Genomic DNA, 56080 nt, shown 5'->3' with positions numbered 1-56080 from the left:
CCGGCGGCGAGCGAACCGAGGTCGCCGCAGTCCTTGAGCGAGCGGCCTTGCGTGTAACCGAACAGGAAGCCTGCGGCGTAGAGGTCGCCGGCGCCGGTCGTGTCGACGAGCTCGCGAATCTCAGTCGCCTGGATCACCACCGTCTCGTCGCCGCGCACGATGACCGAGCCCTTCTCGGAGCGGGTGATGGCGGCGATCTTGCAGTCCTTGCGGATCAGCGACAGCGCTTCGTCAAACGACGACGTCTCGTAGAGCGACTTGATCTCGTGGCTGTTGGCAAAGACGATGTCGACAGTGCCCGAGCGCATCAGCTCGAGGAACTCGGCGCGGTAGCGATCGACGCAGAACGAATCCGACAGCGTCATCGACACTTCGCGGCCGGCTGCGTGCGCGTGGGCGGCTGTCATGCGGATCGCCTCCTTGGCCAGCGGCGGGTCCCACAGATAGCCCTCGAAATAGGTGACCTTGGCCCCGCTCGCCTTGTCGGCCTCGACATCGTCGGGCCCGAGCTCGACGCAGGCGCCGAGATAGGTGTTCATCGAGCGCTCGCCGTCGGGGGTGACGAAGATCATCGAACGCGCCGTCGGCGGGGTGCCGTCGAGCGGTTTGGTGTCGAAGGCAACGCCCTGGGCATGGATGTCGTGGCTGAAGATCTCGCCGAGATGGTCGCGGGAAACCTTGCCGAAATAGGCCGAGCGGCCGCCGAAGCTGGCGATGCCGGCAGCCGTGTTGCCGGCCGAGCCGCCCGAGGCCTCGATCGCCGGGCCCATGCGGGAATAGAGCAGTTCGGCGCGCTCGGCGTCGATCAGGTTCATCGCCCCCTTGATGATGCCGTTGTCGGTGAGAAAGGCCTCGTCGCATTGCGCGATGATGTCGACGATGGCGTTGCCGATGCACAGCACGTCATATTGGCTCATCAGGGTCTCCGCGGCGCTTTCGCCGAAAAAGGGGCCGAGGGGTCGGCAAAACGGATTGCGTTTAGCGGCTCGCGCAGCGTTTGCCTACCGGCAAATTGCCGAACGCCGCTTGAGGCCGGCCTTACGGCGCCTTATCTCAGCGCGGAAACAGGGAGCCGCAACGCCAACATGATCCTCGACGCCGCCCGCACCGCCGCAAGCCAGCTCTTTACATCAGAGTTCCGCACGGTGTTCCTGAAGACGCTGGGGCTGACATTGCTTGCGCTGGTCGCGCTCTGGTTCGGCATTCGCGAGGTCTTCGACTGGCTCGCCTGGCCGTGGATCGACGCCATGCTGCCCGGCCTGCCGGCCTGGACCGGCTGGCTCGGCCTGATCGCCGCCATCATCGCCGGCATCGGCCTGGCGCTGGGGCTTGCCCTGCTGATCGCGCCGGTGACGGCGATCGTCGCTGGCCTGTTTTTGGACGACGTCGCCGAGGTCGTCGAGAAGACCAACTATCCCATGGAGCGTCCGGGGCAGCCGGTGCCGGCGCTGCGCTCACTGGTGCTGGCGATCAAATTCTTCGGCATCGTCATCCTGGGCAATCTGCTGGCGCTGTTTTTGATGTTCATCCCCATTGTCAACATCGGCGCCTTCTTCATCGTCAACGGCTATTTGCTCGGCCGCGAGTTCTTCGAATTCGCCGCCATGCGCTTCCGCTCCGAGCAGGACGCCAAGGATTTGCGCCGCCGCAATGCCGGCACGGTGTTCATGGCCGGCCTCGTCATCGCCGCCTTCCTCGCCGTGCCGATCCTCAACCTTCTCACCCCGCTCTTCGCCGCGGCGATGATGGTGCATCTGCACAAGAGCGTGTCGGCGGCTGAGCGTCGCCCGGCCATGGTGCGGGCGTGAGGCGCGCTCAGCCCTCGCGGCCGAACATCGCCTGCAGCTTGGCATAGGCGATGCCGTCGCGGGCGAATTCGAACGTGCCCTGGCCCAGCATCTCGCGCGATGCCCGCTCCATCATGCCAAAGGCGTATGCGGTCAGCTTGGAGCCGAGCGAGATGCGCTTGGCGCCGGCCTCGGCCAGCACCGCGACCGAGAAGCCCGGCACCGCCAGCACGTTGACCGGCTTTGACACCGAACCGCACAGCGTCCGGATCATCTCGATGTCGGTGATGCCAGGCGCATAAAGCACGTCGGCCCCGGCCTTCTCGAAGGCCTGCAGCCGCTTGATGGTGTCGTCGAGGTCTGGGCGGTTCCAGAGGAAGTTCTCCGAGCGCGCCGTGAGCACGAAGTCGTGCTTCAGCGCCCGCGCCGCTTCGGCGGCAGCCGTAACGCGTTCGACCGCCAGCGAGAAATCATAGATCGGCTTGTCGGCGTCGCCGGTGTGGTCCTCGAGCGAGCAGCCGGCAAGGCCGGCGGCTTCGGCTGCAAAGACCGTCTCGCCGGCACTTTCGGGGCTGTCGCCCTTGCCTTTCTCGAGGTCGGCAGAAACCGGCAGGCCGGTGGCGTGCGCCAGATCGCGGCAATGGTGGATCATCTCCTCGAAGCCGACGTCGCCGTCGGGCCGCCCGCGCGAGAAGGCATAGCCGGCGCTCGTCGTCGCCAGCGCCTCGAAGCCGAAGGAGGCCAGAAGCTTGGCGGTGCCGATGTCCCACGGATTGGGGATGATGAAGGCGCCCGGCGCCTCGTGAAGTTTCCGGAAGACCGCGCCCTTGTCCATGTCATCGCCCTCGATCCGAACCGACAGGCGATATTAGACCGGCGCGCCGGAGGGCTCAAACCCTGTTTCAGGCGATCGGGATCAGTCCTGCCAACTTGCGCATGTCGTCGAACAGCACGGCACCTGCAGCCGCGAGGCCGTCGCAGTCGGAGTGCGGGTCGCGGTGATAGCCGAACACCCGCATGCCGGCGGCGCGGCCGGCCTCAGCGCCGGCGACGCTGTCTTCGATGACGATGCAGTCGGCGGGCGCGAAGCCCATCGTGCCGGCGGCGTGCAGGAACAGGTCGGGGAACGGCTTGCCGCGCTCGACCATGGTGGCGGAGAACAGCACGTCGCGGAAATAGGGCAAAAGCCCGGTCTGGCCAAGCGTCATGTGCATCTTGTTGACGCGCGCCGACGAGGCCACGCAATAGGCGATGCCGGCGGTTTGCACGGCGGTGACGAAGGTCTCGATGTAGGGGATCGCCTGCACGCCCGTCTCGAACAATTCCGGCAGCTCGCGGTACCAGCGCTCGACGAAGTCCGGACCGAGGCTGACGCCTGTCGCTTCGACTTCCTTCTGCACCGACACCAGGCTGCGGCCAACGAACTGGCGGCGGCAGTCCTCGTAGCTGACGGGATAACCCGCCTCAGTCAGCCAGGCCGAAAGCCGCTGGTTGGCCAGCGGCTCGGTGTCGACGAGCACGCCGTCGCAGTCGAAGATGACGAGCTTGGGTGTGCTCACGCGGTGCCCGTCGAGCCGAAGCCGCCGGCGCCGCGCGTCGTTTCCGCCGCGAGGTCGCGCTCTTCGACCTCGGCGCGGGTCACCGATGCGATGACGATCTGGGCGATACGCATGCCGCGCTCGACATAAAAGTCCTCGTCACCGTGGTTGATCAGCAGCACCTTGACCTCGCCGCGATAGTCGCTGTCGATGGTACCTGGTGTGTTGAGGCAGGTGATGCCGTGCTTGAAAGCGAGGCCGGAGCGCGGGCGCACCTGGCCTTCAAAACCTTCGGGGATTTCGAAGATCAGGCCGGTTGGCACCAAAGCGCGCTTGCCGGGCAGGATCAGCAGCGGCCGGTCGTCCGGTACGGCGGCGCGCAGGTCCATGCCGGCGGCACCCGATGTTTCGTAAGAGGGCAGGGGCAGCTCGCCCGAATGCGGCAAGCGGACGATCCCGATGACGGGGGCGGAAGAGGTTGCGGCGGTCGATGTCATGGCGGCGATCCTATGGGACAGCGTCCAGATGAGGTCAATTCACAAGAGGTCGCACTCAGCGAATTTCCACCGGCACGACCGTCGTTTCGCGAATCTCCTCCATGACGAAGGAGGCCGACACATCCGACAGCGGCACCTTGGCGATAAGGCGCTGGTAGAGACGGTCATACGCTTTCACATCGGCGACGCGGGCACGCAAGACATAGTCGAGGTCACCCGACATGCGATAGACGCCGGTGATCTCGGGAAACGAGGTCACGCCGGCGCGGAACTTGGCCAGCCACTCGGGGTCGTGGCTCGACGTCCGCACCAGGATGAACACGGACAGGCCGAGGCCGAGCTTGTCGGCGTCGACAAGCGCCACGCGGCCGGTGATGAAGCGCTCGTCGTCGAGCCGCTTGACCCGGCGCCAGCAGGCATTGCGCGACAGCCCGACTCGCTCGGACAGCTGGTCGACCGAAAGCGTGCCGTCGCGCTGCAGCTCGGCGAGGATTCTTCGATCAATCGTATCGAGTTCTCCAGACATTTGGGATGATTGTCCCAAATTTATGCCAATGGCAAGGACGGATTGGGACCGATGAACCTCGTGGCTGTGCGACGATACTCATATCAGCCAGGGAGGTCCTCATGTCCGCACGTATCGCAAAGCTGTTCACGGCTCACCCCGAGGCGGTCGACGAGACCTATTTCGAGCATATGCGTTTTGCCGGCTGGTTCGCCGGCCAGCTGTTCATGGCGGCGAGCGCCGCGCTCATTCACGCTTTGTTACCCTTCCTGTTCGAATCTACGGCAAGCACGATCATCCGCCGGCTGTACGAGCGGACGCACAATCGAGGACGCTGAAGCGCATGTGCCGGTGGGCCGCCTATATCGGTGAAGAGGTCTTCCTCGAAGACATCGTGACGGCGCCGTGCCATTCGCTGATCGCACAGAGCCATTGCGCGCAGGAGGCCAAGTCGCCGACGAATGGCGACGGTTTCGGGCTTGCCTGGTATGGCGAGCGACCGGAGCCTGGCCTCTATCGCGACATCCTGCCGGCCTGGTCGGACCCCAATCTGAAAAGCCTGTGCCGGCAGATCAAGTCCGGCCTGTTCCTCGCCCACGTCAGGGCATCGACCGGCGGCGCCACCAGCCGCGCCAACTGCCACCCGTTCGTCTCGGGCCGCTGGAGCTTCATGCACAACGGCCAGATCTCGGGCTTCGAGAAGATCCGGCGCCGGCTCGAGGCCAGCATCAACGACGACCTCTACGAGCAGCGCCAGGGAACGACCGATTCCGAGCTGTTCTTCATGCTGATGCTGGAGGAAGGGCTCGATGCCGATCCGCAGGGTGCTGTCGCGCGCGCCACCGGCCGTGTTGTTGCAGCCGCCCATAGCGCCGGCATCGATCCGCAGCTGAAACTGACTGCCGCCTTCAGCGACGGGACCAGCCTGTTTGCCGTGCGTTTTGCCACCGACGGGCATGCGCCGACGCTCTATACGCGTGACGGCGAAACCGGGCGCTGCATTGTCTCCGAACCCTTCGACCGCGAAGGCCAGAGCTGGCAGGCGGTGCCGCCGTCGAGCTTCGTCGCCATGACGCCGGACGAAATGACCGTCCGCCCGTTCCAGCCGGCATTGGCCCAACTGGCACTGGCCGGCTGAGATCTGCTATCTGCTGACGACGCGTTACCGAGCTGAATCGGCAATCACCATTTCGCGCAAACAGATCGAGCTGGCTCGAGAAATGACCTTGTCGGCGCGCTATTCGGAACTGGGCCTGGCCGCGGACCTCGCTGAAGAGGTCGAGGCGGTGTGGACTTCCGTCAGCGATCGCGCCGGAAGCTACCGCGTCTTGCCGGACGGCCGTTGCGATATCATCGTCAGGTTCGATGCCGGGCAGAAGCCGATCACCGACATGACTGTCGTCATCACCGGCCCGATAACGCGCTTCTATGATGTCGCCATTGAACCCGGCATGGGATTTGTCGGCGTTCGCATTCGCCCGGGCTGTTTCGAGAGGGTGCTCGGATTTGAACCAGCAGATATGGCGAATTCCAACTTGATCGGTCCTGACGCCTTGACGGTATGCCCTGCACTGAACTCGCTCTGTGTGCCTGCGCAGGACCAGGCCGAGCTTGTCGCGCGGATGACGGATTTCGTTCGCCGGCGCGTCGCCGACAACCATTTCAGGCCCACGCCGCTGGGCCGCAGCGTGATCAGCGCGTTCCACGCATCCGGTGGACGCCTGCGCGTAAGCGACGTTGCCGGCATGCACGGTGTTTCCGAGCGGACGGTGCATCGCCTGGTGATCAAGGCGACGGGGCTGGCGCCAAAGGCCTTTGCGGCCGTCCTGCAGTTTCATCGCGCCTTGCGGCTGCTGCGGGATCACCGCCTGAGCCCCGCCGATGCCGCCCTGGAGGCCGGTTTCTCGGACCAGGCGCATATGAGCCGGGTGTTCCGGCGCATGGGAGGTTTCTCGCCGGCGCGACTTCCCGATGTCACCCTCGTCAGCCTGCGCGACTGATGTCCGATTTGTTCAAGATGGAATCGGAGCGAGGCGCAATGATCCACCAATAGCCGGATGAATGCGCCCGCGTCTGACCTGACGCGTGTCTGCTCGTCGCGGCCCCATTGTCTGGAGACTTCGCGATGTCAGCACGCCTTGGCTATACGATCCTTTATGTTGCCGACGTCGAGGCGACCGTGTCGTTTTACGAAGCCGCATTCGGCCTGCGACGCAAGTTCATCCACGAGAGCAATCTCTACGCCGAGATGGACACCGGCGAGACGACCTTGTCTTTCGCCGGCGAGGCCATGGCCGAGATGAACGGGCTTGCCATTCGTGCCAACCGCAAGAGTGACCTGGCAGCAGGGTTCGAGCTCGCCTTGATCTTTGCCGATCCCAACGGCGCCTATCGCCAGGCTGTTGCCGCAGGTGCGACGCCGGTGAAGCCGCCTGAAGACAAGCCATGGGGCCAGGTCGTCGGCTATGTCCGCGACCTCAATGGCTGCCTTGTCGAGATCGCTTCGGCCATGCCGGACTGATCGCCGGCTCACTTGCACAACCAATCGACACCCGAACCGAGGCCGACAGCAATGCGCCCGACAACTGCATCTCCCTGCATCACCACCAAACGCGTCGTCGAGACACGCGACTTCTACATCAGGCATTTTGGCGCATATCCCGCCTTCGATTGCGGATGGTTCGTCAGCCTTGAATTCGGAGGCGGGCTTTCGCTGCAGTTCATGGAGCCGCAGGGAGAGCAAGCTTTGTGCAATACCGCAGGGCTGACCTACAATTTCTGCGTCGACGACGTCGATGACGACTACCGGTCGATGACTGCGGCCGGGCTGGTGCCTGTCATGCCGATCGAGGACCATCCGTGGGGCGATCGTGGTTTCGCGATCCAGGACCCCAACGGCGTCACGCTCTACATCTACTCCAACCGGGAACCATCCGCCGAGTTCAGGCAGTTCTATGCGCCACGGGTTGCCCATGACCGGTAATCGCGTTCAAGCATTCCTGGACGAGATGCGCGATCATCGGGCGGACCATTTCGCCATCGTGTCGCGGGTGCACGAAATCGTGCAGCAGTCCGGTCCTGCTGTCTCCGAGGAGATCAAGTACGGCGGCCTCCTGTTTTCGTCGCGGTCCGCATTTTGCGGCGTCTTTTCGTATGCCGGTCACGTCACGCTGGAGTTCAGCGCAGGTGCATCCTTGCCAGATCCGCACGGAGTGCTGCTGGGGCAGGGCAAGCTGCGGCGCCATATCAAGCTCCTTGCCCTGTCGGACATCGATGACCGTCATGTCGCCGACTGTGTCGCGCTGGCGCGCCAGGCGGCAGACGCCTGAAGCGCGTTGCGGGGTGGCCGCCGCTCAATGATGCGTCAGCGCTCGGTTCATCGGCTCCCAGTACATCTTCGTCCAGCCTTCATCCAGCGCCGCATGTGCCGAGCGCGGGTAGCCGGCCTGGTCGAAGGTCAGCCTCGTGCCGGTGCCGTCGGCCTGCAGTTCGAAGCGCACGATCGAATAGGTGCCCTCGGGCCAGACGCGCGAGCGCCATGCCTGGACGATGCGGCGGTTGGGCACCAGCTCGACATTGCGCGCCTCGATGTCGCCGCCGAACATCGAGACCTCGCCGCCTTCGTGCGTCGAGATATGGGCCGCGCGCCCGCCCGTCATCGCCTGGAAGCGGGCTGAATCGAGTAGCAGTTCGTAGATGTTCTTGGGCGAACCCTTGATATGCACTTCCTGATGGATGGTCATGGCGACCTCCTGGCATGGCGCGACATGTCTTACGCGCCTTGAGAATATTTTCCGCCTGTCCGGCAGCGGCGTCAACGCCGAGCTGCGGCCTCGGAAGCGCGGCCGTCGCCAGTCTCCTGACAGCGCCTTGGCAGGAGAGGGATTGTAGTTTCGAGGTTCGATTCGTATCTGCGCTGCAAGCCCTGCATCCGGATGGATGCCCAAGGGCCGGCGCGGGGGCGCCATGCAGGACGAAAATAGATGACGGAAGACCAGACGCTAGCCGCCCCGGCACTCAAGGAAATCTTCGACCGCGAGCGCCTTCGCCACATCGCCACCGAGACAGCTTCCATCTCGGCCGCCTTCGATGCGGACAAGTTCATGGCGCTGGCGACCGCCAATCTCGACGATCTCGGCATCATGCAGCGATTGCGGCAGACGGCAACCAGCCTGCACGGCGCCTTGCCGGGCAGCTTCGAGAGTGCCGTCGATGTGCTGCACGAGCTTGCACCGCGTATCCAGCACGGCTTCGCCTCGATCGTGCTGTCGGAATATGTCGCGCTCTATGGCAAGGGCCATTTCGACCTGTCGATGCAGGCGCTGAGCCATTTCACCCGCTTCGGCTCGGCCGAGTTCGCCATCCGGCATTTCCTGGCCAGGGATTTCGACGGGACGCTGAAGGTGATGCGTGGCTGGGCACTCGACGACAACGAGCATGTGCGCCGCCTGGCCAGCGAGGGTTCGCGCCCAAGGCTGCCGTGGTCTTTCCAGCTCAAGCAGCTGATCAAGGATCCGTCGCCGACGGCACCTATCCTCGAGGCGCTGCGCAGCGACCCCAGCCTTTATGTGCGCAAATCGGTGGCCAACCACCTCAACGACATTTCCAAGGACCATCCAGACCGGGTGATCGACCGCATCTCGGCATGGGACATGGAAGACAAAAACACCGCCTGGATCGTCAAGCATGCGCTGCGCACGATGATCAAGAAGGGCGACCCGCGCGCGCTGGGCGCGATCGGCACGACGGGCAAGCCGATGGTGCGTGTCGAAACCTTCGCGATCCAGCCGGCCGCCATCCTGCTCGGTGGCCGCATCACGCTCAAGGCCAACATCGCCTCGACTGCCGAGACCGTGCAGCAGCTGGTGGTCGACTATGCCGTCCACTACGTCAAGAAAAGCGGCGGCAGCTCGAAGAAGGTGTTCAAGCTCAAGGAAATCAACCTTGCGCCGGGCGGCCAGCGAGAGCTTTCGATCAGCCAGGCGGTGCGCGACTTCACCACCCGCAAGCATTATCCCGGCCATCACCTGATCGAGCTGATCGTCAACGGCGAGACGGTGGCCGAAGGCGGGTTCGAGCTGAAGGGGTGATCTGCGCCAATTCCTCGACAGCCGCCGGTCCCGCTGCTAGAAGCCCGCGCAAGGAATAGTGGCGGACGGCCCGTATCCTGCCGGTTGCGGTGATCCGCGGCGGCTTTGGCCTTCGGGCCGGGTAACTGGCTGTCTCCCGACTGCACAATAGGAATCCCCGATGGCTGAAGACATCGAAAAGGCGGTGGCGCGCCGCCGTACTTTCGCGATCATCGCGCACCCTGACGCGGGCAAGACGACGCTGACCGAAAAGCTGCTGCTGTTCGGCGGCGCGATCCAGCTTGCCGGCGAGGTCAAGGCCAAGAAGGACAAGATCCAGACCCGCTCGGACTGGATGAAGATCGAGCGCGAACGCGGCATCTCGGTCGTCACCTCGGTCATGACCTTCGAGTATGGCGACAACGTCTTCAACCTGCTCGACACGCCGGGCCACGAGGACTTCGCCGACGACACCTATCGCACGCTTTCGGCGGTCGACAGCGCGGTCATGGTCATCGACGCCGCCAAGGGTATTGAGCCGCGCACGCTGAAGCTGTTCGAGGTCTGCCGCCTGCGCGACATCCCGATCATCACCTTCGTCAACAAGATGGACCGCGAGGCGCGCAATACCTTCGAGATCCTCGACGAGATCGAAGAGAAGCTGGCGCTCGACACCGCCCCGATCACCTGGCCGATCGGCCAGGGCAAGACTTTCTCCGGCACCTATCACCTCGCCCAGAACGCGGTGCGCCGCGGCGACGCCGAGGCCGAGCGCACGCCGGTGCATGGCCCCGATTCCAACCGCGCCGCCGGCCTTTTGCCGGACAATGAGCGCCTGGCCTTCATCGAGGAGCTGGAACTCGCCCGCGAGGCCTGCCGTCCGTTCGACCTGCAGGCGTTCCGTGAAGGCCATTTAACGCCGGTCTATTTCGGCTCGGCGCTGCGCAATTTTGGTGTCCGCGACCTGATCGAGGCGCTTGGCGACTTTGGCCCCGCGCCGCGCGCCCAAGAGGCCGACGCGCGCAAGGTCGAGGCGACGGAAGAGAAGATGACGTCGTTCGTCTTCAAGATCCAGGCCAACATGGACCCCAACCACCGCGACCGCATCGCATTCGTCCGCGTCTGCTCGGGCGAGCTCAAGCGCGGCATGAAGGCCAAGCTGGTGCGCACCGGCAAGCAGATGAGCCTGTCGGCGCCGCAGTTCTTCTTCGCCCGCTCGCGCATCACCGCCGACGAGGCCTATGCCGGCGACGTGGTCGGCATCCCGAACCACGGCACGCTGCGCATCGGCGACACGCTGACCGAGGGCGAGGACATCCTGTTCCGCGGCGTGCCCAACTTCGCGCCCGAAATCCTGCGCCGCGTCCGCCTCGGTGACGCGATGAAGGCCAAGAAGCTCAAGGAAGCGCTGCACCAGATGGCCGAGGAGGGCGTGGTCCAGCTGTTCCAGCCCGAGGATGGCTCGCCGGCGATCGTCGGCGTCGTCGGCGCTCTGCAGATCGACGTGCTCAAGGAACGCCTGTCGGTGGAATACACGCTGCCGGTCGATTTCGAGATGGCGCGCTTCTCGGTCTGCCGCTGGATTGACGCCGACGACAAGGCCGACCTGCACCGCTTCATCGAAAGCCATCGCGGCGACATCGCCCGCGACCTCGACAATGATCCGGTGTTCCTCGCCCAGCACGAGTTCTCGCTCAACTACGAGGCCGAGCGCTGGAAGATGATCCGCTTCGCCGCGATCAAGGACTACCAGGTCCGCGACAAGGTTGCCTGATCCTGGATGCGGGGCGGATTTGCCGCTCCGCATTCTCGTTTCGTCATTCCGTCATGCAAATCGCCTAATGGCATCGCAGTGCCGCCGCCCGCTTCGTGGTCCAAGCCATGGAGCGTGACAGGCCGGCACTGGAGATGTTCAATGCGCCGAGCTTGCTGAAAAGGGCCGGCGCCGCCAGGGTGGGGGCTCTGGCATGGAGGAAATGACGTCGCATGATGGTTTCAGCATTGATCGAGCGTGAACTGACCCGCGTTGGCTCGCCTGTCCGCAATGGCGTCTTCGTCGCGGTGGTCGGCCCCAGCGGTGCCGGCAAGGACACGCTGATTGCCTATGTCCGCGAGCGCCTGACCGACGACGATCACGTCGAATTCGCCCGCCGCGTCATCACCCGCCACAGCGACGGCGCCACCGAGGACCACGACACGCTCGCCGACGCCGCCTTCATCGAGGCAGAGGCTTCGGGTGCCTTCGCGCTGTCGTGGGAAGCGCATGGACTGCGCTACGGCATTCCGGCTTCCGTCGACGATGCCATATCGGTCGGCCACGTCGTTGTCGCCAACACCTCGCGCGGGGTCATCCCGGCGCTGCGCCAGCGCTATGCCAATGTCGCCGTCGTTGAAATCACTGCATCGCCGGAAATCCTGGCCACCCGGCTTGCCGCGCGCGGTCGTGAATCACGCGGCGAGGTGCTGGCGCGGCTGGCGCGCACCGCGCCGCATGATCTGAGTGGCCCCGGCCATGTCGCGATCGACAACAGCGGCCCGGCCGAAATCGCCGGTGAACGCTTCCTGGCCGTGCTGCGCAAGGCCGTCGCCTTCTCTGATGTGTCCGGCCTGATATAGGTAAGTAACAACTTACGTATTTTGCAGATCGATGCGCAGCATGTGGTTGTCCCAGACATGCTCGGGGTCATCCGTCTGCTTGCCGTCGGGCTCGACGACGAGGCCGGCGCCCGTGGTGGCGAGGAAGCCGTTGCGGTCGGGCGCGAGGCCGCAGACCTCGACAAGATCGTTCTTTGCCACGACCTTGCCCGTCTTCGCCTCGATCATCGCCCAGGCATTGCCTTGCGGCGAGGAGACGGCGACCAGCCCGGCGTCGCGATTGGCCGCGACCGAGCCGATATAGTTGCGGAAACCGCCGAGGATGTCCTCGGGCATGTCGAGCATTTCCAGTTCCTTGCCGCGCGCGGTGCGGCCAATCAATAGCGGCTTCTCGGTTGCCGGCCCTTCGTGCTGGCAGCCGAACCAGACCGTGCCCTCAGCGTCGATATCCATATGCCGGATCGACAATTGATGAAGCTTTTCAGGCAGTTCGTGTTTCTCGATCAGATCGCCTGAGACGCGATCGACCAGCACGAAGGATGGCTTCATCGTCGGAATGTTGAGCTTGGCGCGGCCGAAATCCGGGTGGGTCTCGATGCCGCCGTTGCAGATGGCGAGCGTGCGTCCGTCGCCAAGCAGGATCAGCTCGTGCGGGCCGACGCCATGGGTCGGGAATTCGCTTAGGCGGCGGAAGTCGTCGCGGGCGTCATAGACGCCGACCATGCCGACGGCATTGTCGAAGTCGTTCTCGGTGACGTAGAGCAGCGCGCCATCGGGCGAGAACACGCCGTGGCCGTAATAGTGGCGGCCGGCGATGCTCGGGATTGTCAGCGGCGCGTCCTTGCCGGTGTGGTCGAAGACCAGCATGAAGGTACCCGGCTGGCGCGCGAACACCACCGACTTGCGCGAGATGGGATCGAACGTAACGTCGTGTCCGCGTTCGGGCAGGGTGACGCTGTGCAGGATCTTGCCGGCCTCCGACAGGATCGCCACACCATACTCGCCGGTCCTGGCCTGGTAAGCCGTGGCGAACATGGCGTCGGTTTCGAGCGCCAGCGCGCGTCTCGCCGGACTGAGCGAAAGCACGAAGCCCGCGCCAGCTGCCTTGAGGAAATCGCGGCGGTCAAACAGCGGCGTGCGCATTGTGCTGCCTCCTCAGTCGCCGTCGAGCGACGAGAAACCGGCGGTCAGGCCGAGCGCTCCCGAAAGCCGGGTGCCGAACTGCTCGGACAGGCTGGATGTCACCAGCGCGAAATAGCCGAGCTTCTCACGCTTGGCGGGGTCGGCAAGTGCCGCATCGATCGGTCCGGTGACGGCGGCCGCTGCCGCCTGTGCATTGGTGAACTCGAAGCCGATCGACTCGGCAACCCAGCGCTCGTCGGCCGGCACCAATTCGCCGAATTTCGAGGCGACGAAAAGCGCCTCCATGCCTGCGATATTGCCGGCAAGCGAGGCGCCGGTGCCTTCCGAGCGCCAGTAGAGCGCCTGCTTCGGCTTGTCGGACGCCGCATTCTTGCCGAGGAAGCCATTGAGGCGCACGTCGCGCACCAGCTCAAGCCCGTTGACATAGACTTCGAGCAGTTCGGTCAGGGCTTCGTTGTCGTCGCGGTAGAGCGGATTGGCAGCACCGGGGTTCTTCCACTGGCTGGCAAAGCCCTTGTCGTCGCGCCAGGCGGCGTCGACCTCGGCGGCTATGGCCCCGATGTTGCCCGAAATCGCCTGGCCATAGGCGCAGCGATAGGCAGACGCGGTGCCGGCGAGCTCGTCGGCGCCGGTGCCGAACAGCACGAATTCCAGCGCGCCGAGCCCCTGCATGGCAACGCTCTTCTGGCCGAGCGTGGCGGCGTTGGTGGCGGTGGCATCCTTGTCGGCCAGCGCTGACTGCACCTGCTTCAACCCGGTTCCCTTGCGGTCGGGCCAGAACAGCAGGCGTTCAAGCCGGTTCTGCTCGGTGATCGGTCCAAAGCGGATGATCTCGACCTCCGACCAGGTGGCAGTGGTCCGGCCGAATGCTGCGCGTGCTGCAGCAAGAGTGTCAGGCGACGGCGCCGCACAAAGCGTAACCATAGACTTACCGAGTTCGGCTGTCGTTCCAACCAGCCGGCCATAGGCCGGGCGAATGAAGCTGTCGATGGCGTCGGCGATGACCTTGCTGGACGCTTCGCTGGCGTGGGCGGCGGTCGAAGGCAGGAACATGCAGAAGGCGAGGGCAGCTGCCAGGGGACGTCTAGCCATCAGAGCGACTCCAGAAATTTGACGAGCGCATCGCGGTCTTGCGTTGGCAGCGCAGCAAAGTGATCTCGCGACTTCTGGCCTTCGCCGCCGTGCCAGAGGATCGCCTCGCTCAGGTTGCGGGCGCGGCCATCATGCAGGAAGAAGGTATGGCCGTTGACAGTCTTGGTCAGGCCGATGCCCCACAGCGGCGGCGTGCGCCATTCGTTGCCGGTGGCATCGCCTACCTGCTGACCGTCGCCGAGTTCGTCGCCCATGTCGTGCAGCAGGAAATCGGAATAGGGCCAGATCAGCTGGAATTTCTGCGCCTTGTTGGGCGCGTCGCGGCGGGTAACGAATTTCGGCATGTGGCAGGAGGCGCATCCGGCCTCGTAGAACATCTGCTTGCCGCGCAGCACTTGGCGGTCGTCGATGTCGCGCCGGGCCGGCACCGCAAGGTTCTGCGAATAGAAGGTGACCAGATCCATGATCGGGTCGGGGGCTTCGCTGGTGCCAAGCCGCTCCTGCACGCCGTTGGGCATCTCGCGGCAAGCTGTCTGGGCGTCGGTGCAGTCGCCCCAGTGCTTGGGCACGTCGGGCGTCGAGATGCCGATGTCGCCGGCGAAGGCATCGGCCGATTGCTGCCGGATCGACGGCGCAGACGCCTTCCAGCCGAAGCGGCCGAGCGTCAGCTCGCCTGTCTTGTGGTCGCGCACAATGGAAGCCTTGCCCGAAATGCCGTCGCCGTCTTTGTCGTCGGGATCGGCATTGGCGAGGATGTCGGCGGGGTGGATCTGCTCGACGAGGCCAAGGCCGATCATCGGCGGCGTGACGCGTGGCGACAGCGTCGTCTTCGGGTCCATCGGGCCATAGCCGAGATCGGTCACCGAGTAGATCGGCCAGCGCAGCGTGGTCTTGACGTCGCCAGAAAGCTGGACCGGAAACTGCTGGTAGGAAATCGCCATCCGACCTTCGCTCTTGAGGCCGGGAACCGCGAGGTCCTGGAACTGGCCACCATAGACCGGATCGGGGAAGTTCAGCACCTTACGTTCGGCGATCGCGGCCTTTTCTTCTGCCGTCTCCGCCGTGCGGGCAAGCCTGAGGAACATCGAGGTGGCGTCGGAATTGCCTTCCGGCGGATGGCCGCGGCCGTCCTTGAGATGGCAGCTCTGGCAGGCGCGCGCATTGAACAGCGGCCCCAGTCCGTCGGACGCCTGGGTCGACGACGGCGACGACACCCAAAGCTTGCGGAACATGCCGTTGCCGAGCTTGAAGGTGCCTTCTTCCTCGAAGGTGATGTTGGCCGAGGAATGCGAGAACGCATCCTGGTTGACGCGCTTTTCCGAGGTGCCGGCGCCGCCCTGCATGCGCTCGAATTGCTCGGGCTTGCTAAAGTCGGTGGTCGGCCGGATGGTCTTTTCGACGCGCGCCTTGTCCTTGGGATTGAGGTCGGTGCGCTCGGTGGCCAGGCCGGTGGGAACCGCTTCGCCTGAAATCGCCACCTTCATGGGCAGAGCCAGTGTCAGGCCGGCTAGCAACAGGAGGCGAAGCGCTGGCGCGCTTCGCTGTCGTTTCATGTGGTCATTGGGGAACTTGCCGGTAGTCGCGCGGCGCGTGGTCAGAAAAGTGCGCCGCATTCCGGCATGTCCTATTCGGCCTTGTCAGCTGGTTCGGCGTTGAGCTGGCCGTATTTCTCGTCGCCGATCTCGGCGAGCAACTGCAACTGGGTCTCGAGGAAGTCGATATGACCTTCCTCGTCGGCAAGCAGTTCCTCGAAGAGCTTCATCGATACGTAGTCGCCATGCTGGGAGCAGATGTCCCTGGATTTCTTGTAGGAGGTGCGGGCGTCATATTCTCCGGCGAGATCGCTCTCGAGCACTTCCTTGAGGTTCTGGCCGATGCGAAGCGGCGAAATGGACTGCAGGTTGGGATGACCTTCGAGGAAAATGATGCGCGCGATCAGCTTGTCGGCGTGATGCATCTCTTCGATCGATTCCTCGCGCTCCTTCTTGGCGAGTTTGCCGTAGCCCCAATCTTCAAGCAGGCGGTAGTGCACCCAATACTGGTTGACGGCGCCTAGCTCGAGGAAAAGTGCCTCGTTAAGCCGCTCGATGACCTGTTTTTCGCCCTTCATTTGCCTTGCTCCCAAATTGAACGCGCAACTCTCTGACGCGGTCCAGGTGTGAAACGACATCCATCTCGCCCGATTCAGAACGAGCGTGATAAGCTTCGGTGACCCGAATTATCGTTTCGACCACATTTGGAAAGCAGCCGCAACAACGTCCTCGTTTTTGCAGCGTATGATAGACTTTCGCGGGCACGATCAGTGTCCACGGGTCCCGGTCCAAAAGCTCGACGATTGTGTCTTCGATCTCCTTTTGGGTAATCAGATTGCAATGGCAAATGAGCATGGTTTCGACTGACCGTGGCTGACGGCGCGCTCCCTTTGGCGCGCCGTGTGGCTAGAGAAATTTAGGCGTCTTGCGCCCTCACTGGAAGACCTTGTCCGGCGAATCGAGGCTGTCCGAACCCTCGAATGCGATGGCGTCGAGCTTGAGCGAGGCAACGGCGCGTTCGATCGACTTGGTCTGGTCGACGAGGGCGTCGATGGCAGCCTGCACCGTGGCGTTGCCTTCGGCATTGCCTTCGCCGATCTGCTGGTCATAGGCCTCGCCGCCGACGGCGCGCGCCTGGATCGCTTCCATCTTGGCAACCGTCGTGTCCAGCTTGCCGCTGAGTTCGGTGTCGAGCGCTGCGTCCGCTTCCTTGACCAGATCCGAAACCGACGGGCCTTCGACGGTCGAGCCGTCGATGCGCTTGTAGCTGCCGTGATAGGCGTTGCGGATGCCGACGGCGTCATAGAGATGCGAGATGTGGGTGTTGTCGGAGAAGCAGTCGTGCTCCTCTTCCGGATCGTGCAGCAAAAGGCCGAGCTTCATGCGCTCGCCGGCCAGTTCACCGTAGGACAGCGAGCCCATGCCGGTCAGGATGGTGGAAATGCCAGCCTTGGCGTCGCCGTCGAGAAGTGCCTTGCGCGCAGCCCCATCAGCCTTCCAGTTGCCGACCATCTCTTCGAGATCGGCAACCAGCAGGTCGGAAGCGGCGTTCAGGTACTGGCCGCGGCGGTCGCAATTGCCGCCGGTGCAGTTGGCGGTATCATAGTCTGTGTAGGGACGGTTGCCGGCGCCGGGTCCGGTGCCGTTCAGGTCCTGGCCCCAGAGCAGGAATTCGATGGCATGGTAGCCGCTGGCGACGTTGGCCTCGATGCCGCCGGCTTCCTGCAGCGTGCCGGACAGCAGCTCCGGCGTGATCTTGGAGGCGTCGACCTTCTGGCCGTTGATCTCGATCGACGGGTTGGCGATGACATTCGCGGTGTAGAGCGAATTCTCGTCGGATTCGGTGCCGTAGCCCTTGTCGACATAGTCGATCAGGCCTTCGTCGAGCGGCCATGCGTTCACGCGGCCTTCCCAGTCGTCGACGATGGAATTGCCGAAGCGGTAGACTTCCGTCTGCTGGTAGGGGATGCGGGCGGCCTTCCAGGCTTCGCGCGCGGCCTTCAGCGTCTCATCCGAAGGCTTGGCGATCAGCGCTTCGATGGCTGTGTCGAGCGCCTTGGCTGTGGTCAGCGAGTCTTCGTATTTGGCAAGCGCGATGTCGGAATAGGTGGTGAGGACGGCCTTGGCGTCGCTCGCGGCCTTGGCCGGCAGCACGAAGATCGCAGCGGTCAGCGCAGTCGTCGCGGCAATGGCGGCGAGCCTGCCGTAATGACGGTTGCGCGAGATGGATGCAGGCATGGTCTCTCCTCAATGAACCAGTTGGCGCCGGCAAGCGCCGAAAAATCGTGTTCCGCCAGCATTTTGCTGGATCGGCGGCATGGACTCGAATGAAAGCTGAAGGGTTATCCTGCTTCGGACATGCGCGGGGTTCGAGGCCCTTTTCGGGCACAGCGCAACCATGCTGCAAACAGCCGCGCCATGGCGCGGTTCGACGAAGGCAGGCACCCAGATAGCTCCAATCGAAAGGGTTAAAGGCCCAGACATCAAAGACAGGCGCTGTAATGCACGACTTCATAAAAGCCGAGCGGCGTCAAAAGTCAACGCAATTTCGGCTAAAAGCGTAGCGGGATCAATAGTTTGGAATGATTCTAAACTGTTTCTGTCCAGTTTACAGCAGCGCTTCTTCAGGCCAAGCCGTTGATTTGTCGAGACATGGCGCGGGACCTGGCGAGAAGAACCTGGCACCCGCTGCGACATCAGGTAGCGCCGCGACGCGGGATGATCAGGGCGCCGAGCATGGCACGATCCTGCCCGCCTGTCGGCCATGAAATCCTGCCTGTCGGCCATGAAATCACGTCATGACCCCTTGCGGCGGGAGCCCCTAGCGGTCATTTCGGTAGAGGTTTCCGGTGTTGCAGAGGCGAGCATGAAGAACGGTGTGGTGATTGTCGGGGCCGGCCATGCCGGCGTGCAGGCTGCAGCCAGCCTTCGCGAGGAGGGTTATGATGGCCCGGTCATCCTGCTCGGCGACGAGAAGGAGCTGCCCTATCACAAGCCGCCGCTGTCCAAGACCTTCATCAAGGATGCCGCCGCCCAGCCGCAGCCCTTGCGCGGCGAGGTCTTCTACACCGGCCACACAATCGACTTCCGGCCCGGAACGCTGGTCGAACGCATCGATGCCGCCGCGCGCCGGCTCGAACTCGCCGGCGGCGACGACCTTGCTTATGACCATTTGATCCTTGCCACCGGCTCGCGCCCGCGCGCCCTGCCGCTGCCGGGCGCCGATCTCGCTGGCGTGCTGTCTTTGCGCTCGGTGGCCGATGCCCGGCTGATCCGCGAACAAAGTGCGGCCTGCGAGGAGGTCGTCGTCATTGGCGGCGGCTTCATCGGCCTGGAGATCGCAGCCACGCTGGCCGCCGGCGGCCGCAAGGTGACGGTGATCGAAGCACTCGACCGCTTGCTCGGCCGCGCTGTGGCACCGCTGATCGCCGAACATGTGCGCCAGCGCCTGAGGGCGGCAGGCGTCCGCATCCTGCTCAAGACCACCATCAAGCGCATTGAAGGCGAGGGCGGCCATGTCTCGGGCGTGCTGACTTCGGCTGGCGAACACCTACCGGCGAAGATGGTGATCACCGGCATCGGCGTCGTGCCCAATGTCGAGCTGGCCGAGACGGCTGGGTTGACGATCGCCAACGGCATTCGCGTCGACACCGCGATGCGCAGCTCGGTGGTCGACATTCTCGCCATCGGTGACAATGCCAGCTACCGCCACTGGCAGACCGGCGGCGATGTGCGGCTGGAATCCGTGCAGAACGCCACCGACCAGGCCAAGCTCGCCGCCCGCACGATCATTGGCCACCCCGGCGACTACACTGCCGTGCCGTGGTTCTGGTCCGACATCGGCGACATGAAGCTGCAGATGGTCGGCCTGACCATGGGCAGCGGCCGCCAGATCCTGTCGGGCGACCCGGCCGAAAACCGCTTCTCGGTGTATCATTTCATCGGCGACCGTCTCGTCGCCATCGAATCCGTCAACCGACCGGCCGACCACATGCTCGGCCGCAAGATGCTAGGTCTCCGCTTCTCACCGACGCCGGAGCAGGTGGCGGGTGGCACTGATGCGCTGAAGGCGGCACTGGCGGCGTTGCCGGCGGGGTAGTTCGGCTGTCGGCCAACGTTGGCACTGCCCCTCGTCCCCTGCCCATCGGGGCGAGCCGCAGGCGCTCCCAAAACCTCATGGTGAGCCTGTCGGACCATAGGTTTTGGGACGTGTAGGACTTGGCGCGCCTAGCGCCCTCGTGGTTCGACAGGCTCACCATGAGGGCTACTGCGGCGCGCGTCTTAGGTTCTTGCTTCCGTCCCCGAGTCTGCCCGCGATGAACTGAGCGAGTTGGCTCCTTACCCCGTCCGCACTTCCCGGATCGACGCCTCGAGGATATCGAGCGCTTCGGTCAGGACCTCGTCCTGGATGGTGATCGGCGCCAGGAAGCGGATGACGTTGCCGTGGACGCCGCAGGTGAGCAGGATCAGGCCCTTGTCGAGCGCCTTGAGCCTGACGGCATTGGCGAAGTCGGCCGAGGGCAGCTTGGTCTTCGCGTCGTTGAACTCGACAGCGTTCATGAAGCCCAGGCCGCGGATGTCGGCGATTTCAGGCACGTCGTCGCGCAGCGATTCCAGCCGCTGCTTGAGCCGCGCGCCGAGCTGGTTGGCGCGGTCGCAGAGCTTCTCGTCCTCGATGACGTCGAGCACGGCATGTGCTGCGGCGACACCGATCGGGCTGCCGCCATAGGTGCCGCCGAGGCCGCCCGGATTGGGCGCGTCCATCAGCTCGGCCCGGCCGGTGACGGCGGCGAGCGGGAAGCCGCCGGCAAGGCTTTTTGCCATCGTCATCAAATCGGGGGCGACCTCGTGATGGTCCATGGCGAACATCTTGCCGGTGCGGGCAAAGCCGGTCTGCACTTCATCGGCGATGAGCAGCATGCCGTGCTGGTCGCAAATCTTGCGCAGCGCCGTCATGAACTCGCGCGGCACCTCGTAGAAACCGCCTTCGCCTTGCACAGGCTCGATGATGATGGCAGCCACCCGGGCCGGGTCGACGTCGGCCTTGAACAGCCGGTCGAGTGCTGCCAGCGCGTCGGCCGTGGTCACGCCGTGCAGGGGCACGGGGAAGGGCGCATGGAACACGTCGCCCGGCATGGCGCCGAAACCTGCCTTGTAGGGCTGCACCTTGCCGGTCAGCGCCATGCCCATGAAGGTGCGGCCGTGGAAGCCGCCGGCAAAGGCGATGACGGCCTGGCGGCCGGTGGCGTTGCGGGCGATCTTGATGGCGTTTTCGACCGCTTCCGCGCCCGTTGTGACGAAGATGGTGCGTTTGTCGCCCTTCATCGGCGCGATCGCGTTCAGCCTTTCGCCGAGCCGGACATAGCTCTCATAAGGCACCACCTGGTGGCAGGTGTGGGTGAAGCGGTCGAGCTGTGCCTTGACCGCCTCGATGACGCGCGGATGGCGGTGGCCGGTGTTGACCACGGCGATGCCGGAGGAGAAGTCGATGTAGCGGCGGCCCTCGACATCCCAGATCTCGGAGTTCTCGGCGCGGTCGGCATAGACCTGCGTCGTCATGCCGACGCCGCGGGCGATGGTCTGCATCTTGCGCTGTGAAATTTCGGCGTTTTTCATCGGTGGTCCTCCAACCTCGCCGGCACCTTGTGGGCGCCAAACCGGCGTCATATCTGCACCTCTCCTGGTTTTTCACAAGCCGTCACGTTGGTCGAACGCATTGGTCCTCGCGGACAGTAAAAAAATCGCAGATGCTCTGTCGGAATGGCGCATGTTCGCGCGTCCTAGTCATGAAGGAACTGAAAAGATGCTCTACGCCATCCTTTGCTACAACAACGAAGACGTCGTCTGCGCCTGGTCCAAGGAGCAGGATGACGAGGTGATGGCGCGCCTGCAGGTGGTCACCGGCAAGCTGCGCGACCAGGGCAGGCTCGGGCCTGTTGCCCGGCTGCTGCCGACGACGGCGGCCACCACCTTGCGCAAGACCAAGGATGAACCGCTGGTCATCGACGGGCCCTTTGCCGAAACCAAGGAGCAGTTCCTCGGATTTTACGTCGTCGACTGCGAGACGCTCGACGATGCCGTGGCCGTGGCCAAGGACCTGGCGGAAGCCAATCCTGGCGGCGGCTCTTACGAACTGCGCCCGATCGGCGCATTTTTCCCCGGAAAAGAGGCAACATGACCGACCCGGCCTGGATCAACACGGCACTTTCTTCCGCCCGGCCTCAGGCTGTGGCGGCCCTGCTTCGCTATTTCCGCAATCTCGACACGGCGGAAGAGGCGTTCCAGGAGGCCTGCCTGCGCGCCTTGCGCACATGGCCCGAGAAAGGACCGCCGCGTGATCCGGCCGCCTGGCTGATCTTCGTCGGCCGCAATTCCGGCATCGATGCCGCCCGCCGCCAGAGCAAGCAGGCGCCGCTGCCGGCCGAAGAGTTGGTGTCCGACCTCGACGACGCCGAGACCGACATCGCCGAGCGGCTCGACGGCCAGCACTATCGCGACGATATCCTGCGCCTGCTGTTCATCTGCTGCCATCCCGACCTGCCGGCGACGCAGCAGGTGGCGCTTGCGCTGCGCATCGTCTCCGGCCTGTCGGTCAAGCAGATCGCCCGCGCCTTCCTTGTCGGCGAAAGCGCCATGGAACAGCGCATCACCCGCGCCAAGGCGCGTATCGCCAACGCCGACGTGCCGTTCGAGGCACCTGGCCCGGTCGAGCGCTCGGAACGCGTCGCGGCCGTGCTGGCGATGGTCTATCTCGTCTTCAACGAAGGCTATTCCGCCGGTGCCACCGAGATCGCCAACCGCGCACCGCTGTGCGAGGAAGCGATCAGGCTGGCGCGTCTGCTGCTGCGCCTGTTCCAGACCGAGCCGGAGGTGATGGGCCTGACCGCGCTGCTTTTGCTCCAGCATGCCCGCGCCGCCGCCCGTTTCGACGCCAACGGCGAACTGGTGCTGATGGACGACCAGGACCGCACGCTGTGGAACAAGGCGCTGATCGACGAGGGCTTGGCGCTGATCGACAAGGCGATGCGCCACCGCCGGCCCGGCCCCTACCAGATCCAGTCGGCGATTGCAGCACTACATGCCCGTGCCGCCAAGCCCGAGGACACCGACTGGGCCGAGATCGACTTGCTCTATTCGGTGCTGGAATCGATGACGCCGTCGCCTGTCGTCACGCTCAACCGTGCGGTTGCCTTCGCCAAGCTGCGCGGGCCCGAGGCGGCGCTCAAGCTGATCGAGCCGCTGGCGCCGAAGCTGTCGGGCTATTTCCATTTCTTTGGCGTCAGGGGTGGGCTGCTGATGCAGCTTGGCCGCACCGACGAGGCGCGCGAGGCCTTCGACCGGGCGATCGCGCTGGCCAATACGGCAGCCGAAGCCGCCCATATCCGCATGCATCTTGACCGGCTTTCGGCGCCTTCGCCGGCTGCAAAGGCGAATGCCAAGGCGCCAAGCCGTCAGCTGCATTAGACGCGCGGAAAGGTCGAAGTTATCCACGCGGCAATGTCGGTGGCGCGTCGGCAACTTCGACCCATCGCGGCAGAAAACCTTCTCCCCGGTTAGGGAGAAGGTTGCGTCAGGTTCGGTTAGGACCCGCGAAGCCAGTACGGGAAGTGACTATCTTCCCCCTTTTCAGGAGACGGAGGCAGCGGCGTCTTCTTGTCGGCCGGGACGTCCACGACCTTACGATAGAGGTGCCAGGTCGCATGGCCGAGCACCGGGATGACGACGGCAAGGCCCGCCAGGAATGGCAGCGACCCGATCAGCAGCGCGACGGCGACGATCAGGCCCCACAGCAGCATCGGCACCGGGTTGTCCCGCACCGCCCGTGCCGAGGTTTCGATCGCGGCATAGGCACCGACGTCGGCGTCGAGCAGAAGCGGAAACGCTACGACGGTGGTGCAGAGGACCAACAAGGCGAATACGAACCCGATCAGATTGCCGAGCAGAATAAGCGTCCAGCCGCGCTGCGTGGTGAACAGATCGTTGAAGAACGCTGCCATCGTCAGCGGGGCGTCGGCTCCGTAAAGCCAGCTGTAGAGCGCCTGCGCGACAAAGAGCCAGGCAACGAAGAGCGCTAGCAGCATGATGCCTATAGCCACCATCGCCGGAATGGCCGGCGAATGCCTGACATCGAAGGCATGCTTCCATGACGTGTCGAGGCCTTGCTCACGTCTTCTGCTGATCTCGTAGAGGCCGATGCCGAAGAACGGGCCAAGCAAGGCAAAGCCGGACATCAGCGGGAAAATGAGCTGCAGGGCGTTGCCGCCCGATGTCCATGTGATCAGGAACACCCCGACGATCGGGTAGATCAGGCACAGGAAAACGTAATGCGAAGGCTTGTCCCAAAAGTCGTCCAAGCCACGTCGCAGCGCGTCGAACACATCAGCGACCGTTATCCGCCGAATGGCGGGATGTTCGATCGTATTGGTGGCGCCTGCGTACACATGGAAACTTGCCATGACCACTCCTCCGTTGGGGTGGGTCGCGGCTCGCGCTTGGCATCAGTGGTCACGCCAAACCGCGACCTTCACCTAAGCAAATCATAACGTGCTTCGAGCGATTTGACGACCCTGCGGATTGTTGCCCTGAGCGGCTCACGCAAAGGTCATTAACACGGCGGTTCGGCTCGCCCCCGGATTGTCAGCTGCCGCAGTAGCGGCGCGGGAAGGTCGAGATCGCCCGGGCGGCAATGTCGGTGCCGTGGGCGAGCGCCTCGGCGAGGGTCCGGCCCTTGGCCAGGGCGGCGAGGAATGCCGCGTTGAAGGTGTCGCCGGCGCCGACGGTGTCGATGACTTCGACCGTTGGAGACACCGCATGCACATGCGCGCCTGCCGCATGGGCGTGCGCCCCTTGCGAGCCGTCCTTGACGACAAGCGTGTGGCTGGGGCCGACGCATTCGACGAGCTGGCCGACCGCTGCGCCGAGATCGTCCTGGCCCGACAGCCCCTTGGCTTCCTCGGCGTTGATCAGCGAGATGTCGGCGGCCGATATCCACTCGAACATCCGTTGCTTGTTACCCTCGGTCCACCCTGCCGGCGGCCAGCCGGGATCGATGGCCGTGCGCCAGCCCCTGGCTGCGAGTGCCGACAGAAGCTCGATCGTGCCGGCCTCGATGCCAGGTATCAGGAAGCCGCCCGAGATCAGCGCGAAGGCGTTTTCGCCTGACGCCTCGGGCAGGCGCTCGATCAGGTTTTCGAGACTGGCACGCAGCAGATGCCCTGGCGTGGTGAAGAACACCCGGTCGCCACCCTTGTGGACGATACCTACGGTCAGCGTCGTTTCGCAGGGCTCGACGATCCATTCCGTCGATGCCTGGTCGAACCGTCCGCTCAGCCACGCGCCGTTGGGGTCGTCGCCGACGGAGGCGATCATGCGGTGCGGCACCTTCATGCCCGACAGTGCCAGCGCGGTGTTGCCGGCCGAGCCACCCGGCCGCATCTCCGAGCGGTCGACCATCACTTCGGTGCCGACGGCCGGCCAGCCGTCGACCTCGCCGAGCACGAGGTCGACGTTGACGTTGCCGAGAACGAGCAGGGCCGGAACTGTCATGAACTGCCTGTGGCTGGTAGTACCGCCATCTGGCGATCGCATCTGGTCGGTGGAGGGTCAGGCGCCCGTGCGGGCGACCACCGGCACGTAGTTTTCGAGCTCCGGCGCCGGGAAGCTGACCGAGCCGGCGATCTCCGCCGAGCGGTAGAGCCCCATCAGGATCTCGACAACGGCGAGGCCGTCATGGAAAGTTTCCATCGGCGTTTCGCCCTTGCGGAAGCACTCGACCATGTGGCGGTTCTCGTCGGTGTAGCCATAGACGCCGGCTTCGTCCTCGAGCACCGGCATCAGGCCCTGCTCGGCATTCTGCTTTTCGACCAGGTCTTCGCCTTCCTCGCCCTTGACCTCGCGCGACATGAAGATCTTGAGCCCGGTGTTGAGCGAGTTGAACTCCATCGCATATTCCGGCCCGAGCAGTTCGAGCTGGATGCGCAGGCCCGCACCGACATAGGCCCAGGAGGTCGTCGCCTCGATGACCAGCTCGTTGCCGTCCTCGTCCTCGAGCAGGATGGTGCCACGGGCGAAATCCTCCGACGGGCGGTTGCGGTAGTCGACATCGCTGCCGAAACGCTTGCGCAGCTGGTCGGCATAGTTGGGCCGCGTCCATTTGAGGTTGGCGACGGTGCCGCTGACCTGCTTGATGGTCAGCGACTTGCGCGCGGCACCCGGCTTGGTCAGCAAATGGCGGGCCACCTCGACGCTGTGACACATCATGTCGGACAGCACGCCACCGCCCTGCTTGTCGCCCTGCCAGAACCACGGCTCGTGCGGGCCGGAATGCTCTTCCGCCGCGCGCGCCAGATAAGGCCGGCCCGTGGCCGAGGCGGCGCGGCGCCAGATGATGTCCTTGCCGCGGATGACCGGCGTGCAGAACACCTGGTTCTCGAGATAACCGTGGTTGAGCCCGGCGTCTTCGGCGAGCCTGAGCATCTCGCGTGCTTCGGCGATGGTGCGGGCCAGCGGCTTTTCGCAGGCGACTGCAATCACCTTGCTGCGCCCGGCCTTCACCTCGGCATGCAGCGTGCGCATAACGTCGAGGCGGGTGTAGTTGGGCGAGAGAATCCAGATCGCGTCGACATTGTCGGCATTGACGAGCGATTCCAGGCTGTCATGGCTGGTGCAGTCGCCGAGGCCGAGTTCGGCAACGCGGTTGGCGAAGCGGGCGCGGTTCTCGGCCTTGCGGCTGAACACGCCCGTGACGTCGACATTGCGCACGCCGAGCATGCCCTTGAGGTGGAATTCCGCGATGAAGCCGCTTCCGACGAAGCCGACGCGCAGCCGCTGTTTGGGCAATCCGGTCATGTGAGGTCCCCTAGACTGAAATCATTTCGGCGCAGGCGCCGTGGTGCCGCGCACCTTGAGCGTGGTCGGCAACATCACCGGCTTGCGCGGCGCGAGCCCGCCTGACAGCAGGTCGAGCAGCATGGTCATGGCGGCGCGGCCGATGTCGGTGCGCGGCTGGCTGACTGTCGTCAGCGGCGGATAAAAGGCCTCGCTGAGGAACAGGTCGTCGAAGCCGACGACCGAGACCTGGCCGGGCACGTCGAGGCCGAGCTTGCGCAATTCGTGGATCACGCCGAAGGCCATTTCGTCGTTGGCGACGAAGATCGCCGTCGGCGGCTCGGGCAGTTCGAACAGCGCCCGACACAGGCGCTGGCCGGTGTGCAGCAGATAGTCGCCGCGCTGCTCGTAGCCCTCGGGAATGGCGAGGCCCGCGGCCTGCATGGCGGCGCGGTAGCCGTCGCGGCGCTCGATGCTCATGATCTCGGGCACCGGGCCGGAGACATGGGCGATGCGCGTGTGGCCGAGGCCGATCAGGTGTTCGACGGCGTTGCGGGCGGCGGCCGCATTGTCGATCATCACATGCGGGAAGCCGGCGTCCTGGATTTCTTCCAGTGCCACCACGATCGGCGCGCCGCCCTCGACCGAGGCAACGAAACCTTCGCGCTCGGGCAGCTTGCCGGTCATCAGGATCATGCCGTCGGCATGGCCGTCGCGCAGCATGTCAAAATACTCGATCTCGCGATCGGAGTCGTTTTCAGTGTTGCCCATGAGCACCGAATAGCCGGCGGCGCGGGCGGTGGCTTCGACGCCCTTGAGGATCTCGAGATAGAACGGGTTGCCGACGTCGCGGACGACCATCAGCACCGCCATCGCCTTTTGCGTGCGCAGGTTGCGGGCGCTGACATTGGGCCGGTAGTTCATCTCGCGCGCCATGTCGCGGATGCGGCTCAGCGTCGGCTCGGCGACGAGGCCGCTGTCGGAAAGCGCGCGCGACACGGTGGCGGCAGAAACGCCCAGCCGCTCGGCGATGTCCTTGATCTTGGGTCGTTCGTTCATGCGCGCATCGCCCTGCCACGGCCGTAGAACAGCATCAGGATCAGCAAGGTCGCGCCGAACACCATTTGCCGCCCGGATTCGTCGATATGAACTGTGGTCAGGATGCTTTGCAGCACCACAAGCAGCACCGCACCCGCCATGGTTCCGGTGTAGCCGCCCTTGCCGCCCGACAGCGGCGTGCCGCCGAACACCACGGCGATGATCGAGGGCAGCATGTACTGCTCGCCGACATTGGCGAAGGATGAGCCGGAATAGCCGATCAGGCACATGCCGGCGACGGCCGCGAAGGCGCCCGACAGCATGAACAGCGCGATGCGGGTGCGCTTGACCGGAACGCCGGCCATGAAGGCTGCCTGCTCGTTCGAGCCGATGGCGTAGATGCGATGACCGAACACGGTGCGGCCGAGCATGAAGGCCATCAGCAGACCGATCGCCACCCACAGCCAGATGATGCCGGGCAGGCCGAACAGGAAGGGCTGGGTGACGAACTGCGACAGGCCGGGTGCGGCGCGTCCCGACGGGATGCCGTTGCGGATGACGACGAGAAGGCCCTGCAGGACGCCCAGCATGCCGAGCGTCATCACCAGCGGCGGGATGCGCAGCAGCGTGACGCCGAGGCCATTGAACAGGCCGATCACGGCACCGGCGGCGATGCAGCCGAGGATCGCCGACAAGATGCCGCTGTCCGCGCCGTTCATCAGATTTCCGCCGATGATGGCGCTGAGCGAAACGACACCGCCTACCGACAGGTCGATGCCTTCGCGGCCGCCGAGGATGACCAGGTTCTGGCCCGCTGCGACGATGCCGAGCAGAGCGGCGACGATGAGCAGGCGCAGGATCTGCTGGCCCGAGGCGAAGCCGGGCGACAGCGCCTCGCCGAGCAGCAAAAGCGCGGCGATGAGGATCAGCGCCACGACCAGCGGCTGCTTGAGGAAGGCCAGCACCGGCGAGGGGACTGCCGCTTGCGTTTGCGTGGTGGCGCTCATGCGCGTGCCCTCCGGCCAACGAGGATGCCTGCCATCAGCGCGACAAGGATGGCGAGGCCCTGGACCAGGTTCTGCCATTCCGACGGCGTGCCGACGAAGAACACCAGCGAGTTGATCAGGCCGATGATCAGCGCGCCGATGATCGAGCCGACGACGGTGCCGAAGCCGCCCGACAGCGCGCTGCCGCCGAGCACCACGGCTGCCACCGAGAACAGGGTCATCTTGCCGCCGACGAGCGGGTCGCCGCTGGCGGTGTCGCCAGTAATGCAGAAGGCGGCGAGGGCTGCGAACAGGCCGCACAGCGCGTAGCCCTGGATGCGGATCTTGGTCACCGGCAGGCCGCTCTGGTAGGCCGCCTGCGCATCGTCGCCGACTGCGAGCAGCTGGGTTGCGAGCCTGGTGCGGGCGAGCACGTAGAGCACGATGGCCAGCAGAACCACGGCGAAATAGACAAACGGGATTTCGAAGAAGCGGCCGCCATAGGTGCGCCAGAAGGCGGCGGGCGCCGGCGTGCCGGCCACCGGCATGACGTAGAGCGCCAGCCCGGTGAAAAAGATCGAGGTGGCGAAGGTGGCGACGATCGCCTGCAGCCGGAGCGCCGCAACCACGATGCCATTGATGACGCCGCAGGCGAGGCCGACGAAAAGCCCGATGCCGAGTGCCGCCACCACCGAGAAGCCGCTGCCGCCCAGCTTCTCCATCGTCACCACGATGACGACATTTACCAGCGAGACGATGGCGCCGGCGGAAAGATCGATGTCGCCGGCATAGACGACATAGGTCTGGGCGATGGCGAGCATCATCAGCGCGAGATAGGTCTTGGTCAGACCGGTGATGCCGGCAAAGCTGACACTGCGCGGTTGGTAAAGGCCGTTGAGCGCAAGCAAGACGATGGCGATGACCAGCGCCGGCAGGAACGGGTAGCGCTCGACGAGGCGCTTGAGCCCGCCCGGCTTGCTGGAAGGAAGGGTCGCGGCTGTCATCACGCGGCCTCGTAAGCTGCCTGGTAGAGATTGTAGCGCGTTCTGTCCGCGCCGGTGAGTTCGCGCCGCACCGCACCGCCATTGAAGACGAGGATGCGGTCGGCATTGTTGAGCAGCTCAGCGTCTTCCGAGGAGTAGAGCACGATGCCCATGCCCTCGGCGGCGAGCTTGCGGATCAGCGCGAACAGATCCGCCTTCGCGGAAAGATCGATACCCTTGGTCGGGTCGTCCAGCAACAGCACGTCGGGGCGGTCGATCAGCCAGCGCGCGATGACGATCTTCTGCTGGTTGCCGCCCGACAGCGAATTGATCGGGTGGCTGAGCCCGGCAAACTTGGTGTGCAGCGCCTCCAGTGCCGGCTTGACCCGCTCGGCCAGCGCCGAAGGCCGGGCGAGGAACAGCTTCTGCCGGAGATAATGGATCGGCGTGACGTTCTCGAGGATCGGCCGGCCCTGGATCACGCCGTCGCGGCTGCGGTCGCCGGAGACATAGGCAAGGCCGCGCCGGATTGCTGCGCGCGGGTCGGACGGGGTGAAGGACGAACCCGAAAGCGCGAGCGAGCCGCCATTCGAGGGGTTGGCGCCGAAGATGGCGCGCAGCACCGCCGACTGTCCCTGGCCATGCAGGCCGCCGAAACCGAGGATCTCGCCTTTGGCGACCTCGAAGCCGACATTGGCGAAACCCTTGCCGGAGAAATTGGCGACAGTCAGCACCGGCGCCTTGCGGTCCGCGGCCTCCGCGGGCGGTGCGCTGGCGCCGGGCGCGAGCTCGTCCTGGCCGCCGACCATCAGCCGGATCACCTGGGCGGGATTGGTGTCGGCGATGTTTTCGGTGCCGACAGTCTCGCCGTCACGAATGACGGTGACGCGGTCGCCGATGGCGAAGATTTCGTCCATGCGGTGCGAGATGAAGATGATGCTGCGGCCCTCGGCCTTGAGGCCGCGCAGGATGTCGAAGAAGCGGTCGACCTGGGCTCGGTCGAGCGCCGAGGTCGGTTCGTCGAAGATGGTGATGGGGGCTTCGGTCGCCAGCGCCTTCATGATCTCGACAAGCTGGCGCTGGTCGGCGCGCAGGTTCTCTACCACTGCCTCGGCCGAGAAACCTTCTCCCGACACGGTGTCGAACAAAGCGATGTAGCGCTGAGCCCGGCTCTCTAGTGCGGCGCGGTCGACGAAGATGCCGCCCGGCATGTCGGGCAGGCAGATGTTTTCCGCCACCGTGCGATGCCCGGCGAGGCTGAGCTCCTGGTAGAAGATGCCGATGCCAGCGGCGCGTGCCGCATGCGGGCCGGTGATGGTGACCGGCTTGCCGTCGATCAGGATCTCGCCGCCGTCAGGCCGCACGCTGCCGGCCAGGACCTTGCACAGGGTGCTCTTGCCCGAGCCGTTCGAGCCGATCAGCACATGCACTTCGCCGGCTTCGACGGTGAGGTCGCCACGGCGCAAGGCCAGGGTGGCGCCGTAAGCCTTGCTTACGCCGCGCATGATGAGTTTCGACATGGTGGTGGCTTCCCGGTGCTTCGTCGGTCGCGGGGACGCGGGCCTGCAGGACAGGTGCCGCGTCCCCCGTCTTGGGAGGAAGCTTACTTGAACAGCGCCTCGGCGTCTGCGATCGAAAGCTGGCTGGTGTACGAGTAGTAGCCAGGCTTACCCTCGATCGCCTTCGCAGCGTCAGCGAGGTTCTTGCTGTCGATGAACGGGATCGGCAGGTACATGGCGTTCTTGTACTGGCCAGCCGTTGCCGGCTCCTTCAGTTCCTTGCCCTGCAGCATCAGCACGGCGACGTTGAGCGCCGAAGCCATGACGCCGGGCGGGTTCACCGAAGCGCCCGAGTTCAGCTTGTCCTTGGTCCAGATGTCGATGAAGTCCTTGCGGATCTCGCCGGTGGCGGCGATCGACGATTCTTTCTTGGCGTCGATGATCGACTTCCAGGCGCCCGCAGCCATGCCGTCCTGCACCCAGACGCCGTTGATGTCGGGGTAGGTGGCGAGCAGGTTCTGCATCGCCTGCTGGCCCTGGGCCTGATCCCAGTTGGCGTTCACTTCGTTGACGATCTTGATGTCGGGATACTGGCCGAACACTTCCTTGTAGCCGGCGACGCGCATCTCGTTGGCCGGGTGGCCGGCGACACCGTTGATGGCAACGACATTGCCCTTGCCGCCGAGCGTTTCGGCGAGCCACTTGGCGCCGGCTGCACCCCATGCCTTCTGGTCGATGCCGACATAGGTGGCGTCAGGCGACGACACTTCGGCGTCGGTCGAGATCACCAGGATGCCGGCTTCCTTGGCCTGAGCGAAGACCGGGTCGAAGGCCGTCGGGCTGTTCGGGTTGATGATGATGGCGTTGACGCCTTCACTGATGAAGTTGCGGACATGCGCGATCTGGCCGGGCACATCGACATTGGCGCTCTGCACCACGACCTCGACATTGACGCCCTTGTCCTTCCAGGCAGCTGCTGCGGCCTGGGCTTCCTCGATCATCTGCGTGCGCCACTCCGAGCCGACCCAGCCGTTGGACAGGCCGATCTTGTAGTCGGCCGCCTGGGTCGAAAACGCCGACACGGCCAGTGCCGCGACGGTGGTGAGCGCCAGTGCTGAAAATTTCCTCATGAACTCCTCCCGATGCACAGAAAAACTGCTGCAAGGGATCATAAGCTGAAAATGTAATCGATTTCAATCGCCATTTTCCGTTGTTTTGGCGGGGTAATGTCCAGGCGCGGGCCGCGACTGGCTGCTCCCGGCGTGTTACGCTGGCACCGCTGGCCCGTCAGCGGGTCCAGCAGCACAAAGCAGTCGCTATTAAACAGACGAGGTCCGTTCGGTGACCATTCTGCTGACGGTCCTGGCGATGATCGCTTTCGCTGCCAACTCGCTGCTGGCGCGTTCAGCCCTCGATGGTTCAGCTATCGATGCGGCTGCCTACACTGCCGTCCGGCTGTGCTCCGGTGCAGTGGCGTTGATGCTGCTGATCTCCTGGCAGCGTGGACGCGGTATTTTTCGAACACCACCGGGCAACTGGCCGTCGGCTGCTGCCCTGTTTGCCTATGCATTGGCATTTTCGCTCGCCTATCTCCGCCTCGGGGCGGCGGTGGGGGCGCTTGTGCTTTTCGCCTCCGTTCAAGGCACCATGATCTTCTGGGGCATTGTCCGACGAAACCGGCCAACCGTGCGCGAGCTTGCCGGGTTGGTCGTCGCTTTTGCGGCGTTCCTCTATCTCGTGCTGCCCGGCCTCAACGCGCCGGACCCGGTCGGCAGCGTGCTGATGGTGGTCTCGGGCATCGCCTGGGGTATCTATTCGCTGCGTGGCCGAGGCTCGGCGAGTCCCCTTGGCGACACCGCTGGCAATTTCCTGCGCGCCGGATTGATTTGCATCCCGCTCGCTCTGCTGCCCACCTTCGGCGCTGGCATCACGTCACGGGGCATTGCCCTTGCAGTTGCCTCGGGCGTAGCCGCTTCCGGGCTGGGTTATGCGATCTGGTATCGCGCCTTGCCCGGCCTCACGCCCACCCAAGCCGCTGTTGTCCAGCTGACTGTTCCGGTCATTGCCGCCGTGGGCGCCACGGTGTTCCTGTCCGAAGTTTTGTCCGCGCGGCTGCTGCTTGCCAGCATCTGCATCCTGTCGGGTGTCGCACTGGCGATTACGTCACGCCGTCCCGGCTGAAATCGTTGTTCCCTGCCTCATCTCGCGTGAACCTTTCCCTGCTCGGCCGCGACCCAGCGCAGGCCCCGCATGATGCGGCGTCAGCAAAGGAAAGAAGCCAATGACCACAGACACCAGGTGTTGCGGGTCACCGCGAGCACCCGGAGCACGGCGCGACCACCGCCTCAGGGAGAGGGTGGACGCGTTGGGCTTCGGGCTTGTTCCATTGACCCTAGGTAAGCCCCGGCGTATCGTCGCTCCGAGGGACATTCTAAGGACTGCAAGGGAGGAAAGTGCCGGGTATCAGCGCTTTGCACTTGCTTGCGCTCCAGCACCTTCTTCCACACAACTCGGGAGAGGTGCCATGCCGTGCTTTCGTGGTGGTTCCGGTGCGCGTGCGCGGCCATTCGAGCCGTCAGGTGCCCGCCTGAAAGCACTCGCCTTCAACGCCGGCATGATGGCCTTGGCGGTTGCCGCAAGCCTCTGGCTCGCGCCACCGGCACAGGCCCAGGAAACCCACATCATCAATCCCGGATCGATGGCGGTTACCGGCTTTTCCGGAACCGTGATCCCGGGGTTCGAGGAAGGGCTGCCGCCCGGCGTCGATCCGGTCGACGAAACCTTCATCGACACCGAGCGCGCAACCTTGCGCGTTTTTGACGTTTCGGCTCTCGGTGGTCCGCCAACGGGACAACTCGTCAACACGCCGCAGCCCTTCGAGGTCCTGGCCAGCCAGATCGGCCAGGTCTTCGCGCTGACCTATGACGACGGCGTCCGCGACGGCACCCCGTCTGGTGTGCCCGATCTTTACGCGGGCGCGACTTCGCTACACGGCATCCGCATCGTCACGCCCGATGCCGACGACGATGGGCGCCCCGAGCGCGAGCGACGCGGCAAGGCCGGTGCCATCTTCATGGCCGGACAGTTCGGCGATGAGAATGGCGGTGGACCCGGCACGATCTGGCGGATCGACGGCATTTCGGGTGCCGTCACCAAGTTCGCCGACATCGACACCAACAGTGGTCCCGGCATTGGCGACGTCACCTTCGACAAGGTTCATCGCCAGTTCTTCGCCTCCGATCTCGACACCGGCCTGATCCACCGCATCGACGCAACGGGCGCCCTGGTCGACACCTTCGACCACGGTGTGACGGGGCGCCCGGTACGCGGGCTGGCACCCACTGCCGACGACGGTGCGGTGATGGACATAGAAGGTGTTGCCTTCGACAGCGAGGACCCCGGCACCTGGGGCTATACCCAGGATGAACGTCGCGTCTGGGGCACAGCCTTCCACGGCGGCCGCGTCTACTACGCGGTCGGCGACAAGGCCGAAATCTGGTCGGTCGGCATCGCCCGCGACGGCAAGTTCGCCGGCGACCCGCGCTGGGAGCTGACGGTTGAGGCCGACAAGGACCTGCCGGTCACCGACATCGCCTTCGACAACAAGGGCTTCATGTATCTGGCCCAGCGCGGCGAGATCGAGAACCGCTTCGACTACAGCCAGTTCGCCGATACGGGCGATGGCGAGGTCATCCGTTACTGGCGCGAAAGCCCTGACGATCCGGCGACCGAGAGCATCTGGGTGCCGGTGCCGCAGGAATATGCCGTCGGTTTTCCCGAAGGCAATCGCCAGTCGGCCGGCGGCATCGACCTGCAATATGGCTATGACGCGCAGGGCTTCATCAACCCCAATGCCTGCACCGACACCATCGTCAAGACAGGCGACAAGCTGCGGGACAATCCGGCACTGGCCGAGCAGCTCGCAGCTGGCGGTCCGCTCGCCGTCCATGGCGTGCAGATCACCTCGACCTCACTTGTGAAGCCGGCGAACGTTCCACCGTTCGGCTCGTGGTTCGTCGACTTCGACAGCTTCTATGAAGACCCCGAGGTCGAGGGCCATGTCGGCGACGTCGAGATATGGCGGCCATGCGAGGGCCGCGCCGGCTATTACGAGCAGATCCCTTATCCGGGCGACTATCCGACGCCGCTGTGGCCGCCGGACTTCCCGCCGCCCGGCAACATCCCGCCCTGCCTCGACGTCGAGGCGGTCGAGTATTTCTGCACCCCGGCCGGGCTCGAGGCCGATCTCTATGTCCGTGACGTTGCGGGTATCGGCGGCGATTCCGTCAAGGCCGATTCCAGGACGCCGGGCGTTGGCATCACACCGCTTCAGCAGAGCAAGCCGGCAGGTGCGCCGTTCACCATCGGGGTGACGGGCCACTTCCCCGGCGACACTGTCAATGTCGGTCTGTGCTTCTACAAGCAGTCCGACGCCGACAAGGGTGGCTACTACCCTTGCTGCAAAGTGGTGGTGCCGCTTGCAACGCCCCAAGTCAGCTGCGAACCGTGAGGGAGGGAGAGATGAACACTCACGCTCCCGTCCCGCTCGCCACGCAGAGCAACCCAACCGTCATGGAGACGATCATGAAACCCCTGTCATTTGCCAGGCGCGGCGCGCGCTGGCTGGTGGCGGCAGGTATCGCGCTCGCCGCCATGCCCCTGTCGCCAGCAGCGGCCCAGCCACTGCCCGAGGTCGTGCCTGAACTCAGGCTCGACCGCGTCATACCGCATCCCGGCCACGACGACGTCGTGCCGTTCTTCACCAAGAAGGGCGTCCAGCGCAATTGCGACTATGTCGTCTATAACTTGCGCTTCGGTGCCCGCGGCAATCCGGAAAAGTTCTTCGATCCGGCCTTCACCAACGGCCTCAAGACGTTGCGGATGGACTTCCGCGACCAGGTCGCAGCTGGACTGACCATCGTCAACGTCCAGGCCTCCGGTGATGGCACCGATGCTGTCGGTGGTCCGCTGCCGGCAGCTGCCATAGGCACCACGGCAAACCCCAACGACACGGCCACGATATCCGACTTCCGGCTGTCGGCGACCGATCTCGACGGGGTCGGCGCACCCAACGAGCGCTACATCGATATCCGCATCACCGCCCTGATCGACCACGCCGCCTTCCCGGCGCCCGCGGTCGTCGACAACCAGGGCTTCGTCAAGCTGTCGGCAGGCCCCGGCTCGATCGAGATCCCCTCGCACGATCCGTCCAAGCCTGACGACGGCGATTTCCGCACCGGAGAGAAAACTTCGATCCGCATCGACGTCACCGACTGCGAGCCGCCTCCGCCCCCGCCTCCGGGTGGTGACGGGCCGTGCTTCAAGGTCGAGACGGGCGATGTCGACTGTGTGCCCGGCGGCGGCGCCTACATCTACAACATGCCTGTCGGGCCCGAGATGGCCGGCCGCTGGGTGCAGCTTCGCACCACCACGCCCGGCATCACCATCGATCCGCCGCTGCAACTCGTTCCGCCTGGTGGTGGCGTGCTGCACTGGGAGATCGAGGGCGCCGGCCCCGGCGACGTCGTGCATCTGATCGTCACCGGTATCGAGACCTATGCTGGTCCGGAAGAGGGCGTCGGCCTGTGCTGCACCCAGACCGTCGACATCGTCATTCCGCCCGATCTCAGGTGTCCGCCAGAGAAGCAGCCCGACATCAAGGTCGAGAAGCGTGCCGACGTGGCCCGCTGCACGGTGCTTGGCGGCTGCAACTTCACCATCCGCGTCACCAATGTCGGCGACGGCCCCTACAACGGCAAGATTGTGCTCGACGAGGTGACCTTGCCCGGCAACGCGACGATAGATTCCGGGCCCAATCCGCCCTGGACCTGTCTGCCGGCAACCAGCCCGATGAGCTGCGAGCATCCTGCGACCACGCTTAATCCCGGCGAGTTTGTCGAACTCAAGATCGGCTTCAAGCCCGGACCCGGCTGGGAGGCGCGCTTCATCCGCAACTGTGCCGAGTATGACTACACTGCGAGCGAAAAGCCCGAAGTGTTTGGCCGTACCGACAACGACAAGGCGTGCGCCACAATTCCGATCTGCAAGCGCGGCGATCCCGATTGCCGTCCGCCTGTCGAAAAGAAGGTGGACCTGCGCATCACCAAGAACCCGCGTTCGGTGTCCTGCAGCGCCGATGGCGTCTGCAGCTTCCTGATCCGTGTCTACAACAACGGTACCCAAAACTATGTTGGCCCGCTGACCGTGATCGACGACTATCCCACGGGAGCGCCGTCGTCCTCGACCTTCGGCCCGAGCCCGCCCTGGGCCTGCGGTCCGGCCGGTCCCGGCCAGTTCCGCTGCGATCATCCGGGCGTGGCGCTGGTGCCGGGCGCGTCGGTGCCGCTTTCCGTGGTTGCCATCGTGCCGGCGGACTACCAGTCCGACACGATCCGCAACTGCGGCGAAGTGCGGGCGATTCCCGGTGAGACGGTGCTGGCCAACAACAAGGCCTGTGCTGACATGCGCATCCCGCATCCGGGACGGCCGAAGCTGAGCGTCCAGAAGACCGGCGACCGGCTGTGCCGGACCGGCCAGCCCTGCACGTTCGATATCACCATCACCAACAGTGGCACCGGTCCCTTCAATGGCTCGGTCCGCATCGGCGATGCGATCGGCGTGGATGGGCTCGGCAGGCTGGATGGCGTTGCGATCAGCTCGATCGAACCGCCGTTCGGCTGCTCGCCGGAACCGGCGACGCTGCCGCTGTCCTGCGTCGCCAACATCAGCCTCGGGGCCGGCGAAAGCCGCGTCCACAGGGTGACGGTGGTGATCCCCGACGACGGCCGTCTCGCCAATCTGCCTCGGCCGGTGCCGGCCCAGAACTGCGTTGCCGTGCTTCCGCCCGACACGCCTGTTCGTGGGCTTGATCTGGCCGGTGGAACCGCTGTTCCGGGCGGTCTTGGCGGCAGCCCTTATGCCTGCCACCGCTTCCTGATCGACCATGAGGAAAAGCAGCAGTGCTCGGAAGGCTTCGTGCTCAACCAGGCAGGCCGCTGCGTCTGCCCCAACGGTACGACGTTCCGTAATGGCCAGTGCGTCCAGGATGGCGGCACGGTGACGCCGGTTCCGCCGGTCAAGCCGCAATGCCGCCTGTTGCCGGGCCAGATCCGCACCGAGGACGGGCGCTGCATCTGCCCGCGTGGTACGGACCTCAAGAACGGCAAGTGCGTGCGGCCGGAGCAGCCGCCGCAACGGCAGTGCACACTGCTGCCCGGCCAGATCCGGACGCAGGACGGAAGCTGCATCTGCCCGCGTGGCACCGAGCTGAGAAACGGCCGCTGCGTCAAGGATGTGCCGCCGGTGCGTCAGTGCACGCTGCTGCCCGGTCAGATCCGGACGCAGGACGGACGTTGCATCTGTCCACGCGGCACCGAGCTGAGGAACGGCCGTTGCGTCAAGGATGTGCCGCCTCAGCGTCAGTGCACGCTGCTGCCGGGCCAGATCCGGACCAAGGACGGGCGCTGCATTTGCCCGCGTGGCACGGAGCTGATCAGGGGCGCCTGCCGCAAGGCACCGACGGTGCAGTGCCCCGAAGGCACGTCGCTGGTGCGTGGCCGCTGCGTGCCTGACCGTCAGGACACCGTCTGCCGCCGTGGCGAGGTGCTGGTCAACGGCCAGTGCATGACAATCGAGCGTGAATGCCCGCGCGGCACGGTCGGCAAGTATCCAAACTGCCGTCCGCGCCAGCGTCCGACGCTCGAGATCATGCCGATCAACCCGGATGTGTTCCGCGGCCTGATCCCACAGAGGCAGCAGCAGCCTCAGCGGCCCAGCAACAACAACATCATTCCGCAGTGATCGGAGCGAACGCATGGAACCCCGCCGGCCTGGCCGGCGGGGTTCTGCTTTTCAGGCCCGAGGGGTTCGCCGTTCTTCGAGTTGCGGAACCGTTCTGCTTTTCTGCAATTCCGGGCGGAAACCGCGGTAACACCTGTTCCGGAATTGCCCCGAGCGGCGATGTGGCGGGATTCTCGGCTCGACAAGGGCAGCCGCTGCCATTAGGCAGTCCGGAAAACCGGCTCTGCCCCTTTCGAAAGGCCTGAACGTGAGCAACAAGACCCTGATTGCGCCCTCGGTGCTGTCGTCCGACTTCTCCAAGCTCGGCGAGGAGGTCGAGGCCATCGTCGCCGCCGGCGCCGACTGGATCCATCTCGACGTCATGGACGGCCATTTCGTCCCCAACATTACCTTCGGCCCGCCGGTCATCAAGGCGATCCGCAATCGCACCGACAAGGTGTTTGACTGCCATCTGATGATTGCGCCGACCGATCCATATCTGGCGGCCTTCGCCGACGCAGGCTGCGACATCATCACGGTCCATGCAGAGGCCGGCCCGCATCTCGACCGCTCGCTGCAGACGATCCGCAATCTCGGCAAGAAGGCCGGCGTGTCGCTCAACCCGTCGACTCCGGAATCGGTCATCGAATACGTGCTCGACCGCCTCGACCTAGTGCTGCTGATGACCGTCAACCCGGGCTTCGGCGGCCAAGCCTTCATCCCGGCTGTCATCGACAAGGTCAAGCGCGTCAAGGCGATGATCGGCAACCGCCCGATCGATATCGAGATCGACGGCGGCGTCACTCCCGAGACGGCGCCGCTGGTCACCGCCGCCGGCGCCAACGTGCTCGTCGCCGGCAACGCCGTGTTCAAGGGCGGGCCTGCGGCCTACGCCGCGAACATCGAGGCGATCCGGGCGGCTGCGGACAAGGCTGCGATCTGAGGACAGACCGCCTTTCCGTTCGAAACAGCTCCTAAGCTGAGGCCTTTGCGCTGCCCCTCACCCTTACCCTCTCCCCGTGAAGAACGGGGAGAGGGGGCGTCAACGTAGCCGCTTGTCCCTTCTCCCCGTTATTGCGGGGAGAAGGTGCCGGCAGGCGGGTGAGGGGCGGCTCCAACGTTGGATCAGGTCGGGTTCTGCGACCCCACAAAGTGGGAGAGAGGTGGCACGGCGGAGCCGTGACGGTGAGGGGGCCAGCCGAGACTGCCCCCCCTCGCTGATTAGGCTGAAAACACCTTCTTGCCGTCGATCCAGGTGCCAGACACGTCGAGCCCGTCGGTCAGCTGCACGGCATTCGCCGCAAAGCCCTTGGCGAGCCGACCGAGGCGATGGTCCTGCTTGACCGCTTCTGCCGGATAGAGCGAGGCCATGCGGATGGCTTCGTCGAGCGTGTAGTCCATCTTTTCGTGCATGAAGCGCACCGCCGAGATCATGTCGAGATCGGCGCCGGCGAGCGTGCCGTTCTCCAGCGTCAGGCGGCCGTTCTCGCGTTTGATCGTCCGGCCGTTGAGCTGGAACGACTTGAGGTCGGTGCCGATGGTCGCCATTGCGTCGCTGACGAGGAAGATGCGGGCAGGGCCGTTCTTGGCCTTGAGCGCGATGTGCATCGCCGCCGGGTCGACATGGATGCCGTCTGCGATCAGGCCGGCCCACAAGGTGCCGGTGTCGACCGCGGCGCCGACGAGGCCCGGCTCGCGGTTGCCGATCTGGCTCATGGCGTTGAACAGGTGCGTCGCCATGGTGGCGCCCGCCTCGGCATAGTCCTTGGCCGTGCGGTAGCTGGTGTCGGTGTGGCCGAGGCTGACGACGATACCGGCGTCCGCGAGCAGCTTGACCTGCTCGGCCTTGACCGATTCCGGCGCGACGGTGGTGAGTAGCACCGGCATCGTCGGCCGGGAAGCGATCAGCGCCGCTTCGTCGTCGGCGTCCATCGGACGGATCAATTGCGGATCGTGCGCGCCCTTGCGGCTGAGCGACAGATGCGGGCCCTCGAGGTGCAGGCCGAGGAAGCCAGGTATCTTGCGCTTGGCGGCTTCCGCGCCGGCGGCGATCGTCGAGCGGGTGATCTCGCGCGTGTCGGTGATCAGCGTCGGCAACACCGCCGTCGTGCCGAAGGCCATCTGCGCCTTGCAGACGACCTCCAGCGTGTCGACGTCGGGCTTGTCGTTGAGCATCAGCCCGCCGCCGCCATTGACCTGCAGGTCGATGAAGCCGGGGACGAGCATGGCGCCCGCCTCCGTCATCGTCACGCCGGCAGGAATGTCGCGGCGCGCGACGATGCCCTCGATGACACCGTCCGCCACCAGCAGGGCGGCATCCTGGTGCCAGGCGTCACCGTCGAAGATGCGCCCGGCTGCTATGGCAAGACGGTCGCTCATATCGTTTCGGTCACTTTGCGCAGGTTCGGCGGGGCGTCGGGGTTGAGGCCGCGATGGCGGGCGAAAGCCTCGACGAAACCGTAGAACGAGGCGATCAGCATCAGCGGATCGGTGAGCGGGTGGCCGGTGGCGACATGCTCCAGCACCTTGGCCTTCTTGGCCAGCGACGAGGTGATGTGGATCGCGGCACCGCGGTCGGCGAGGCCGTCGGCGGCCTGGGCGATCGACGGCTCGGAGGCGTCGCGGGCGGCGAGTGCCAGCACCGGGAAACCGGGGCGCACCAGCGCCAGCGGGCCGTGCATCACTTCCGCCGCGCTGTAGGACTCAGCGTGCATGGCACAAGTTTCCTTGAACTTCAGCGCCGCCTCGTTGGCGATAGCGAAGGACGGGCCACGGCCGAGGATGAACAGCGAGTTGCCTTCGGTCAGTTCGCCGGCAATGCCCATCCAGTCGCAGTCGACAGCCTTGGCGAAGTGCTCGGGCAGCGCGTCGAGAGCTGCGAGCAGCTTGTCGTCGCCGGTCCAGTGGGCAAGCACGGCGAGGCCTGCGACCGCCGAATTGACGAAGGTCTTGGTGGCGGCGACGCTCTTCTCGACGCCGGCGCGGATGTCGATGGCGTGATCGGACGCCTCGGCCAGCGGCGAGCCGGCTGTGTTGGTCAGCGCGATGGTCAGCGCGCCGCCGGCGCGGGCGCCCTCGGCCATGGCGACGATGTCCGGGCTCTTGCCCGACTGCGAAATGGCGAGGCAGGCGGAATCGGCGAGCTTCAGCCTGGCGCCGTAGATCGACGAGATCGACGGGCCGATGGAGGCCACCGGCAGGCCGGCATTGAGCTCGATCGCATATTTGAGGAAGGAGGCGGCGTGGTCGGAGGAGCCGCGGGCGACCGTCGTGACGAAACGGGGCTGGGCGCGCTTGAGGTGCAGGCCGGTCTCGGCCAGTTCCTTGGCCGAGCCTTCCAGCAGGCGGGCGGTCGCTTCGGGGATTTCGGCGATTTCGCGCCGCATATGGGTAGTCGCGTTCAAGTACCTTCTCCTTCTTGCCCATCCGGGCCGGGCAATCTCAGTTCCGCGACGAAGTCGTAGGCGTCGCCGCGATAGATCGACTTGGTGAACTCGATCACCTTGCCACTGGCAAGGTATGAAATGCGCTCGATCTGCAGGCAGGCCGAGCCGACCGGCACGGCGAGCAACTGTGCCTCGGGCTCGCCGAGATTGACGGCCGAGATGCGCTGCACGGCTCGCACCGGGCGATGGCCGGTCTTGCCAAGAGCCATATAGAGCGAAGATGTCACTTCGTGAGGGTCTGGCAGCACGGAAGCAGAAATTGTTGCGCGCTCGATGGCAAGCGGCGTCTCGTCGGCGATGCGCAGGCGGCTGAGCCTGGACACCAGCTCGCTGGCGGAGAGGCCGAGCACCATCATCTCGTCGGGCGAGGCGGTGTAGATGCCGCGGTCGAGCCATTGCGAACGCGCCGCCATGCCGCGCCGCGCCATGTCTTCGGTGAACGAGGTCAGCCGCGACAGCGACTGCTCGACGCGCTCCATGCGCGGGGCAACGAAGGTGCCCGAGCCATGGCGCTGCACCAGCACGCCCGACTTGACCAGATCCTGCACAGCCTTGCGCACCGTGACGCGCGAAATGTCGGCCTGGGCGGCGATGTCGCGCTCCGAGGGCAGGGCATCGCCCGGGCCGATCAGGCCGCGCTTGACCGCTTCCTCGATGTTCTTCTTGAGCTGGAGATAGAGCGGCGCACCAGACTGGCTGACGTCGCGCAGGGCGGCGAAAATGCGTTCAGCGGCATCATCCATGGCCGCCTCCCGCCTTGCCGAATTTCTTCACCGCCATCTGCACAGCACCACCCAACGCGTCCTGCAGCGGCGGGTGCATGATCGCTTGGTAGCGCTTCGACAGCAGCGGCGCATAGAGGCCAGCGAGCCCGCCGAGCAGGCAGAGCCGCTCCGTTGGTGCGAGATCGAAGACGGCAAGCGTTTCCTCGACGTCGCCAACGGCGCGGTCGACCAGCTTCTGCCCGATGGCGTCGCCTTTGGCGGCATGCTCGAACACCATCGGTGCGAACTGGCCGTAGTCGCCTGGTTTGGCGTTGGTGGTGAATTCGACGATGTCGCTGGGGTCGCCGTTGAAGCGCTCGAGCATGATGTCGGTCAGCGCCGAGCCGGCATGGATCCTGTCGTAGACCAGCAGGGTCTCCTGCAAGAGGTCGCGGCCGATGCGCGCGCCGCTGCCGAGGTCGCCGATCTGGAAGCCCCAGCCGCCCAGGGGCTGGAACTGGCCGAGCCTGCGGCCGAGATAGACTGTGCCGGTGCCGAGTGCCGCGATCGCGCCGTCATGGTCGCCGAGCGCGCCCTCGAGCGAAATCAAAGAGTCGTTCTCAACGGAGCTGTTTCGAAACGGCAGCATGGCTTCGAGCCGCTGCTTGTAGTCGCCGACATTGGCGCCGGCGAGCCCGAGCACTGCGTCGACACTAGCGATTGATGCCAGGTCCTGGCCTGCATCCACGAATGCCTGGCGGGCGGCCTCGACGATGTTGTTGCACGCACCGGCAAGGTCGGTGCGGATATTGGCAGGCCCGCCACGCCCGCGGCCGATGATATCGCCGCTTGCATTGGCCAGAGCGGCCCGGCAGCCAGTGCCGCCACCATCTATCCCGAGCACAAGATCCACGGTGTTTTCTCCTCGGGCTTGATAATACCAATAAAATACCAATAGCCAAGTGTTAAATTCCGGACAGCGAAACCAGATGTCCATTTGGTTGAATTTTATGGAGTTTTTGAATTGCCTTGCGCTGCAGCAAAGGAATTTGTTAACGGCGCTGGACAAGTGGTATTTTTTTGGTATTGTCGATGAAAGGGAGAGACAGAATGGCGCCAAGGCGTACAGAAGCGGTGCACAAGGATGCCGGGGGCATTGATGCCCAGGCTCCCGATTCCGTTCTTCGCCTGCTTGCCGATGCGCAGATCGAAGCTGCGCGTGCTGTCCACTCAGCCATCCCAGCCATTGCCCAGGCTGCCGAAAAGGTTGCTGCCTGCCTAGCAGGCGGTGGTCGCCTCGTTTACGCCGCCGCCGGAAGCTCCGGCCTGATGGCGCTGGCCGATGCGCTCGAGCTGCCCGGCACCTTCGGCATCCCGCGCGAGCGGGTGTTCATCCTCCTTGCCGGCGGCCGCGAGGCGCTGGTCAATCTCGCCGGCGGTCCTGAGGACGATGTCGACCTTGCCGCCAGCGACGTTGCCGCGACCGGCCTGAAAGCGGGCGATTGCCTTGTCGCCATTTCGGCCAGCGGTTCGACGCCTTATGCAATGAGTGCGCTCGAAGAGGCACGCCGCCGCGGTGCAGCGACCATCGCGTTCGCCAACAACGCCGGCGCACCTATGTTCGATATCGCCGATGTTTCCGTGCTGCTGGCGACGCCGCCGGAAGTGGTTGCCGGCTCGACCCGCATGGGTGCCGGCACGGCGCAGAAGATCGCGCTCAACATGATGTCGACGCTGGCCGCCATCCATCTCGGCCACGTCCATGACGGCTACATGGTCAATCTGCACGCCGACAACATCAAGCTGCACGAACGTGCCGCGCGGATCGTTTCGGCCATTTCAGGCTGCGACACGGCAACTGCCCAGGCCCTGCTCGAAAAGAGCGGCGGTTCGGTCAAGCTCGCCATCCTTTTGGCTTCCGGCGCGTCGAGCCCGGAAGCGGCAAACCAACTTCTTGAAGGGGCGGACCAACGGCTCAGGTCCGCACTTTCGAAGCTCGAGGGGAGCAGAGGCTCTCATCAGTAGAGGCCCGAGAGAAAGTACAAACAGGGAGAAATGAAATGACGAACAGGTTGCTTACTGGACTTCTGATGGCGTCCAGCATTCTCGGCTCCGCCGGGATCGCGCTCGCCCAGGACAAGACGCTGACGATCGAAAGCTGGCGCAATGACGACCTCGCCATCTGGCAGGACAAGCTGATCCCGGCCTTCGAGAAGGCAAATCCGGGCATCAAGGTCACCTTCTCGCCGTCGGCTCCGACCGAGTACAACGCCGCCCTCAACGCCAAGCTCGACGCAGGCTCGGCCGGTGACCTGATCACCTGCCGTCCGTTCGACGCATCGCTCGAACTGTTCAAGAAGGGGCACCTCGCCGACCTGACCTCGCTGAAGGGCATGGAGAACTTCTCCGACGTCGCCAAGTCCGCCTGGCAGACCGACGACGGCAAGGCCTCGTTCTGCGTGCCGATGGCGTCGGTCATCCACGGCTTCATCTACAACAAGGACGCCTTCGAGAAGCTCGGCATTGCCGTGCCGGCGACCGAGGAAGAGTTCTTCGCAGCGCTCGAGAAGATCAAGGCTGACGGCACGTTCATCCCGATGGCGATGGGCACCAAGGATCTCTGGGAAGCCGCGACCATGGGCTACCAGAACATCGGCCCGAACTACTGGAAGGGCGAAGAAGGCCGTCTGGCGCTGATCAAGGGCGAGCAGAAGCTGACCGATGCCGACTGGGTTGCGCCTTACGCGACGCTGGCCAAGTGGAAGCCTTATCTCGGCGACGGTTTCGAGGCCCAGACCTATCCGGACAGCCAGAACCTGTTCACGCTCGGCCGCGCCGCCATCTATCCGGCCGGCTCGTGGGAGATTTCGACCTTCAACACCCAGGCCCAGTTCAAGATGGGTGCCTTCCCGCCGCCGGTCCAGAAGGCTGGCGACACCTGCTACATCTCCGACCACAACGACATCGGCATTGGCCTCAATCCGAAGAGCGCGAACGCCGATGCCGCCAAGACCTTCCTGACCTGGGTGGCTTCGCCTGAATTCGCGACCATCTACGCCAACGCGCTGCCGGGCTTCTTCAGCCTGAACTCGGCTGCCGTGAAGATGGAAGATCCGCTGGCCCAGGAATTCGTTTCCTGGCGCGAGAAGTGCAAGCCGACGATCCGCTCGACTTATCAGGTCCTGTCGCGCGGCACGCCGAACCTCGAGAACGAAACCTGGGTCAAGTCGGCCAACGTCATCAACGGTACCGAGACCCCGGAAGCTGCTTCTGCCGAACTGCAGAAGGGCCTCGACAGCTGGTACAAGCCGGCTAAGTAAGATGCGGCGGGCTTGATGCTCGCTTGGAGGGCGCCGCACGCGCGGCGCTCTCCATCCCCTCGGCGAATTCGAACCTCGCGGAATCGGCTAGAGGGGTTGAATGCTGGCGCACAAAGATGCGCTACTGCTTCCGACGGCCATTGGCGGGAAGCCCGCAGAGGTCCATCCTCGCTATGATGAACAACGGCCCCTCGCGGCCGGACCCAGGGATTTTGACATGTCGCAGCAAAGCCTAGAGCATAGCCAAGACAGAAGACCGACGCGCTGGCATATCGCCGTATTCCTGGCTCCCGCGCTGCTGGTCTACACCGCGGTGATGATCTTGCCGCTGTTCGGCACCTTGCAGCTGTCGTTGTTCCGCAACGTCGATAACGCCCAGGTGTTCGCAGGCTTCGACAATTTCCGCACCCTGTTCGGCGATCCGCGCTGGTCGGCCTCGTTCTGGAACGCGCTCGGCAACAACACCTGGTTCTTCATCATCCACATGCTGGTGCAGAACCCGATCGGCGTCATCCTGGCGGCCCTGCTGTCGAGCCCCAAGCTGCGCTTCTCGGCCTTCTACCGCACGGCGATCTTCATCCCGACGATCCTGTCCTTCGTCATTGTCGGCTTTGCCTGGAAGCTGATCCTGAGCCCGCTCTGGGGCGTCGCGCCCAACCTGCTCGACCTCGTCGGCCTGAAGAGCCTGTTCGTGCCCTGGCTCGGCAAGGAAGAATACGCGTTGACCACGCTCAGCCTGATCTCTGTCTGGCAGTTCGTCGGCATCCCGATGATGCTGATCTACGCCGCCATGCTGTCGATCCCCGACGAGGTCATCGAGGCTGCCGAATGCGACGGTGTCACCGGTTTCTCGCAGTTCTGGAAAATCCAGCTGCCGCTGATCCTGCCATCCATCGGCATCATCTCGATCCTCACCTTCGTCGGCAATTTCAACGCCTTCGACCTGATCTATTCGGCACAGGGCGCGTTGGCCGGCCCGAACTATGCCACCGACATCCTGGGTACGTTCCTCTACCGCACCTTCTTCGGCTTCCAGCTGCAGATCGGCGACAAGAACATGGGTGCGACCATCGCCTCGATGATGTTCTTCATCATCCTCGCCGGTGTCTGCCTGTACCTGTTCCTTATCCAGACGCGGCTGCGCCGCTACCAGTTCTGAGGGCGTCATGAGCAAGGCTGCCACTTCCCTGCCACGCACCATCGGCGCACATGCGGTGCTGCTGACCTACACCGCGATCGCGCTGTTTCCGGTGATCGTCATCGTCGTCAACTCGTTCAAGTCGCGCAACGCCATCTTCCGTTCGCCGCTGTCGCTGCCGACTGCCGAGACCTTCGACCTGATCGGCTACACCACCGTGATGGCGCAGGGCGACTTCTTCCTCTACTTCCAGAACAGCCTGATCGTTACCGTCGCCTCGCTGTTCTTCGTGCTGCTGTTCGGTGCCATGGCGGCGTTCGCGCTGTCGGAGTACCGTTTCAAGGGCAACACCATGATGGGCCTCTACCTGGCGCTTGGCATCATGATCCCGATCCGCCTCGGAACGGTCGCGATCCTGCAGCTGATGGTGGCGTCGGGACTGGTCAACACGCTGACCGCGCTGATCCTGGTCTACACCGCGCAGGGCCTGCCGCTCGCCGTCTTCATCCTGTCCGAATTCATGAAGCAGGTGTCGGACGATCTGAAGAATGCCGGCCGCATCGACGGTCTCTCGGAATACCGCATCTTCTTCCGCCTCGTCCTGCCGCTGGTCCGCCCAGCGATGGCGACGGTCGCGGTCTTCACCATGATCCCGATCTGGAACGATTTGTGGTTCCCGCTGATCCTGGCGCCGTCCGAAGCGACCAAGACGGTGACTCTCGGCGCCCAGGTGTTCATCGGCCAGTTCGTCACCAACTGGAACGCCGTGCTGGCGGCACTGTCGCTCGCCATCCTGCCGGTGCTGATCCTCTACTTCTTCTTCTCGCGGCAGCTGATCCGCGGCATCACTTCCGGAGCAGTCAAGTGAGCACTGAAAAGCCTCTTCGCGTCGTCGTTGCCGGCCTCGGCAACATGGGCCGCAGCCACGCGCTCGCCTATCACAACAACCCAGGCTTCGAGATCGCGGCGCTGGTCAACCGCTCCGACGTGCCGCTACCCGAGGGCATGGAAGGCTACGGCATCCAGCGCTCTTTCGAAGGCGCGCTGCGCGAGCTCAGGCCCGACGTGGCCTCGATCAACACCTATTCCGACAGCCATGCCGACTATGCCGTCATGGCAATGGAGATGGGCTGCCACGTCTTCCTGGAGAAGCCGCTGGCAACCACGGTGGCCGACGCCGAGCGCGTCGTCGCCTGCGCCAAGGCCAATGGCCGCAAGCTGGTGATCGGCTACATCCTGCGTCACCATCCCTCGTGGATGCGCCTGATCGGCGAAGCCCGCGCGCTCGGCGGTCCTTACGTGTTCCGCATGAACCTCAACCAGCAGTCCTCGGCGCACAAGTGGGACACCCACAAGCAGCTCATGAAGACGACCTCGCCGATCGTCGACTGCGGCGTGCACTATCTCGACGTTATGTGCCAGATCACCGACGCCAACCCGATCGAGGTGCGTGGCATGGGCCTGCGCATGACCGACGAGATCGCGCCCGACATGTACAATTACGGCCACCTGCAGGTGCTGTTCGCCGACGGTTCGGTCGGCTGGTACGAAGCCGGCTGGGGCCCGATGATGTCGGAGACGGCCTTCTTCGTGAAGGACGTCATTTCGCCCAAGGGCAGCGTGTCGATCGTCGTCAACGAGGCGGCCACCAAGTCGGACGACGTCGATTCCCACACCAAGACCAGCATGATCCGCGTCCATCGCGCCGAGCTCGGCGCCGACGGCACCTTCGTCCATGCCGACGAGGACCTGTCGATGAAGGACGAGCCGGGCCACCAGGGCCTGTGTGATCGCGAACAGGCCTTCGTGCTGAAGGCCATCCGAGAGGACATCGACCTTACCCGTCACATGGATGACGCCGTCAAATCACTGCGCGTGTGCCTTGCCGCGGACGAAAGCGTCCGCACCGGTCTCGCCGTCAAGCTTTAGAGCCGTGGCCCCGAAAAGCTCAGCGCTTTTCGTCGGGATCATGCGTCAGGAAAACGAGAGGAATAGCCTGTGGGATCTCTCAAGATCGAAAACGTCAAGAAGTCCTTTGGTCCGGTCGAGGTGCTGAAAGGCATCGACCTCGACGTCAAGGACGGTGAGTTCGTCGTGTTCGTCGGCCCGTCGGGCTGCGGAAAGTCGACGCTGCTGCGCATCATCGCCGGCCTCGAGGACGCGTCCTCGGGCAACGTCCTGATCGACGGCGACAGGGTCACCAACGCGCCGCCGTCCAAGCGCGGCATCGCCATGGTGTTCCAGACCTACGCGCTCTACCCGCATCTGACGGTGCGCGACAACATGGCGCTCGGCCTCAAGCAGGCTGGCACGCCGGCGGCCGAGATCGACAAGCGCATCGCTGCCTCGTCGGCCATGCTGTCGCTGGAGCCCTACCTCAAGCGCCGTCCGGCCGAACTGTCAGGCGGCCAGCGCCAGCGCGTCGCCATCGGCCGCGCTTTGGTGCGTGAGCCCAAGTTGTTCCTGTTCGATGAGCCGCTGTCGAACCTCGACGCTGCACTCCGAGTCAACACGCGCCTCGAAATCGCCCAGCTGCACAACCGCCTCAAGGCGACGATGGTCTACGTCACCCATGACCAGGTCGAGGCCATGACTTTGGCCGACCGTATCGTCGTGCTGAACGCCGGCCGCATCGAGCAAGTCGGTGCGCCGATGGAGCTCTACAACAAGCCGGCCAACCTGTTCGTCGCCGGCTTCATCGGCTCGCCCAAGATGAACTTCATCGACGGCGCCCGCCTCGGCGAAACGGCCAAGACCATCGGTGTTCGTCCCGAGCACATCGCGGTCAGCCAGACCGAGGGCACCTGGAAGGGCACCGTGATCCATGCCGAACATCTCGGCGCCGACACCAACGTCTTCCTTGAGACCGAGAAGGCCGGCCTGATTACCATCCGTCTGTTCGGCGAATACCAGACCGGCCCCGGCGCCACGCTCTATGCTACGCCGGATGCGGCGCGCACCTATCGCTTCGGTGAAGATGGCAAGGTCCTGGGCTGAGGGGATTGATGCGGGGAGGGCGGCTATTCCCCCCTCTCCGTCGCGGCTTCGCCTTGCCACTTCTCCCCCATTTCATGGGGGCGAGGAAACGCTAATCTCGAAGGGCGCAACCTGCCAGAACTCGGTTCCTCGCCCTCACGCAGTTGGGGAGAGGTGGCGAGCGAAGCGAGCCGGAGAGGGGGCTATCGCCGCCTCAGCCGCTCCGTCGCGGCGACTTCCACCCCACCATCCCCAATCACCACCCCGAACATTTCAGCCGCCTGCTCGCGCGAATAATAACCGAGCCCGACATCGCGCAGAACCAGCTCGGCATCGCGCTCCAGCGGGTTGCCATACCCTCCGCCGCCTGGTGTGCCGACCGACACGCGGTCGCCAGCTTTCAGCGGGATGTCCTGCTCCTTGGACAGATGGGGCGGCACATGCGCCTTGCCGTCGCGAAACACCGTGACCGTGTTCACCTTGCCATCCCGCCCGCCGAGCGCGCCTTGCGGCCCCACGCGGCCGTGGTCCATGACGAAGGAGGCGCGCGCCTCGCCGCGCAGCAGCTCGATCTCGTAGGCGAGGCCGAAGCCGCCGCGCTGCTTGCCCGCACCTCCCGATCCCTCGCGCAAGGCATACTGGCGGTAGAGCACGGGATAGGCCTGCTCCATGATCTCGACCGGCGGCGATTTCGAAATGCCGATGGTCGAGCAGCCGTTCGACAGCCCGTCATGACCTGAATTGCCGCCATAGCCGCCGCCCGAGATCTGGTACATGACATAGTCGCGGCCGCGTGCCGGATCGTTACCGCCGAGCGCGAAATTGCCGCTCGACCCGGCGGGTGCCGCCGTCACCTTGTCGGGTGCCGCCTGCACCATCGCGGCGAAAACGGCCTCGGCGATGCGCTGCGACACCTCGGCGGCGCAGCCTGAGACCGGGCGAGGGTAACGCGCGTCGAGGAAGGTGCCTTCCGGCCGCTTGACGATCAGGGGTTCGAAAGCCCCGGCGCTGATCGGCACGTCGGGAAAAATATGGCGCATGGCGAGGTAAACCGACGACAGTGTCGTCGCCAGCACGCTGTTCATCGGCCCGGCGCAGGGTGCGGACGAGCCGGAAAAGTCGAAGGTCAGCGTGTCGCCGGCCTTTTCGACCGACAGCGCGATGGTCAGCGGCGTGTCGACAACGCCGTCGGAATCGACGAACGCCTTGGAGGAATAGGTGCCGTCGGGCAGGGCGGCGATATGCGCTCGCATCTGTTCCGCCGCGCGCCGGCGCAATTCGGCGATCGCCTCGACAACGGTTTCATCGCCGTAACGATCGACGATCTGGAACAGCCTGTCCTGACCGACATGGAGTGCGGCTGCCTGGGCGCGGATGTCGCCGATGCGCTGGTCGGCAACCCGGATGTTCGAGCAGATAATGGCGTAGATCTCGGGATCCATGACCCCCTTCTTGAACAGCTTGACCGGTGGCAGGCGCAGGCCTTCCTGCTCGACGGCTGTCGCCGAGGCGGAGAAGCCGCCGGGCACAGCGCCCCCGATGTCCGGCCAGTGGCCGGTGTTCGACAGCCAGCAGAAGATCTTGCCTTGGCGCCACACTGGCATGGCGAAACGCACGTCCATCAGATGCGTGCCGCCGAGATAGGGGTCGTTGACGACGTAGATGTCGCCTTGCTCGGGCGGCAGCACGCGCCCGTCGGCGATCATCTCGATGATCGTTTTCGTCGAATGCTGCATGACGCCGACGAACACCGGCAGCCCTTGCGACCCTTGCGCGATCAGAGCCCCGTCGACGGCGGAGTAGATGCCGTCGGAACGGTCGTTGGCCTCGGCGATGACAGGCGAAAACGCCGCGCGCGAGAAGGTCAGGTCCATCTCGTCGCAGGTCTGCTGCAGCGCCGCCTGGATGACGGAAAGGGTGATGGCGTCGAGGGTCATGGGGAGACCTCGCAACGGGCGTGAAGCACCCCCTCAGCGGTTTGCTGTGCAAACCACAGCTCCCCCTGCCCGGGGGAGAGGAATCGCAGCTTTGGCACCGGCGTCTTTCCAGCTTGGGTTCCTCGCCCCCGCGGAGCGGGGGAGAGGTGGCGAGCGAAGCGAGATGGAGAGGGGGGCCTCATGCGCGTGCCCCCAAATCGACGATGATATTCCCATCCCGGTCTGATCGTGCCCGGTCGCCCGGTTCCAGCACGGTCGTGGCGTCCATCTGCTCCAGTATTGCCGGGCCTTCGATCACGGCGTCGAGCGGCAGCTTCTCCCTGAGATAGACCGGCGTGTCGTGCCAGCTGCCGTCGAACCACACCGGCCGTACCTCGCGCAACGCTTCAGCCAGCGTCGCTGCCCGCCCCGCCGGATCGATCAGGCGGCTGAGGTCGACCTCGGGCCGCGCGCCGGTCACCGAGGTGTTGAGGTTGACGAGATTGGCGCGGATCTCCGGCAGCTCGACCTTGAAGCGGGCGAAATAGGCCTTTTCGAACAGGCCCTGCAGCGTAGCGCGGTCGACGTCCGCCGACGGCAGCGGCACGTTAACGATGTGCGTCTGCCCGACGAACTGCATGTCGGCGGAGTGACTGACGCGGATGCTCTTGGGCCGCACCGCCTCTTGGGCGATCAGCGCCTCGCCAGCCGCCCGATGCCCGGCGAGAATGTCCCGTGCCCGCTTCTCGTCGAGCAGCGCCACCGGCTGGTTGACCGTGTTGACGAAGTCGTGGCGCAGATCGGCGACGACGCAGCCGAGCGCATTGGTGATGCCGGGCCGCGCCGGCACCAGCACGCGGGGCAGGCCGAGTTCGCGGGCGAGCGCGGACGCATGCAGCGGGCCGGCGCCACCAAAGGCAAACAGCGTGAAATCGCGCGGGTCGTGTCCGCGCGACACCGACACCATGCGGATGGCGCCCGCCATCTTGATGTTGCCGAGCCGAAGGACCGCCCCCGCCGCCGAAACGCCGTCGAGCCCGGTTGCCTTGCCGATCCTGTCTTCGAAGATACGGCGCACGGCCTCGGCCGGCACCGGTGCGTCGACGGCGAGCAGCTTCTTCGGGTCGAGCCGCCCGAGCACCAGATTGGCGTCGGTGATCGTCGGCTCGGTGCCGCCACGGCCATAGCAGACCGGCCCGGGATTGGCGCCTGCGCTCTCCGGCCCGACCTGGACCAGCCCGGAGGCATCGACGCGCGCGATCGAGCCGCCGCCGGCGCCGACAGTGTGCACCGCCACCATCGGCACATGGATCGGCATCGCATACTCGATCTCGATCTCGTTGGAGACCGCAGGCTCGGCATCGAGGATAAGCGCGACGTCGGTCGAAGTGCCGCCCATGTCGTAGGTGACGAGATGCCCAAAGCCGGCGCGGCGGCCGGTATAAGCGGCGGCGATGACGCCCGAGGCAGGCCCCGACATGACTGTCTTTGCCGCCTCGCGGGTGACGAAGCGTGCCGAGATCATGCCGCCATTGCCGTTCATGATCAGGAAGTCGCGGCCATAGCCACGCTGGCCAAGCTCGTCGCGCAGCCGCCCGACATAACGTTCGAGGATCGGCTGCACCGCGGCGTTGACCGAGGCCGTGACCCCGCGCTCGAACTCGCGCGCTTCCGACAGCAGCGAGTGGCCTGTCGTGATGTGGCCGTTCGGCCATGTCTCTGCCGCGATCTCAGCGGCGCGCTGCTCATGCGCGGGATTGGCGTAGGCATGCAGGAAATGGATGACCAGCGCCTCGCAGCCGGCGGCGACCAGCTGGCTGACCGCCTGCCGCACCTCGTCCTCGTCGAGCGGTGCGCGCACCCGTCCCGAGGCTTCAACGCGCTCGGTGACCTCGAGCCTGAGATCGCGTGGGATGACCGGCACGAACACGCCGGTCATGCCATAGGGCTGCGGCCGCGTGCGCCTGCCGAGCTCGATCACGTCGCGGAAGCCGCGCGTGGTGATCATGCCGGTCTTCGCCAGCCGGCGCTCCAGGACTGCATTGGTGGTGGTGGTCGTGCCATGCACGATGAGGTCGATGTCGGCGACGGGAAAGCCTGTTGCCGCGAGCGCCGCGATCACGCCATGGGCCTGGTTTTCGACAGTCGTCGGCGTCTTGGCGATGCGGACCGTCCCGCCATCCCTGCCGTCGATCAGCAGCAGGTCGGTGAAGGTTCCTCCGACATCGATGCCTGCCACGACATTTCCCGCCTCTGCGGGAATATTCTCGTCCATGGACTAATCCCGAAAAGCCCGGACTACGTTCCTGTGCCAGTTTAGAAAGGCGTTTTATGCCACAATCTTGACGCTGATATCATTTGTATACTAATTAATAACCCGAACAAGGTCCCATTATTTGCCTGTATTTCCGCTGCGCGCCGGGTATGGAAACGTCGCCGCGCCGGGCGAGAGGTTTGATCGATGAACACCGCAGCAGCGCTGAAGACGGCCGAAGCCAAGCCGCTTCAGTTCCCAATCCCTGCCAATGTCTACGCCGAAACCGTGGTTTCGGTGAAGCATTACACGGATCGCCTCTTTGCCTTCCGCATCACCCGGCCGCAGTCGCTGCGCTTCCGTTCGGGCGAGTTCGTCATGATCGGCCTGCCCAATGCCGGAAAGCCGGTCTACCGCGCCTATTCGGTGGCAAGCCCGTCCTGGGACGATGAAGTCGAGTTCTTTTCGATCAAGGTGCCGGATGGTCCGCTGACCTCCGAGCTGCAGAAGATCGTTCCCGGCGACACCGTTTTGATGCGCCAGAAGTCGACCGGCACGCTGGTGCTCGATGCGCTGACCCCGGGCAAGCGCCTGTTCATGATCTCGACCGGCACCGGCATCGCGCCCTTCGCCAGCCTGCTGCGCGACCCCGACACCTATGAGCGCTATGAGCACGTCTTCCTCACCCACACCTGCCGTGATGTTGCCGAGCTGACCTATGGCCAGGAGCTGGTCGCCAATCTCGAAAGCGATCCGCTCATCGGCGAACTGACCCATGGCCGCGTCAAGCTCTACAATTCGACGACGCGCGAAGAATCCGAGCGCATGGGCCGCATCACCGCGCTCATCTCGTCGGGCAAGTTCTTCAGCGACCTCGGCATCGACAAGCTCGATCCCGAAACCGACCGCATCATGATCTGCGGCTCGATGCACATGCTGAAGGATGTCAAGGAACTGGCCGAGAGCCTCGGCTTCGTCGAAGGCTCGCTGCACGAGCCGGGCACCTTCGTCGTCGAGCGCGCCTTCGTCGGCTGACGCTTCCCTTCGCGCCGGATCGCCAAGCGGTCCGGCGTTTTGACCATCCGGTCAAAATAACGCTTCGTCGTTTCGATTTTTCGTCTATCTTCCGCCCCGGGGACTCGTGGAGCATAGCTACACGGGCTATTCTTGTTTGTGCCGTGCTGAAAGCTTTGGCTTTCGTCGACGGCTCCTGAGATGTCGCGCCGACAACAAGGCGTCCGGAGGAAAGGCAGTCACATGAGCGGCAAGCTGCGCGAAGCCGAGAATCCGTCGTCCGCCACAGTCACCCCCTTGCCGTCACGTTTGGCTGCGAATGCGTCCGACACGCACGCGATTGCGCGCAATCCCGGCATGGCGCTTGATCTTGGCTTTCTGGAATCGATGCGCAGCGTCAACCGTTCGGCGCTGGAGCGGCGCGTCGGCACGCTGACCAAAA

At 64.8% G+C, this 56080-nt stretch carries 51 protein-coding genes and 1 pseudogene (1 of these 52 cut by a window edge); 25 read left to right on the top strand and 27 right to left on the bottom strand.

The features are described 5' to 3' along the window. On the bottom strand, window positions 1-917 hold the 5' portion of the coding sequence (locus ACSQ3E_RS26260; RefSeq protein ID WP_436124908.1) for an adenosine kinase. It extends 76 nt beyond the left edge of the window; 917 of the gene's 993 nt are visible here — the first part of the coding sequence; it begins with the start codon at window positions 915-917; the stop codon falls past the left edge of the window. 168 nt (window positions 918-1085) lie between these two features. Between ACSQ3E_RS26260 and ACSQ3E_RS26255 the strand changes: the two genes are divergently transcribed. Continuing rightward, window positions 1086-1808 (top strand): sulfate transporter family protein, encoded by a 723-nt coding sequence (locus tag ACSQ3E_RS26255; RefSeq protein WP_436124907.1) that lies wholly within the window; start codon window positions 1086-1088, stop codon window positions 1806-1808. 7 nt (window positions 1809-1815) lie between these two features. On the opposite strand, the gene ACSQ3E_RS26250 is transcribed toward ACSQ3E_RS26255, so the two are convergent. From ACSQ3E_RS26250 to ACSQ3E_RS26235, 4 genes are all read right to left on the bottom strand, one after another. Further along, window positions 1816-2622 (bottom strand): isocitrate lyase/PEP mutase family protein, encoded by an 807-nt coding sequence (locus tag ACSQ3E_RS26250; RefSeq protein WP_436124906.1) that lies wholly within the window; start codon window positions 2620-2622, stop codon window positions 1816-1818. A gap of 67 nt (window positions 2623-2689) precedes the next feature. Further along, window positions 2690-3346: an HAD family hydrolase gene (locus ACSQ3E_RS26245; protein WP_436124905.1), complete on the bottom strand. Its 657-nt coding sequence runs from the start codon at window positions 3344-3346 to the stop codon at window positions 2690-2692. Further along, entirely contained in the window at window positions 3343-3822 is a 480-nt protein-coding gene (dut, locus tag ACSQ3E_RS26240; RefSeq protein ID WP_436124904.1) for a dUTP diphosphatase, read from the bottom strand. The genes ACSQ3E_RS26245 and dut overlap by 4 nt, the downstream gene beginning before the upstream one ends. A gap of 55 nt (window positions 3823-3877) precedes the next feature. Next, on the bottom strand, window positions 3878-4348 hold the full coding sequence (locus ACSQ3E_RS26235) for an Lrp/AsnC family transcriptional regulator (protein WP_154385884.1): 471 nt from the start codon (window positions 4346-4348) through the stop codon (window positions 3878-3880). Between the two features lie 101 nt (window positions 4349-4449). On the opposite strand from ACSQ3E_RS26235, the gene ACSQ3E_RS26230 reads away from it, so the two are divergent. From ACSQ3E_RS26230 to ACSQ3E_RS26205, 6 genes are all read left to right on the top strand, one after another. Beyond that, window positions 4450-4665 carry a DUF6356 family protein gene (locus ACSQ3E_RS26230; protein ID WP_310327396.1) on the top strand — a complete coding sequence of 72 codons (216 nt, stop codon included), beginning with the start codon at window positions 4450-4452 and terminating at the stop codon, window positions 4663-4665. A 5-nt stretch (window positions 4666-4670) separates the two neighbouring features. Next, a complete protein-coding gene (locus tag ACSQ3E_RS26225) occupies window positions 4671-5465 on the top strand; it encodes a class II glutamine amidotransferase (protein WP_436124903.1) in 795 nt (264 codons plus the stop codon). 82 nt (window positions 5466-5547) lie between these two features. Continuing rightward, window positions 5548-6327 carry a helix-turn-helix domain-containing protein gene (locus tag ACSQ3E_RS26220; protein ID WP_436124902.1) on the top strand — a complete coding sequence of 260 codons (780 nt, stop codon included), beginning with the start codon at window positions 5548-5550 and terminating at the stop codon, window positions 6325-6327. Between the two features lie 125 nt (window positions 6328-6452). Continuing rightward, window positions 6453-6848, top strand: coding sequence for a VOC family protein (locus ACSQ3E_RS26215; protein WP_436124901.1), 396 nt, complete (start codon window positions 6453-6455; stop codon window positions 6846-6848). 51 nt (window positions 6849-6899) lie between these two features. Next, complete coding sequence (locus ACSQ3E_RS26210) at window positions 6900-7310, top strand: VOC family protein (RefSeq protein ID WP_436124900.1); 411 nt, start codon at window positions 6900-6902, stop codon at window positions 7308-7310. Beyond that, window positions 7300-7656 (top strand): DUF1801 domain-containing protein, encoded by a 357-nt coding sequence (locus tag ACSQ3E_RS26205; RefSeq protein WP_436124899.1) that lies wholly within the window; start codon window positions 7300-7302, stop codon window positions 7654-7656. Before ACSQ3E_RS26210 ends, ACSQ3E_RS26205 begins: the two co-directional genes overlap by 11 nt. Window positions 7657-7680: 24 nt before the next feature. Here the strand turns inward: ACSQ3E_RS26205 and ACSQ3E_RS26200 are convergent, their stop codons facing one another. Continuing rightward, window positions 7681-8070: an SRPBCC domain-containing protein gene (locus tag ACSQ3E_RS26200; RefSeq protein ID WP_310327378.1), complete on the bottom strand. Its 390-nt coding sequence runs from the start codon at window positions 8068-8070 to the stop codon at window positions 7681-7683. Between the two features lie 240 nt (window positions 8071-8310). Here ACSQ3E_RS26200 and ACSQ3E_RS26195 point away from each other — a divergent pair, with 240 nt between their 5' ends. From ACSQ3E_RS26195 to phnN, 3 genes are all read left to right on the top strand, one after another. Continuing rightward, window positions 8311-9417, top strand: coding sequence for a DNA alkylation repair protein (locus ACSQ3E_RS26195; RefSeq protein WP_436124898.1), 1107 nt, complete (start codon window positions 8311-8313; stop codon window positions 9415-9417). A gap of 160 nt (window positions 9418-9577) precedes the next feature. Next, entirely contained in the window at window positions 9578-11170 is a 1593-nt protein-coding gene (locus tag ACSQ3E_RS26190) for a peptide chain release factor 3 (protein WP_436124897.1), read from the top strand. Between the two features lie 212 nt (window positions 11171-11382). Next, window positions 11383-12012, top strand: a complete 630-nt coding sequence (phnN, locus tag ACSQ3E_RS26185; protein ID WP_310327372.1) for a phosphonate metabolism protein/1,5-bisphosphokinase (PRPP-forming) PhnN — start codon at window positions 11383-11385, stop codon at window positions 12010-12012. 12 nt (window positions 12013-12024) lie between these two features. On the opposite strand, the gene ACSQ3E_RS26180 is transcribed toward phnN, so the two are convergent. From ACSQ3E_RS26180 to ACSQ3E_RS26155, 6 genes are all read right to left on the bottom strand, one after another. Then, window positions 12025-13134: a DUF1513 domain-containing protein gene (locus tag ACSQ3E_RS26180; RefSeq protein ID WP_436124896.1), complete on the bottom strand. Its 1110-nt coding sequence runs from the start codon at window positions 13132-13134 to the stop codon at window positions 12025-12027. Window positions 13135-13146: 12 nt separating this feature from the next. After that, entirely contained in the window at window positions 13147-14226 is a 1080-nt protein-coding gene (locus ACSQ3E_RS26175; protein ID WP_436124895.1) for an imelysin family protein, read from the bottom strand. Beyond that, window positions 14226-15779, bottom strand: a complete 1554-nt coding sequence (locus tag ACSQ3E_RS26170) for a di-heme oxidoredictase family protein (protein WP_436124988.1) — start codon at window positions 15777-15779, stop codon at window positions 14226-14228. The genes ACSQ3E_RS26175 and ACSQ3E_RS26170 overlap by 1 nt, the downstream gene beginning before the upstream one ends. A gap of 71 nt (window positions 15780-15850) precedes the next feature. Continuing rightward, window positions 15851-16336, bottom strand: a complete 486-nt coding sequence (gene bfr / locus ACSQ3E_RS26165) for a bacterioferritin (RefSeq protein WP_154385891.1) — start codon at window positions 16334-16336, stop codon at window positions 15851-15853. Continuing rightward, entirely contained in the window at window positions 16302-16613 is a 312-nt protein-coding gene (locus ACSQ3E_RS26160) for a (2Fe-2S)-binding protein (protein WP_214391880.1), read from the bottom strand. The genes bfr and ACSQ3E_RS26160 overlap by 35 nt, the downstream gene beginning before the upstream one ends. A gap of 78 nt (window positions 16614-16691) precedes the next feature. Then, the gene (locus ACSQ3E_RS26155; RefSeq protein WP_436124894.1) at window positions 16692-17996 is read right to left on the bottom strand and encodes an imelysin family protein; all 1305 of its coding nucleotides are present in this window, start codon (window positions 17994-17996) and stop codon (window positions 16692-16694) included. Window positions 17997-18624: 628 nt separating this feature from the next. Here ACSQ3E_RS26155 and ACSQ3E_RS26150 point away from each other — a divergent pair. After that, the gene (locus tag ACSQ3E_RS26150; RefSeq protein WP_436124893.1) at window positions 18625-19857 is read left to right on the top strand and encodes an NAD(P)/FAD-dependent oxidoreductase; all 1233 of its coding nucleotides are present in this window, start codon (window positions 18625-18627) and stop codon (window positions 19855-19857) included. 239 nt (window positions 19858-20096) lie between these two features. Here the strand turns inward: ACSQ3E_RS26150 and ACSQ3E_RS26145 are convergent, their stop codons facing one another. Then, window positions 20097-21374: a 4-aminobutyrate--2-oxoglutarate transaminase gene (locus ACSQ3E_RS26145; RefSeq protein WP_436124892.1), complete on the bottom strand. Its 1278-nt coding sequence runs from the start codon at window positions 21372-21374 to the stop codon at window positions 20097-20099. 187 nt (window positions 21375-21561) lie between these two features. Between ACSQ3E_RS26145 and ACSQ3E_RS26140 the strand changes: the two genes are divergently transcribed. Then, window positions 21562-21936 carry a YciI family protein gene (locus ACSQ3E_RS26140; protein ID WP_436124987.1) on the top strand — a complete coding sequence of 125 codons (375 nt, stop codon included), beginning with the start codon at window positions 21562-21564 and terminating at the stop codon, window positions 21934-21936. After that, complete coding sequence (locus ACSQ3E_RS26135) at window positions 21933-23222, top strand: RNA polymerase sigma factor (protein WP_436124891.1); 1290 nt, start codon at window positions 21933-21935, stop codon at window positions 23220-23222. Before ACSQ3E_RS26140 ends, ACSQ3E_RS26135 begins: the two co-directional genes overlap by 4 nt. 116 nt (window positions 23223-23338) lie before the next feature. Here the strand turns inward: ACSQ3E_RS26135 and ACSQ3E_RS26130 are convergent, their stop codons facing one another. The 8 genes from ACSQ3E_RS26130 to ACSQ3E_RS26095 all read right to left on the bottom strand — a co-directional run bounded on the left by ACSQ3E_RS26130 (window position 23339) and on the right by ACSQ3E_RS26095 (window position 32221). Continuing rightward, on the bottom strand, window positions 23339-24214 hold the full coding sequence (locus tag ACSQ3E_RS26130) for a DUF2189 domain-containing protein (RefSeq protein ID WP_436124890.1): 876 nt from the start codon (window positions 24212-24214) through the stop codon (window positions 23339-23341). A 181-nt stretch (window positions 24215-24395) separates the two neighbouring features. After that, complete coding sequence (locus tag ACSQ3E_RS26125) at window positions 24396-25304, bottom strand: carbohydrate kinase family protein (RefSeq protein ID WP_436124889.1); 909 nt, start codon at window positions 25302-25304, stop codon at window positions 24396-24398. A 57-nt stretch (window positions 25305-25361) separates the two neighbouring features. Beyond that, complete coding sequence (locus tag ACSQ3E_RS26120) at window positions 25362-26606, bottom strand: Gfo/Idh/MocA family protein (protein ID WP_436124888.1); 1245 nt, start codon at window positions 26604-26606, stop codon at window positions 25362-25364. Between the two features lie 21 nt (window positions 26607-26627). Continuing rightward, the gene (locus ACSQ3E_RS26115; protein ID WP_436124887.1) at window positions 26628-27644 is read right to left on the bottom strand and encodes a LacI family DNA-binding transcriptional regulator; all 1017 of its coding nucleotides are present in this window, start codon (window positions 27642-27644) and stop codon (window positions 26628-26630) included. Then, complete coding sequence (locus ACSQ3E_RS26110; RefSeq protein WP_436124886.1) at window positions 27641-28630, bottom strand: ABC transporter permease; 990 nt, start codon at window positions 28628-28630, stop codon at window positions 27641-27643. Before ACSQ3E_RS26110 ends, ACSQ3E_RS26115 begins: the two co-directional genes overlap by 4 nt. Next, complete coding sequence (locus ACSQ3E_RS26105; protein WP_436124885.1) at window positions 28627-29613, bottom strand: ABC transporter permease; 987 nt, start codon at window positions 29611-29613, stop codon at window positions 28627-28629. The genes ACSQ3E_RS26110 and ACSQ3E_RS26105 overlap by 4 nt, the downstream gene beginning before the upstream one ends. Continuing rightward, window positions 29613-31112, bottom strand: coding sequence for a sugar ABC transporter ATP-binding protein (locus tag ACSQ3E_RS26100; protein WP_436124884.1), 1500 nt, complete (start codon window positions 31110-31112; stop codon window positions 29613-29615). The genes ACSQ3E_RS26105 and ACSQ3E_RS26100 overlap by 1 nt, the downstream gene beginning before the upstream one ends. An 83-nt stretch (window positions 31113-31195) precedes the next feature. After that, window positions 31196-32221 carry an ABC transporter substrate-binding protein gene (locus ACSQ3E_RS26095; RefSeq protein WP_436124883.1) on the bottom strand — a complete coding sequence of 342 codons (1026 nt, stop codon included), beginning with the start codon at window positions 32219-32221 and terminating at the stop codon, window positions 31196-31198. Window positions 32222-32432: 211 nt separating this feature from the next. On the opposite strand from ACSQ3E_RS26095, the gene ACSQ3E_RS26090 reads away from it, so the two are divergent. From ACSQ3E_RS26090 to rpe, 4 genes are all read left to right on the top strand, one after another. Further along, window positions 32433-33272 carry a DMT family transporter gene (locus ACSQ3E_RS26090; RefSeq protein ID WP_310327330.1) on the top strand — a complete coding sequence of 280 codons (840 nt, stop codon included), beginning with the start codon at window positions 32433-32435 and terminating at the stop codon, window positions 33270-33272. A gap of 100 nt (window positions 33273-33372) precedes the next feature. After that, window positions 33373-35601: a hypothetical protein gene (locus ACSQ3E_RS26085; RefSeq protein ID WP_436124882.1), complete on the top strand. Its 2229-nt coding sequence runs from the start codon at window positions 33373-33375 to the stop codon at window positions 35599-35601. Window positions 35602-35612: 11 nt separating this feature from the next. Continuing rightward, window positions 35613-38891, top strand: a complete 3279-nt coding sequence (locus tag ACSQ3E_RS26080; RefSeq protein WP_436124881.1) for a hypothetical protein — start codon at window positions 35613-35615, stop codon at window positions 38889-38891. Between the two features lie 247 nt (window positions 38892-39138). Further along, complete coding sequence (gene rpe / locus ACSQ3E_RS26075; RefSeq protein WP_115729759.1) at window positions 39139-39813, top strand: ribulose-phosphate 3-epimerase; 675 nt, start codon at window positions 39139-39141, stop codon at window positions 39811-39813. Between the two features lie 278 nt (window positions 39814-40091). Here the strand turns inward: rpe and nagA are convergent, their stop codons facing one another. Genes nagA through ACSQ3E_RS26055 form a run of 4 tightly spaced genes read right to left on the bottom strand, consistent with a single transcriptional unit; the run spans window position 40092 to window position 43933 of the window. Further along, on the bottom strand, window positions 40092-41249 hold the full coding sequence (gene nagA, locus ACSQ3E_RS26070; protein ID WP_436124880.1) for an N-acetylglucosamine-6-phosphate deacetylase: 1158 nt from the start codon (window positions 41247-41249) through the stop codon (window positions 40092-40094). Beyond that, window positions 41246-42256, bottom strand: coding sequence for an SIS domain-containing protein (locus ACSQ3E_RS26065; protein WP_310327605.1), 1011 nt, complete (start codon window positions 42254-42256; stop codon window positions 41246-41248). Before ACSQ3E_RS26065 ends, nagA begins: the two co-directional genes overlap by 4 nt. A 14-nt stretch (window positions 42257-42270) precedes the next feature. Beyond that, complete coding sequence (locus tag ACSQ3E_RS26060) at window positions 42271-43059, bottom strand: GntR family transcriptional regulator (protein ID WP_436124879.1); 789 nt, start codon at window positions 43057-43059, stop codon at window positions 42271-42273. After that, a complete protein-coding gene (locus ACSQ3E_RS26055; protein ID WP_436124878.1) occupies window positions 43052-43933 on the bottom strand; it encodes a BadF/BadG/BcrA/BcrD ATPase family protein in 882 nt (293 codons plus the stop codon). The genes ACSQ3E_RS26060 and ACSQ3E_RS26055 overlap by 8 nt, the downstream gene beginning before the upstream one ends. Before the next feature lie 197 nt (window positions 43934-44130). On the opposite strand from ACSQ3E_RS26055, the gene ACSQ3E_RS26050 reads away from it, so the two are divergent. The 6 genes from ACSQ3E_RS26050 to ACSQ3E_RS26025 all read left to right on the top strand — a co-directional run bounded on the left by ACSQ3E_RS26050 (window position 44131) and on the right by ACSQ3E_RS26025 (window position 50475). After that, entirely contained in the window at window positions 44131-45045 is a 915-nt protein-coding gene (locus ACSQ3E_RS26050; RefSeq protein ID WP_436124877.1) for an N-acetylmuramic acid 6-phosphate etherase, read from the top strand. A 35-nt stretch (window positions 45046-45080) separates the two neighbouring features. After that, window positions 45081-46340 carry an ABC transporter substrate-binding protein gene (locus ACSQ3E_RS26045; protein WP_436124876.1) on the top strand — a complete coding sequence of 420 codons (1260 nt, stop codon included), beginning with the start codon at window positions 45081-45083 and terminating at the stop codon, window positions 46338-46340. Between the two features lie 217 nt (window positions 46341-46557). After that, the gene (locus tag ACSQ3E_RS26040) at window positions 46558-47499 is read left to right on the top strand and encodes a carbohydrate ABC transporter permease (RefSeq protein WP_436124875.1); all 942 of its coding nucleotides are present in this window, start codon (window positions 46558-46560) and stop codon (window positions 47497-47499) included. A gap of 7 nt (window positions 47500-47506) precedes the next feature. Continuing rightward, entirely contained in the window at window positions 47507-48346 is an 840-nt protein-coding gene (locus tag ACSQ3E_RS26035) for a carbohydrate ABC transporter permease (RefSeq protein ID WP_310327312.1), read from the top strand. After that, window positions 48343-49407 (top strand): Gfo/Idh/MocA family protein, encoded by a 1065-nt coding sequence (locus ACSQ3E_RS26030; RefSeq protein ID WP_436124874.1) that lies wholly within the window; start codon window positions 48343-48345, stop codon window positions 49405-49407. The genes ACSQ3E_RS26035 and ACSQ3E_RS26030 overlap by 4 nt, the downstream gene beginning before the upstream one ends. Window positions 49408-49476: 69 nt before the next feature. Beyond that, on the top strand, window positions 49477-50475 hold the full coding sequence (locus ACSQ3E_RS26025) for an ABC transporter ATP-binding protein (protein WP_436124873.1): 999 nt from the start codon (window positions 49477-49479) through the stop codon (window positions 50473-50475). 182 nt (window positions 50476-50657) lie between these two features. Here ACSQ3E_RS26025 and ACSQ3E_RS26020 read toward each other — a convergent pair whose 3' ends face one another. Further along, the gene (locus ACSQ3E_RS26020; RefSeq protein ID WP_436124872.1) at window positions 50658-52391 is read right to left on the bottom strand and encodes a hydantoinase B/oxoprolinase family protein; all 1734 of its coding nucleotides are present in this window, start codon (window positions 52389-52391) and stop codon (window positions 50658-50660) included. Between the two features lie 178 nt (window positions 52392-52569). Next, entirely contained in the window at window positions 52570-54645 is a 2076-nt protein-coding gene (locus ACSQ3E_RS26015; RefSeq protein WP_436124871.1) for a hydantoinase/oxoprolinase family protein, read from the bottom strand. A 186-nt stretch (window positions 54646-54831) separates the two neighbouring features. Between ACSQ3E_RS26015 and ACSQ3E_RS26010 the strand changes: the two genes are divergently transcribed. Further along, entirely contained in the window at window positions 54832-55659 is an 828-nt protein-coding gene (locus ACSQ3E_RS26010) for a ferredoxin--NADP reductase (RefSeq protein ID WP_436124870.1), read from the top strand. Window positions 55660-55881: 222 nt separating this feature from the next. Continuing rightward, window positions 55882-56080: pseudogene (locus ACSQ3E_RS26005) on the top strand (deoxyribose-phosphate aldolase); the annotation flags it as partial.

The organism is Aminobacter sp. LjRoot7, from assembly GCF_964252895.1.
GTDB classification, from domain to species: domain Bacteria; phylum Pseudomonadota; class Alphaproteobacteria; order Rhizobiales; family Rhizobiaceae; genus Aminobacter; species Aminobacter aminovorans_B.
The sequence above is the reverse complement of the archived record's forward strand: the minus strand, read 5'-3'. Positions and strand labels throughout refer to the sequence as shown.

Excerpts from the sequence above, each read along its gene's own strand:
- ACSQ3E_RS26105 (WP_436124885.1), bottom strand. The coding sequence starts at position 29,613 with ATGACAGCCGCGACCCTTCCTTCCAGCAAGCCGGGCGGGCTCAAGCGC.
- ACSQ3E_RS26050 (WP_436124877.1), top strand. The coding sequence starts at position 44,131 with ATGGCGCCAAGGCGTACAGAAGCGGTGCACAAGGATGCCGGGGGCATT.
- ACSQ3E_RS26225 (WP_436124903.1), top strand. The coding sequence starts at position 4,671 with ATGTGCCGGTGGGCCGCCTATATCGGTGAAGAGGTCTTCCTCGAAGAC.
- dut (WP_436124904.1), bottom strand. The coding sequence starts at position 3,822 with ATGACATCGACCGCCGCAACCTCTTCCGCCCCCGTCATCGGGATCGTC.
- ACSQ3E_RS26065 (WP_310327605.1), bottom strand. The coding sequence starts at position 42,256 with ATGCGGCGCGAAATCGCCGAAATCCCCGAAGCGACCGCCCGCCTGCTG.
- ACSQ3E_RS26210 (WP_436124900.1), top strand. The coding sequence starts at position 6,900 with ATGCGCCCGACAACTGCATCTCCCTGCATCACCACCAAACGCGTCGTC.
- ACSQ3E_RS26085 (WP_436124882.1), top strand. The coding sequence starts at position 33,373 with ATGACCACAGACACCAGGTGTTGCGGGTCACCGCGAGCACCCGGAGCA.
- ACSQ3E_RS26145 (WP_436124892.1), bottom strand. The coding sequence starts at position 21,374 with ATGAAAAACGCCGAAATTTCACAGCGCAAGATGCAGACCATCGCCCGC.
- ACSQ3E_RS26135 (WP_436124891.1), top strand. The coding sequence starts at position 21,933 with ATGACCGACCCGGCCTGGATCAACACGGCACTTTCTTCCGCCCGGCCT.
- ACSQ3E_RS26205 (WP_436124899.1), top strand. The coding sequence starts at position 7,300 with ATGACCGGTAATCGCGTTCAAGCATTCCTGGACGAGATGCGCGATCAT.
- ACSQ3E_RS26010 (WP_436124870.1), top strand. The coding sequence starts at position 54,832 with ATGAACACCGCAGCAGCGCTGAAGACGGCCGAAGCCAAGCCGCTTCAG.
- nagA (WP_436124880.1), bottom strand. The coding sequence starts at position 41,249 with ATGAGCGACCGTCTTGCCATAGCAGCCGGGCGCATCTTCGACGGTGAC.
- ACSQ3E_RS26180 (WP_436124896.1), bottom strand. The coding sequence starts at position 13,134 with ATGCGCACGCCGCTGTTTGACCGCCGCGATTTCCTCAAGGCAGCTGGC.
- phnN (WP_310327372.1), top strand. The coding sequence starts at position 11,383 with ATGATGGTTTCAGCATTGATCGAGCGTGAACTGACCCGCGTTGGCTCG.
- ACSQ3E_RS26220 (WP_436124902.1), top strand. The coding sequence starts at position 5,548 with ATGACCTTGTCGGCGCGCTATTCGGAACTGGGCCTGGCCGCGGACCTC.
- ACSQ3E_RS26015 (WP_436124871.1), bottom strand. The coding sequence starts at position 54,645 with ATGGACGAGAATATTCCCGCAGAGGCGGGAAATGTCGTGGCAGGCATC.
- ACSQ3E_RS26140 (WP_436124987.1), top strand. The coding sequence starts at position 21,562 with ATGCTCTACGCCATCCTTTGCTACAACAACGAAGACGTCGTCTGCGCC.
- ACSQ3E_RS26060 (WP_436124879.1), bottom strand. The coding sequence starts at position 43,059 with ATGGATGATGCCGCTGAACGCATTTTCGCCGCCCTGCGCGACGTCAGC.
- ACSQ3E_RS26100 (WP_436124884.1), bottom strand. The coding sequence starts at position 31,112 with ATGTCGAAACTCATCATGCGCGGCGTAAGCAAGGCTTACGGCGCCACC.
- ACSQ3E_RS26110 (WP_436124886.1), bottom strand. The coding sequence starts at position 28,630 with ATGAGCGCCACCACGCAAACGCAAGCGGCAGTCCCCTCGCCGGTGCTG.
- ACSQ3E_RS26195 (WP_436124898.1), top strand. The coding sequence starts at position 8,311 with ATGACGGAAGACCAGACGCTAGCCGCCCCGGCACTCAAGGAAATCTTC.
- ACSQ3E_RS26045 (WP_436124876.1), top strand. The coding sequence starts at position 45,081 with ATGACGAACAGGTTGCTTACTGGACTTCTGATGGCGTCCAGCATTCTC.
- ACSQ3E_RS26040 (WP_436124875.1), top strand. The coding sequence starts at position 46,558 with ATGTCGCAGCAAAGCCTAGAGCATAGCCAAGACAGAAGACCGACGCGC.
- ACSQ3E_RS26155 (WP_436124894.1), bottom strand. The coding sequence starts at position 17,996 with ATGCCTGCATCCATCTCGCGCAACCGTCATTACGGCAGGCTCGCCGCC.
- ACSQ3E_RS26150 (WP_436124893.1), top strand. The coding sequence starts at position 18,625 with ATGAAGAACGGTGTGGTGATTGTCGGGGCCGGCCATGCCGGCGTGCAG.
- ACSQ3E_RS26125 (WP_436124889.1), bottom strand. The coding sequence starts at position 25,304 with ATGACAGTTCCGGCCCTGCTCGTTCTCGGCAACGTCAACGTCGACCTC.
- ACSQ3E_RS26175 (WP_436124895.1), bottom strand. The coding sequence starts at position 14,226 with ATGGCTAGACGTCCCCTGGCAGCTGCCCTCGCCTTCTGCATGTTCCTG.
- ACSQ3E_RS26250 (WP_436124906.1), bottom strand. The coding sequence starts at position 2,622 with ATGGACAAGGGCGCGGTCTTCCGGAAACTTCACGAGGCGCCGGGCGCC.
- bfr (WP_154385891.1), bottom strand. The coding sequence starts at position 16,336 with ATGAAGGGCGAAAAACAGGTCATCGAGCGGCTTAACGAGGCACTTTTC.
- ACSQ3E_RS26115 (WP_436124887.1), bottom strand. The coding sequence starts at position 27,644 with ATGAACGAACGACCCAAGATCAAGGACATCGCCGAGCGGCTGGGCGTT.
- ACSQ3E_RS26230 (WP_310327396.1), top strand. The coding sequence starts at position 4,450 with ATGTCCGCACGTATCGCAAAGCTGTTCACGGCTCACCCCGAGGCGGTC.
- ACSQ3E_RS26020 (WP_436124872.1), bottom strand. The coding sequence starts at position 52,391 with ATGACCCTCGACGCCATCACCCTTTCCGTCATCCAGGCGGCGCTGCAG.
- ACSQ3E_RS26080 (WP_436124881.1), top strand. The coding sequence starts at position 35,613 with ATGAACACTCACGCTCCCGTCCCGCTCGCCACGCAGAGCAACCCAACC.
- ACSQ3E_RS26095 (WP_436124883.1), bottom strand. The coding sequence starts at position 32,221 with ATGAGGAAATTTTCAGCACTGGCGCTCACCACCGTCGCGGCACTGGCC.
- ACSQ3E_RS26235 (WP_154385884.1), bottom strand. The coding sequence starts at position 4,348 with ATGTCTGGAGAACTCGATACGATTGATCGAAGAATCCTCGCCGAGCTG.
- ACSQ3E_RS26190 (WP_436124897.1), top strand. The coding sequence starts at position 9,578 with ATGGCTGAAGACATCGAAAAGGCGGTGGCGCGCCGCCGTACTTTCGCG.
- ACSQ3E_RS26170 (WP_436124988.1), bottom strand. The coding sequence starts at position 15,779 with ATGAAACGACAGCGAAGCGCGCCAGCGCTTCGCCTCCTGTTGCTAGCC.
- ACSQ3E_RS26200 (WP_310327378.1), bottom strand. The coding sequence starts at position 8,070 with ATGACCATCCATCAGGAAGTGCATATCAAGGGTTCGCCCAAGAACATC.
- ACSQ3E_RS26160 (WP_214391880.1), bottom strand. The coding sequence starts at position 16,613 with ATGCTCATTTGCCATTGCAATCTGATTACCCAAAAGGAGATCGAAGAC.
- ACSQ3E_RS26120 (WP_436124888.1), bottom strand. The coding sequence starts at position 26,606 with ATGACCGGATTGCCCAAACAGCGGCTGCGCGTCGGCTTCGTCGGAAGC.
- ACSQ3E_RS26215 (WP_436124901.1), top strand. The coding sequence starts at position 6,453 with ATGTCAGCACGCCTTGGCTATACGATCCTTTATGTTGCCGACGTCGAG.
- ACSQ3E_RS26130 (WP_436124890.1), bottom strand. The coding sequence starts at position 24,214 with ATGGCAAGTTTCCATGTGTACGCAGGCGCCACCAATACGATCGAACAT.
- ACSQ3E_RS26035 (WP_310327312.1), top strand. The coding sequence starts at position 47,507 with ATGAGCAAGGCTGCCACTTCCCTGCCACGCACCATCGGCGCACATGCG.
- ACSQ3E_RS26255 (WP_436124907.1), top strand. The coding sequence starts at position 1,086 with ATGATCCTCGACGCCGCCCGCACCGCCGCAAGCCAGCTCTTTACATCA.